Source organism: Mycobacterium kyogaense, assembly GCF_003254575.1.
GTDB lineage: Bacteria > Actinomycetota > Actinomycetes > Mycobacteriales > Mycobacteriaceae > Mycobacterium > Mycobacterium kyogaense.
The window spans coordinates 1-57,671 of sequence record NZ_QJUA01000026.1 but is presented as its reverse complement, the minus strand read 5'-3'; the positions used below and the strand labels follow the sequence as shown (position 1 = coordinate 57,671).

Here is a 57,671-nt window from a genome sequence, read left to right as displayed (position 1 = left end):
CGGCGGCCGGAATCTGCTGCGGTGGAACCAGATCAGGCTGGATCGCCTGCCAGGCCGGCATGGTCAGCGCCTGCCCGCAGCCGATCACGAACAGCACGATCAGCAGCACCGCGGGCGTCGTCAACCCGAACCCGGTCAGCGCCGCCAGGAACGCCACCCCGGCAGCCATCGCGCCCTGCGTCGCGAGCAGCAGCCGTCGCCGGTCCACCAGATCGGCCAGCACACCGGACGGCAGCGCGAGCAGCATGACCGGCAGCGTCGTCGCGGTCTGCACCAGCGGCACGAGGACGTCGGCCCGCGGATCGCCGACGAGCATCCACTGGGCGCCGACGGTCTGCATCCAGGTGCCGAGGTTGGACACCAACTGCGCGATCCACAGCGCGCGGAAGACCGGTGAGCGCAGCGGCGCCCAGGTCGAACTCGTCACGGGGACAATTTTGCGTCGAGAACCGCCAGGGCCTGCGGGACGGTTTTCTCGGGCAGCGGGTTGTTGTGCGCGGCGCCGAAGATCACACCGACCATCGCGCCCGCCAGCACCCGTCGTTCGGCAATGTCGGTCGGCTCGTCGAACCGGTCCTGCAGAGCATCGGTGATGAGCTCGATCAGTTTGATGAACTCGACGTAGATCAGCCCGTGCGCCTCGGGGATCTGATAGAGCAGACGCTGCCCGACGAGATCGTCGTGCCGATCGTCGTCGGACAATCCACCGAACACCTGGGCTGCGGCGTACTCATACGCGGCGATGGGGGTCAGGTGCCGCGGCGCGGCGCGAAACGCCGCCACGATCAGCGGTGAGTGATCTTCTGAGATCAGCACCGCTTCCTTGACGTTGAAGTAGCGGTAGAAGGTCCGCGGCGAGACCTGCGCGGCCTCGGCGATCTGCTCGACCGTGGTCGCGCCGAAGCCCTGCACGGTGAAGAGTTCGAATGCCGCGCGCCGGATCGCGCGGCGGGTCTGCGTCTTCTTGCGCTCGCGCAGACCGAGTGGTTCGCCCGTCATCCGCGGTCCATGACGCGTGCCGTGTGGGCGAGGATCGGCCCGCGTAGTGCGGTGACGTCGTCGCCGCGGGTGAGGGCATTGGTCACCAACGTCGACACGGCGGCGACCAGGGCCTGACAGGAGAACAGGTCGGCGTCGTCGCGTGCGTCGAAGATCTGCGCCACCCCGGCGACGAACTCCTGCTGCAATTCGACGCGACGGCGCATCGCTTCCGGGCCTGCGGCGTAGACCTCGAGCAGGTAGAGCCGCGCCCGTATCGGATCGAGAGCGATGAACCCCAGGTATCGGTCCAGCATGACGCCGAAGCGTTCCATCGGGGTGCCGGTGACCGGGACCTCGCGGATCGCCGTGATGATTCGTCGCTGCGCACGCCCGTAGCCGGACATGAAGAGGTCCTGCTTGGAATCGAAGTGCTCGTAGAACGTGGCGCGGGAGACCTTGGCTTCCTTGATCACGTCGTCGACGGTGGTGTTGATGTAGCCGTTGGCAGCCATCACCGTCGCAAGCGCCTTGAACAGGCGTTGCTTCTGATGGGCCGCCACCTCTGCTCGGCTGAGGTGGTGACGGCCGGCGACGAGCCGCTCAGCCACTGGGGGCGCTCCTTGTGAACGATGCAGCATCGGCATGGGCTCAGCTGATGCAGGGCCTACGCAGTATGGCAGACCTGACCTGGAACTACGGCGGAGGCGAATTCTTAACGTTTCTCAGAAACGGCGTTGTTTATGTAGAATGCTCATGGTTTCTCTCGTCGGGACTGTCGAGGCGCGCGCAGTGAGGGGTTGAGCGAAGCCTTTGCAGTGGCGCGCCGGTCCTGATGTCTGTTGATGGGGGAGCAATGGCCATCGGGGCCGGCGGCGTCGCTTCCGCCCGATCCATCTGTCGGTCGTCATGTCAGGCGGAACCCACGCTCCAGCCACCGTCGACGACGATGTGCTGACCGGTGACGTAACTGCTCAGTGACGAGGCGAGGTAGACGTACGTGTCCGCGACGTCATGGGGGTCGCCCAAACCACCGAGGGGAATGTGGCGAGCGAACGCCTCCCGCTCGGATTCGGGATCGGTGCCGTTGGCGGCGGCGCGGTCGGAGAACAACTGCCGGATCATCGCCGACTCGATCTGGCCGGGGCACACGCTGTTGACTCGGATTCCGGCCGGGGCGAGCTCGGCGGCCATGCTCTGCGCCAGCCCGATGATGCCGAATTTCGATGCGGCATAAGCGGAGTTGCCCACTCCGCCGCGGAGTCCGAACAACGACGACGTGAAGATGATCCGACCGTCGGCTCCACTCTCGGGCATCCGGCGGGCGAACTCGACGGCGGTGAGGAAGGCTCCGGTGAGGTTGACGCGCAGGACGGCGTCGAACTCCGCGGGCTTGATCTCCAGGGCGGTCTTGAGCACGAGGATGCCGGCGTTGGGGATCACCACGTCGACGGGGCCGAGAGTCGCCTCAATCTCGTCGGCCGCTCTGCGCAGATGCGCGGCGTCGGTCACGTCGGCGGCCAGGCCCATGGTGCGACCGCCCGTCGATTCCTCGACCTGGCGGGCAGCAGCGCGGGTCTGTTGCTCGTCGAGATCGATCAGCGCCACCGCAGCGCCATGAGCGGCAAGGCGACTGGCGATGCTCAGCCCGATCCCGCGCGCCGCACCGGTGACCACCGCGGTGCGGCCATGCAGTAGTGCTTGGGTCATCGTGCCCCTCCCGGAACCGCGCCGTTGAACGTGGTGAGCGACGAGCCACGTCGCGCCCCGGCGATCGTGGTGACGCCGAGGTACACGGCGCCGGTGACGAGCAGGCCCGGCACCCAGGACAGGTCCGCACCTCCGAGCTGCTGCGCGATCGGCCCGGCGTACCAGCCGTTATTGACGAAGGGCAACGAGACGGCCACCCCGATCACGTAGGCGACGAGCGCCTGGAAGTTGACCCCGCCGTATGTCCACGTGGCGGGATCATGGTTGTAGACGCCGCCGCGACGAGTGAAAAATGCTGTCACGTCGTAGCTTCCATGCCTCACAAGGTAGAAGTCGAGCAGATTGATCGCACCCCACGGGACGAAACCGAGGGTCAGGAACGACAAGAAGTTGGTGAGCTGTGCGGAGAAGTCATCGGTGACGGTGAGCCCCAGCCACAGTCCGATCGCGAAGGTCGGCAACAGGAAACCGAGGCGGACCAGGACCGAGGGTCGGACATCTTTGAACGACGAGATCGCGGTGATGAGATTGAGCATCCCGCCGTAGAGGTTCAACGCGTTGTTGCCCGCGATCGCGAGTGCGGTGACCAACAGCGTGGCCACGGCAATCCATTCGACACCGACCACCTCGCGGGTGGCGAGAAACATGTCCGTGCCGCCGATCTGGACTGCCAACACCACACCCAGCAGGTTGCACCACGTCGCCGATACGAACACCCCGCTGAACGTCCAGCCGAAGCAGGATTTCGCGGACACCTCGACGGGCAGGTACCGCGAGTAGTCGGAGACATAGGGCGCGTACGTCAGCAGGAACGTCGCCATGAGGCCGACCGCGGTGAAGAACGGTCCGGGCTGGAACGGGCCGGCGGTGAGCGCGATGCCGCTGTGGGAGATCGATCCGATGGTGACCACCACGACCGCGGCCGCGAGCGGCCAGATGGCCCAGCGTGCGGCGACGTGAATGGCGCGGTAACCGAGCAACGCGATGCCCAGGCTGACGAGCGAGAGCCCCACCAGACCGCCGTTGACGCTGAAGGTGTTCGGCATGGCCGCCGACAGAGCCTGCCCACCCAGCACTGCGGTGACGACGAAGAAGCCGCAGTAGAGGAGAGCCGCCAGGACGACGGGAAGCAGTGCGCCGAGGAAGCCGAACTGTCCCCGACTCTGGATCAGTTGGGGGACGCCCAGTCTCGCACCCTGCACCGAGTGCAGCGCCATGAACGTCCCGCCCACGATGTTGCCGACCAGCACCGCGACGACGGACCACCAGAAGCTGTTGCCGACGACGATCGCCAACGCGCCGAAGATCGCGTTGCCGATGCTGAGATTGCCGGAGAACCAGACCGTGAAGAGGTCGCGGGCTCTGCCGTGTCGCTGATCGGGATCGATGACGTCGATGTGACTGGACTCGAGGCGGGTGGATTCGACCGTCTCCGGGGTGTGAGACATGCGCGTGCTCCTCAGTGCGGTTCGAGAGCGGTGGCGACGTCGGTGGCCGGGCGGCCCACGACACGTTCGTAGTTGGAGGGATCGGTGGCACCTTCGGTGTTGACCAGCAGCACACAGGCGTCGGGATCGAGTCCCGCGTGCGCCCGCTCTTCGGGGGTGCCTCGCTCCGCGAGCGCGAGGAGGCCGCCCAGGCCCGCTGCTCCCGACTCACCCGCCACGATGCCTTCGTCGGCGAGTGCGCGCATCGCGTCCTCGGCGTAGGTGTCGGCGATGCCGACGAAAATGTCTGTGCCCGAAGCCAATACGGGCCACACCAGTTCCGACGGCATGCCGCAGTTCAGACCGGCCATCGACGACGGGTGCGGGCCGGGCACCAGCGTCAGTCCGCCGGCGCGGGCGGAGGCCATCAGGCAGTTGGCGCTCGCCGGCTCGACGACGACGGTGCTGGGCGGGTTCGGCCGCCCGTCTCGGTAGTGACGCAGGCCCGAGGCCGCGAACGCGCCCACTCCGGCTTGCAGCGCAACGACATCGGGGCGGGGGAGACCGTGCGCGTCGATGACGTCGTCGATCTCGTAGAAGAGCGTCGAGTAGCCCTCGACCACCGCGCGCGGTGCGGCCGAGTATCCCTCCCACGACGTGTCCGAGACCACGAGGTGATCGTTGTCGGCCAGGCGCGCGGACGCGGCGATCGCGTCGTCGTACGTGCCGTCCACGACGTCGACCGAGGCGCCCTCGGAGGCGATCGCGTCGATGCGCGCCTGCGCCGTGCCGGCGGGAACCAGGATCGTCGCTTCCAGGCCCAGCATGGCCGCGACACGGGCCACCCCGCGGCCGTGATTGCCGTCCGTGGCGGCGACCAGACCCCGACCATCGGTGGAACCGATTGAGGCGCGCACCGATTCGACCGACAGCGGGCCGTTCGTGTCGGCGCCCCAGGCTGCCTGCACGGTGGTCAACGCCGCCCAGGATGCGCCCAGGATCTTGAAGGACGGCAGGCCGAGCCGCTCGGACTCGTCCTTCACCAGGACGGTGCGCACGCCGAGCCGGACAGCGAGACCCGGACAGGAGTGCACCGCGGTCGGTCGATAGCCGGGCAGGGTGCGATGCGTGTCCTGGGGGACACGGCTCTCGGCGGCGAACCCGGCCGTCGGCACGGCCGGCTTCGCGGCGGGGTTGAGGTAGATCTCGACGTCGGTCATGAACTCGTCCTTTCAGACGGAGGTGTAGCCGCCGTCGACCACCAGCGCCTGGCCGGTGATGTAGGACGACGCCGGCGAAGCGAGAAACAGCAACACACCCGTCATGTCGTCGGGTGCGGCCTGCCTGCGCAGCGGGATGCTCTCGGTGAGGTCTCCCAGTGCGCGGTCAGGGTCCTGTTGATGAGCCCAGTAGGAGTCGTTGAAGGCCGTGTCCACCCATCCGGGGCACACCGCGTTCACGGTCACTCCGTCCGGCCCGAGTTCGTCGGCCAGCGCACGCACCATCCCGAGCAGTCCCGCCTTGGTCGCGTGGTAGGCCGGCATGCCCGCATGCCCGCGGAACGCACCCGTCGACGACGTGAGAATGATCCGGCCCTGCTCCGACTTACGCAGATGCGGCGCCGCCGCCTGCGACATCAAGAACGGGGCACGAAGGTTGACGGCCATGCTGCGGTCCCAGTCGTCGACGGTCCACTCACCGAGCGGGTGCGCCTCGAGTACTGCGGCGTTGTAGAACACGACGTCGAGGGAGCCGACGCCGAAGCTGACGGCGGCCTCGACCGCGGCCTCGGCGGCGTCGCCTTCGGAGAAGTCGCAGTGCAGGACCATGCCCTCGCCCGGCAGGTCCTCCTCGATCAGGGCCCGCCCGGCCTCGTCGTTGCGGTCGGCGAGAAGCACGCGGTCACCGCGCCGGCGGAACGCCCGCACGGCTGCGGCGCCGATGCCGGTGGCGCCACCCGCGACGAGGACCGCGCTCACGAAGTTGTCTCGGTGTCGACGGTCAGGCCCTGTTCGTGCACGGCGTCCGTCGCGCAGGCGGCGTCGACGTCGGAGGCCGCGCCGCTCACGCCCAGCGCTCCGACGAGCTCGGTATCGGAGAACACCGGGACGCCGCCGGGAAAGACGACGGCGTGCCCGCCGAGGGTGTGTGCCAGCCCCCAGTCACTGCCGCCGGGCGCGCTGCTGGCTGTCCAAGCCGATGTCGGCCGGCCGAAGGACACCGCGGTCACGGCCTTGTCGTGTGCCAGTGAGCTCGCGCCGAGCTGGGCGTTGTCCATCCGCATCGATGCGACGACGTTGCCCCCTCGATCGACGACCGCCGCGGCCAACCGTAGACCCCGTGCCGACGCCTGTGCTTTGACCCCGGCCAGTAGCCGCTCGGCGACCGCGAGGGACATGTCGGACGCTCGTACCAGGTCGGGGGCATCGGCCGCGGTCTGCGCGGCCACAGTCTGAGTCATGTCGACTCCTTCACGATCGCCGTTGAGATGTTTTATATTCTATCTCAGCGCATCGTTTGGCAAGCCCTGCAGAGAACTGGAGACGAACCTTGGCTCCCTCCGAGTACCGCGCGACAACGTCGTCAGGACGAGGCGGCGCCGCGTCGACGGCGCATCCGCTGGCCACCCAGGCCGCGGTGCACGTTCTGGAGCAGGGCGGTACCGCAGCGGACGCTGCGATCGCCGCCCAGGCGGTGATCAGCGTGGTGCTCCCGCAAGCGGCAGGGCTCGGCGGTGACCTGCTGGCGCTGGTCCACGACCGAGGCCGCGTCGCCGCGGTGAACGGCACCGGACGGAGCCCCCGCTCCCTGGCGTCGCCGCCCGATGCGTCAGGTGGATCGTCGGTGACCGTCCCGGGGCTCGTCGACGGCTGGGTCACGCTGAGCGCGCGCTGGGGCCGGCTGCCCTTGGCCGAGCTGCTCGCGCCGGCCATCGAACTCGCACGCCACGGCACCGTCCCGGAGCCGAGTCTGCTCGCGGCAGTCGACCAGCAGCGCGCGCGGCTGGAACGAGGCGGTGCCGGGGACTGGTCGCTGGTGTCGGCGCCCGATCAGCCCTGGGTGCAGCCGGAGTTGGCGGACCTGCTGGCACGCATCGGCGACGCGGGACGCGATGCCTTCTACACCGGGCCCGGGGCGGCCGCCGTCGTCGACGCCGTCCGCCGCTGCGGTGGGTCCCTCGATCTGCAGGATCTCGCCGAACACGACACCCCGTGTCCGTCGCCGGTGGCCGTGCCGTGGGGCTCCGGCCTGGTCCACGTCCAGCCGCCGATGTCCCAAGGCGTCCTTCTCGCGATGGCGCTGCAGCACGTCCGTCGGCTCGCAGCGCGTGGCGTCCCTGTCGACGACCACCTGCTCGTGGAGGTGACCGGCGCGGCGTTCGAGCACCGATCGTCGTGCGGGAGAGGCGCTGCGCTGCTCGACCTGGATCTCGACGTCGACCTCGAGCGGGCGTCCGGCCGCGCCGGACCCCGCGCCTACCTCCACACCGCAGGCGTCGCCACCGTCGACGCCGCCGGTCAGGTCGCGTCGTCGCTGGTCAGCGTCTTCGACGACTTCGGTTCCGGAGTGTTCGTGCCCGAGCTGGGCATCGTGCTGAACAACCGCGCCGCGGGCTTCACCGACGGCGACAACAGCGCGGCGCCGGGAAAGCGCCCGGTACACACGCTCGCGCCGGCGATGGTGACCGCCGAGCACGGGGTTCTCGGCATCGCGACGCCGGGGGCCGACGGCCAGATCCAGACCCTGCTGCAGATTCTCGCGGCACACGAGTTCAGCGGAACCTCCCTCGCCGACGCCGTGGGGGCGTTGCGCTGGCGCAGTCAGGACGGTGATCTGCTGATCGAAGAGGGGCATCCCCGGGCGGACGTGCTCGCCGAGCGGGGCCACCACATCGTCGCCAGGACCCCGGGTGCCGACGTCTTCGGCGCCGTCGTCGCGGCCGGTACCGACACGCACCCCTACGCCGTCGCCGACTGGCGGCGAGAGACCCACACCCGAGGAGCCGCATGATCCCGACCGAGGTGACGTCGCACCTGCTGGGCACCATCGCCGAACAACGCGAGGCCATCGTCGACCTGTGCGCGCAGCTCGTGGCCGCCCCCAGCGTCAACCCCGACGGCGACACACGAGAAGTGGCCGACGTGGTGTCGCGAGCCCTCGCCGACCGCGGAATCCACTCCCGTCAGGAGCACCAGGTGCCGACGATGCCGTCGGTCCTCGCCGACATCGACTCCGGCCGACCGGGTCCGCACCTCGTGCTCAACGTCCACCTCGACACCATGCCGCCGGGCGACGAGTCCGCATGGAGCCAGCCGGTGTGGGAGCTGACCCGCGTCGACGGCCGCCTCTACGGGCTCGGCATGGGCAACATGAAGGGGGCGGTCGCCGCGATGGTGACGGCCGCGGCGCTGCTCGCCGCCGAACGCGAGAAGTGGTGCGGCCGAATCACGTTCACCGCCGTCAGCGACGAGGTCGTGTTCGGTGACAACGGCGCGGCCTATCTTCTGCGCGAGCATCCGGATCTGCTCGGCGATGCGCTCATCTGCGGCGAGGGGCCCGGCTTCCGACGTCTGGCGCTCGGCGAGAAAGGCGTCCTCTGGGTCGAGGTGAGCGCTGAGGGCCCGGCGGGCCATTCGTCGGCGGTGCAGCGGGGTTGCTCGGCATCGGCCCGCATCGCGGAGGCGGTGTCGCGGATCGACGCCCTCAACGGCATGACCGGATCGCTGCCGCGCGAGCTCGCCGTGATGTCGAGTGCGGCACCGGACCCGGGACTGATGTTGTCGTCGAACGTCGGCACCGTGGCCGCCGGCACCTTCGTCGGGCAGATGGCCACCCGCGCCAAGGCCGAAGTGGACCTCCGTCTGCCGCCGGGCATCACGACTCGCGACGCGTTCGCGTTGGTCGAGGAGGCGGTCGCGGGCATCGAGTCGGTGCGGGTCCGGGAGCTGAAGGGCTGGGACGCCAATTGGACGGCGCCGGAGGCGCCGCTGACCCGCGCGTGGGATGTCGCGTCGCGGGCTGTCATCGACGCCCCGCCCACGTACGCGATCAGGCTGCCTGCCAGCGACGCCAGCCGTTGGCGCCGCGAGGGGGTTCAGGCGCTGTGCTACGGCCCGCAGCCGACCCTGTCCGCAGGCATCGACGACTACGCCGAGGAAGACGAGGTGCTCCGATGCGCCGCGCTGTACACAATGACCGCGCTGGAGTACCTGCGCGCGCCGTGACGAAGTGACAACCCCGCCGATTCGTATACTTCATCAGCAGTTGCTCGGCACATGCCGGGCGACCGACGACGACAGAACAGGACGGTCGTGAGCAGCCCCTCGCCGTTGGTGCCCGCGTTCCCAGCGAACGCCACGCTGACCACCCGCGTGCACGACGCGCTCGAGAACGCCATCATCACCGGCGAGCTCAAGCCGGGCGAGAGGATTCACGCCGACGTCCTGGCCGCCCAGTTCGGGATGAGCCGCATCCCGGTGCGGGAGGCCCTGCGGTCCCTGCACGAGGCCGGCTGGGTGGACATCAAACCCCGCCACGGCGTCCATGTCCGCGAACGCACCGCCGAGGAACTCGACGAGCTCTTCGAGTTCCGGGCGGTCGTCGAGGGCATGGTCGCCCGGTGGGCCGCGCTACGCCGCACCGACGCCGATCTCGACGCGCTCGCTGCCCGCATCCAGGAGAGCCGGGAAGCCAGCGATGAGCCTGCCACCGGCGCCGGCTTCTACGCCGCGCTGCGGGCCGCGGCGAAGAATTCGGTGCTCGCCACCACGTCGGCAGCGCTGGAGAAGCGCGCCCGTTTCTACTTCTCGACCGTCGAGCACCAGCTCGGCGAGGATTGGCGGCACGTCCACGAAGCGGTGCTCGACCACGTGCGCGCGCAGGACGCCGATGCCGCGGATCGGGTGGCGCACAAGCACATCGAGGACACCGGCAAGGCGGTCGCGGCCCTGCTGTTCGATCGGTGACGTTCTGCTAGCGGTGCCCGGCCGTCGGGTGCCGGATGGCGTTGAACACCAATTGATCGTGGCCGGGAATGAGCCGAGCGTCGAGATCGGCGGCATCGGCGAGGAGCCGGCCCAACGACGTGGCGGCCGCCTCCTCATCGACGGCCGTGCCGCCGGCGCAGTAGCCGCACGGCACCCGGTCGAGAAGGTTCTGCCCGAGATCGGCGGCGTCTGCGGCGAAAATCCATGTGCCGGTATCGGGAAGGGTGACCTGCAGCGAGACATGCCCGGGCGTGTGGCCGGGTGTGCACAGCACCCTGACCCCGGGAGCGATGTCGGTGTCATCATCGAGTACCTCCCAGCGGATTCGCGGATCCGACCAGTCCTCGGCGCGAAAACCCTCCTCGAACAATGCCTTTCCACTGCGCGCGAACCCGAGCTCGGCCCGGTGGATCGCGACCGGAACGCCGGCCTCTGCCAGCAGCGGGATGCCACCGGAGTGATCGAGGTGTAGGTGGCTGATCACGGCCAGGCGCAGGTCGTCGATCCGCACATCGACCGTCGCGAGGGCGGCGGTCAGCGGGTCGCCGTCGAGGCCCCAGTTCCACCGTGTCGGGTCCGGCGGGGCGGGGTGCAACGACCAGGTGGCGCTGTCCGGATCCGCGCCGGCGTCGAGTGCGGCGGCCCGGTAGCTGTCCTGGGTGACATCGGCGTCGAGGGCCTCGCGACCCATTCCCGTGTCGAAGAGCACCCAGCCCTCTGCGGTGTCGACGAGAACCCCGTACAGCGGCTCCCACCCGAGATCGGACGACCCGCCGCGCAGTGACAGGGACCGCGGTACCCGCTCCGCTCCGTACTGCAGCAGGAACATCCGTGACGCCTGACCCGTGTTCGTCGTCACGACACGCGCGTTCCCAGGCGCCGAAGTGCCATCAGCACAAGCGCATACACGGCCGCCCCCTCGGGCCACTGCGTGACGATCCGACCCGTCGGCGACGCGAAGTAGTTACTGCCGTCCACCCAGGCGGTACTGCTGATGCGATGCTGCACCCACCGGTTGTACACCGCCGAGACGCGCTCGCGCGCATCCACCGTGGACTTGTTCTTGGTCAGGACCCGCCGGATCTGGTGGACGATGAAGTCCGCCTCGTGCTCGAAGTTCGAGACGGTGAGGCCACCGTTGGTGTTGGGCCCGTACATGATGAAGAAATTCGGGAAACCGGGGACCATCATCCCCGCCAACGCAAACGGGTCAGGACCCCACACGGTGTTCAACGCTGTCCCGTTGCGGCCGGTGACCTCTAGAGAGGCAAGGAATCTCGTCGCAACGTAGCCGGTCGCCAGAACCAGCACGTCGGCCTCCCGCTCCACGCCCTCGCTGTCGATGATCCCGCTGCTCGTGCAGTAGACCACCGCTCGCGGCACCAGATGCACGTCGTCGCGCAGAAGCGCCGGATAGAAGTCGCTCGAGACCACCGTGCGCTTGCCGGCGAACGCGTAGTCAGGGGTGAGTGCCTCGGCGAGATCGGGCCGGTCCGCGAACACGTCCGTCACGTACTGTCGGGCCTTGGCCTCCCAGCGTCGGTTCATCCTGCTGCCCGGACGGAACACCGCGCCGTGCCATTCCCGGCGTTCCTGACGGATGTAGAGACGAATTCGATTGAGCCGTTGGATGAACGGCCAGGAGAACACCCTCCGTTCCCGCGCGGAGAAGTCGCGGTCACCCTTGGGTAGTACCCAGCCGGGCTGGCGCTGATAGACCGTGACGGAGTGTGCGTGGGGCGCCACCGTCGGCACGACCTGGGCGGCGCTGGAGCCTGTTCCGACCACGGCGACCCTCTTGCCCGAGATGTCTAGCGTCTCATCCCATTCCGCGGTGTGCACGACCTCTCCGCGGAAATCCTCGAGCCCGGGCCACACCGGATACTGCGGTGCCGCGAACAGTCCGACGCACGACACCACGAACGCGAAGCGCTCGCTCTCCCCGGCAGCAGTGCGCACGACGTACTCGCTCGACGCGTCGTCCCACGTGACGGATTCCACCGTCTCCTTGAAGCGGATGGAGCTCGTCACGCCGAACGACTCGGCGACATGCTCGAGGTACTCCTGGATCTCGGCGCGGCGCACATGCGTCCGGCTCCAGTCGTACGGGGCGAACGAGTAGGCGTAGAGGTGCGATGCGGCATCGGTTTCCGCGCCCGGGTACCGGTTGTCCCACCACGTGCCGCCGACGCCTTCGGAGCGCTCGAAGATGACGTAGTCGATACCGACCCGCTGCAGTTTGATGGCGACGACGATGCCGGCGAAGCCGGCACCGATGATCGCGACACGGGGTGGGGTGGCTCGTGACATGAAGGCGCTCCGATCTGACTGTACGGCGGTCGTGTCAGACACGTTCGGTCTGAGCGACGAGGTTCAAGAACCTCCGCGTGCGTGGGTGCGTCGGGCGGTCGAGTACCTCTTCCGGAGTGCCCTGCTCGACGACTTTGCCACCGTCCATGAACACCACCCGATCGGCGACCTCGCGGGCGAAGCGCACCTCATGGGTCACGACGAGCATCGTCATGCCGGCCTCCGCCAGGCGGCGGATCACCTGCAGGACTTCGCCGACCAACTCCGGATCCAGTGCCGACGTCGGCTCGTCGAAGAGCATCAGCTTGGGCTGGATGGCCAGAGCGCGCGCGATCGCCACCCGCTGCTGCTGCCCGCCCGACAGACGGTGCGGCAGGTGGTGGGCGTGCTGCTCGAGGCCGACGTCGCGGAGAAGAGCGAGTGCGAGTTCGGTGGTCTCTGCCTGATCGCGGCCGTAGACCCGGCGCGGGGCGATGCTGATGTTGTCGAGCACCGTCAGGTGATCGAAGAGATTGAAGTGCTGGAACACCATGCCGATTCGCGCGTCGGCCCGAGCTTGCGCGAGACGCGACACCGGCCGCAGCGCACCGTCCTTGAGCTCGTAACCGACGTGGCGCCCGTCGACGAGCACCTCTCCGTCGTCGACGTCCTCGAGGTGGTTGACCAGACGCAGCAGGGTGCTCTTGCCGGACCCGCTGGGACCCATGAGCACGACGACCTCGCCCTGCTTCACGTCGAGGTCCACCCCGGTGAGGATCGGACGCCCCTCGTAGGCCTTGTGCACGTTGCGGCACGAGACGAAATCGGTGCCGTCGCTCTCATCGTCCGACGACGTCGTCGACTGTCGGGCGATGAGGTCGGCGACACCCGCGGGCGCCTCAGTCTCCGTCGATGCTGTTGTCGGAGAGGGCTCTTCGCTATTCGGGGGGGCAGCCGCCGCGACCTTCGGGCGACGGCGGGGGAGACCGATTGCACGCGCCATGAACCCGGCCTGCGGGGTGGTGGGCCTGTCGAGAGCGAATTTGCGCTCGAGCGCCGACTGACCGAAGCCCATCACGGTGGTCGCCGCGAGGTACATCGCACCGGCGGCGAGGAAGACCGGGAAGAAGTCGAAATTCGTGGCGACGATCGTCTGGGCCCGCAGCGTGAGTTCGTTGACGGCGATCACCGACGCCAGCGAGGTGAACTTGAGCATCGAGATGGCGTCGTTGCCGAGTGCCGGCACGATGGCCCGCAGCGCCTGGGGCATGATCACGCGACGCAGGGTCAGCACCGGCCCCATGCCGAGCGAATTCGCCGCCACCACTTGGCTTTTGCCCACGGATTTGATGCCGCCGCGAATGATCTCGCCGGCGAAGGCCGCCTCGTTCATCGTGAAACCGATCATCGCGGTGACCACCGGGCCGAAAGAGACACCCGCGCTCGGCAGCGCGGTGTAGAGAAACACCAGTTGCAGCAGCAGCGGCGTGCCCCGCATCAGCCAGGTGTAGAACGCGGCGGGGACCCGCAGTACGGCATGGCGCGATTCCCGCATCAGGGCGAGCAGCAGGCCGAGAACGAGAGCCAATGCCATGGAGACGGCGGTGATCTGGATGGCCACCACCAAACCGCGCCACAGGAACGGGTCGACCAGGTAACGCAGGAATTCGGTCATGTCGACTCCCGATCAGCTGGTGACGACGGCGGGTTGGAGCTCCTGATCAGATGAGAACCCCCAGCGCTTCATCGCCTTTTGCAGCCCGCCGTCGGCGTACATCTGCCCGAGCGCAGCGTTGAGGCCGTCGCGTAACTCGGTGGCCTTCTTGTTGACGCCGAATCCGAAGTCGAAGTCGGTGGGCAATTGGAAACCGACTGCGAGTTTGTCCGGGTTGCGCTCGGCCAGATACGCAGCGACACCGGCATCGGTGAGCACGATGTCGGCCTCACCCTGCGCGAGAGCGCTCTGCGCCCGGTCGATGCTCGGGAAGTTCAGCGTCTTCAGCGGGGGCTTGCCCGTCGACTCGCATTCCTTGTTCTGCTTGTCGAAGATCGCGTTCTCGACGGTGCCGACCACCAGCGCGGCCGTGACGCCGCAGATGTCGGCGAGGGACTTGATGTTCTTGGGATTGCCGGCAGCGACGATCGAGGCCTCGCCGGCTTTCATGTAGTTGACGAAGTCGACTTGTTTGACGCGCTCCTCCGACGAGTACATCCCGGCTGCGACCAGATCCACGCGGCCGGACTGCAGGGCAGGCACCAGCCCGGCGAAGTCCAATTTGGAGTACGTGGTGCGGAACCCGAGGCACTGCCCGGCCGCGTTCAGCAGATCCGGTTCGATGCCGATGATGTTCGAGGGGTTCTTCGGATCTGAGGCCGAGTAGTTCGCCGGCGCGGGGGAGATGCCCACCGTCAGCGTCTTGCCGGCGAGCCCGGGGTACTTCGCCGCCAACGCGTCACATGTCGACTTGTCGATGGCGAGATCGCTGGTCGCGGCGTTGTTCGCGGATTCCTCCGCCGAGCAGGCGCTCGACCCGAGCATGAGCGCGGTGGCGGCGATAGCCGTGACCACCATCTTGGGAACGTGCACGAGAGCCTCCTCTGGTCCGGATCGTGCAACCGGTTAACAGCACTGGCTCAGGTATAGAATATAAAATAGTTCGGGTCAAGGATACGGCGTTACGCCGGTGTGAAATCTGAATCGGACGCTGGGCGTGACGCTCAGTGCGCCAACGCCGGCACCTTCTGCTTCATCTGGTGACGCAGCTCCGTGAACTCCGCGATCGAACGCGTCGCCACCGTGGCCACCGGCCGCGCGTTACGACCCGTCGCTTCGGTCTTGCTGACCATCACCACGCTGTCGATGTAGGGCTGGATCGTCGTCGCGTTCTGCACCGTCGCGACGATCACCAGCTGGAAGCCGAACTTGCGGAACGCCTGCAGCGCCTGCTGCGCGAACTGCGGATCGGATTTCGAGAACGCCTCGTCGAGCATCAACTGCGCGAACACCGGCTTGTTGTCCTGGCTTTCGGGGCTCGCGAGGTTGAAGCTCAGCGCCCCGGCGAGGCAGAACGCCATCAGCTTCTCCTGCTCGCCGCCCGAGTTGTCGCCGGCATTGCTGTGCGTGCGGATCAGCTCGTCGGAAGCCACATCCCACTCCGCGCAGTCGAACGTGAACCGGTTGCGCACATCGAGCGCGTCGCGCGTCCACGCCTTGTCCTCCGGCGCCGTCGACGCCAGCCGATTGCGCAACCGCAGGATGTCGGCGTACTGGTCGAGGATCGCCTGCTTGTCGCCCAGGCCCACCTCGGCGATGCGCCGGCTGATCGCCCGCACGATCTCCGTCAGCTCCGACACCGCAGTCAGGCTGCGCGGGGTGGCGCGCAGCGTCAGCCGGGTGCCGCGGTTGAATTCGACGGCGCCCAAGCCGGTGTTGACCCGTTCGATCTGTTCGGCGATGCGGCGTGCTTCCTGCTCGGCCACGCGGTGCAGCGTCAGGATCGCGTCCGGCGCCTGCTCGGTGACCAGCCTCATCATCCGCTCGTAGGCCTCGGGCAGCTCACGCTCGTCGATGTGCCGGCACAGCGCGACGTAGTCGTGCACGCGCTCATCGAAGTTGTCGCTGTCGTTCGGGATCGCGTCGGGGAACGCGGTGTCGAACGTGTTCAGGATGCGGGCGAGCTCGTCGTAGGACCGTCTGCGGCTCTCACGGAGTTGCTCGCGTTCCTTCTTGATCGCACCGAACAACGCGTCGCGGAACGGTTCCGGGTCGAGCAGCTCGAGGCTAACGGGCAGCTGCGCGGAGTAGCGGGTCAGCAGCTCGGTGAGCGGTTCGCTGACGAACGCCGGCGACAGCCGCTCCTCCAGTTCGAGGAGTCGGGTGCGGCGGGCGTCCAGATCGTCGCGGCGGGTCTGGATCGCGCCGCGGCGCGTCATCAATTTCTGGATCTGCGACCAACATTCGTCGGCGCGCGCATTGAGCGCCTCGATGTCCGGGTTGTCGGCCAGCAGCAACTCGTACTGTTCGCGCAGCCGTTCGGCGTGCCCGTCGGCGGTCTCGGTGTCGATCTGACTCCACTGCGGGAACTGCTCGCAGATCGCCTTGCAGGCCGCCGCGCGGTCACGCCACTGCTGGCGCTGGGCGGCGATGTCGTCGGCGGTGCGGCGTGCCTTCTGGTAGGCGTCCTCGGCCGCGGCCAGGTCGACGGTGAGTGCGTTGATCTTCGCCGTCACATCACCCTGGTACAGGTACTCCGACTGCTTGAGCGGGCGCCGGTCGTCCTTGATCGCGAGCCGGTCGGAGTCCTTGTAGAGGCCGGTGTCGGTGACCGCGCGGCGGAACCGGGCGAAGACATCGGGGGTGTCGACGCAGACGTGATCGCCCGCCGCGGTGACGATGTCGACGGCTTCGGCGGCGCACGGATGCGCGGGGTCGACGGGAAAGAGCTTGCCTGCCAGCGTGTTCGATTCCGGCTCGACCGGATCCGCGCCCAGCATTTTCGCCCGCACATGGTGCAGCGCGAGCCGGCCCCGCATGTTGGTCTCGTTGACGAACTGCAGCACCGCCGTCCAATGCTGATCGGGCACCATCAGCCGCAGCCCGACGCCGCGCAGCACCTTCTCCACCGCGGTGCGCCACCGGGTCTGGTCTGCCCGCAGGTCCATCAGCTCGGCGACATACGGCAGCTCGGCGGCATCCACACCGACCGCGGCGCAGATCTGATCGCGCATCAGCAGCGCGAACTCGGGCAGCGCCGAGCCGACGTGCTCGACGCGCTTGAGCTCCTTGGCGGCGTCGTCGCGCGTCATGCGCGCGGCCTTCTGCGCGTACTCGGCGTCGGTGGACGCCTCCCGGTTGCGTTCGACCTTGGCGAGCAGTTCGGTGGCCTGCTGCAGCAGTTCTTCGCGTAGATTCCAGAACTCGTCAGCGGAGTCGGGAACGTCGAGATCCTGCGCGGCGAGCATGTCCTCGTAGGCGGCGCGGCGGCGCTCGATCTGCTCGGCCTCGGTCTCCGCGGCCGTCACCTGGCTCTGCAGCGGACCGATGTTGGCACTGGTGCCGCTGATCTGCGCATTGAGCGAATCCGCTTCGGCCTTGGCCAGATTCAGCGACCGCGTGACGTCCTCGTACTCGTTCTCGAGCTGATCGATCGTGGTGTCGAGCTGGGCGATCTGCGCCGGGCACTGCGCCAGCCGGACGTGATCGGTGTACGCGCGCACCATCGGCAGGTCGACGAGGTCGATGATGCCGAGATCGGTGGACTCCGACGCATACCGCTGCTGGATCTTCTCGATGTCGCCGAGGATCTTGCGCTTGCGCTGCGCGACGGCCAGCAGTTCGCGGGCCTCCACCAGGGGATCGATCTGCTTGAGCGCCTCAGGCAGACGGGCCAGGCTGTCGGGCTCGTCGAGCATGAACTCGCGGACGAACTGCTCCAGGCCGCCGACGCTCTTGAGCGACTTCGCCTTGCCGAGCAGCTGCTGGGCCGCATCGGAGGCGCGGATGCCAATGGTGGCGTACAGCTGCGCCAGATACTGCGACTCGACCTTGGTGGTGAACCGCCAGCCCAGGCTTTTCCCGTCGCTCCGCTCGCCCCGGTCCTCTTTGAACACGCCGGTGTCGAAACGGCCTGCCGCCCAACGATTGCAGACGTCCTCGATGCCGAGATCGCCGTCGCCGAGCACGAACCGGCTCGACGAGTCGTTGCGCGATTCGCCCGTCAGCCACTTGAGGACCAGGCCCGTCACCGTGCGACCGGAGTCGCTGGCATAGGTCACCGCGACGGCCGACCAGGCGGTCCCGTCGCCGCGCAGGTACATCACCCGGCTGGTGCCGCCGTCGCTGCGCTGACCCCACGCACCACGCACGTACTTGTCCACGGTGCGGCGCCCCGCGCTCGACCCGGCCGCGGTGTTGTCGCCGGAAGCGTTGAAGTTGCGTCGGTTGAACGGCAGGAAGCCCAGCGAAATGGCATCCAGAGAGAGGATTTGCCGCTGCCGGAAGCGCCGGCGATCAGCGCACCGCCCTCGCTGAACGGGATCGAGTGGTAGCCGTCGAACACGCCCCAGTTGATGACCTGCAGCCGGGACAGGTGGAACTGCTCAGTCAAGGGTGACCTCCACGTCGGGGGTGCCGCCGGTGGCCAGCAATTCGAACTGCTGCTGCAGCTCGGTGATCACGCTGGCCGTCATCACCGCGGTGATCACCGGGCTGATCGTGTAGCTGTCCTCGTCGTCGCGGCTGCGGCGCAGGATCTCCAGCCCCGTGAGCCGGGCGATCGCCGCGTCGATGCGGCCGGTGAACGTGACCGCGTCGCGGTCGACGTCGTTGAGCACCCCGGAGAACAACCCGTGCATCTCCTCTCGCGAGATCAGCACGCTCTGCCCGCCCGCGGCACGCATCATCTGCGCCAGGTGCAGGGCCAGGATCGAGTCGTAGGTGCCGAGCGGTTCGCGGCGGAGAAGCTTGATGCCCTTGGCGGATTCATAGCGGGCCTGCTCGACGAACGCGACGTCCGTTCCGTCGACGATGCGCAGCAGCAGGTCGAGCTCGGACAGCCGGACCGACAGCTGATGGCGGTATTCGAGCACCCACGCGTAGATGTCGGCGTCGGACTCGGCGCTGATGTAGCGCCGAGTCAGCAGGTGCTGCAGCGCCCAGCAGGCGCGGTCGGGCAGCTCGGAGACGTCGCCGTCGAACCGCGGCCGGCGCTGATGAGGCGGCCGGGCGGTCTGGTCGACCTGCGGTAGCGACGAGAAGTCGATGTCGGCGTCAGTGCTCACGGGGCCACTCCCACGGTGATCGGTTCGGTGAAAGTCGCGTTGGGAACGGCGATCTCGCGATCGCGGCCGTCCAGCGAACGGAAGCGGACCGTCGTGGACTCACCGGCCGTCTCTTGGGGCTGCTTGAGCGCCCACGACCACAGCACGATGACGTGACCCAGATAAGCGTTGTCCAGTCTCGCGACCGCGTCGGGCAGCGACATCGGCAGCGCGCCGTTGATCATCTCCGCCATCGCGGCCGCATCGACCTGCGTGGTGAGCGCGGCGAAGCTGGCGAGGTCGACGTCGCCCTCGGCCGGTTTGGCCGGCTTCGGGTTGGACAGGTCACCGATCTTGAAGCTGAGCGCGCCGACCGAGCTGATCGCGTGCCTGGCCAGTGGTAGCTCGAGATCGAGCCGGGAATCGATGAGCGAGGTCTTCAGCAGGGTGCGCGCGGCGCCGATGGCCTCGTTCAGCTGGCGGGCGATGCCGCGGCTCTGCTCGAGCGTGCCGAACGCGGTGAAGCGCTTGACCCGCTGCGCGCAGCGCTGCTGAATGCGTTCGACCTCGTCGATCTGCTGGCCGACCAGTTCGAAGAAGCCGGCCATCACCCGGCGCAGTGCCGGGTCCAGATGCGGGAGCGCCCCGGCGACCGCGGCGACGTCGGCCTCGAACTCGGCGCGCTGGTCGGGGTCGTTGATCATACGCAGGAAGGCGCGGTGGCTGTCGCGGCCCTGCGAATCCCAGGCCGCCTGATAGTCGGCGTACATCTGCCGCTGACGGTCCCGGTAGGCGAGGTTGCTGTCGATCGGTTCGTCGAGCGCCGCGGTGGCCTGCTCGATCATCGTGCCGTACTGGCCGATGTCGGTGATCAGGCGTTCCATCTGCAGCGCGATCGCGCGAGCCTCGTCGTAGGCGTCGGTGACGTCCGGTTCGGGTCGTTCCCCGGCCTCGAGTTCGCCGAGCTCACGACGCAGCGCGTCGATCTCGGCCTCGATGCTCTTGCGGATCCGGGCGGGATCATTGCCCACCTTGATCGCGACCTGCTTGAGTCGGCCGGCGATACCGGTGATCGACCCGCCGGTGGCGATGGTGTCCTGGCGGCGCATCCCGCGCAGGAAGTCCAGCGCACGCCGCGCGTCCTGGGTCAGGTAGCAGACGTTCTGATCGGTACGGTCGTCGACGATGCGGTGCAGCCAGCCCTGGCTGGCCCACGACTTGACCAGCGCGAGGCCGGGCTGATCGTCGCCCAGGTCGGCCAGATCACGCTCCAGGCGCACCACCAGCTCGGTCTCGGCGACCACTCCGCCGCTCAGGTGCCGGTCCATCAGCGCCGCGTAGAGGCTCAGGTTGGTGGCCGACAGCAGCCGTACCGTCGGGGATGCCTGCAGCTCGCGGTTGCGCTCGAGCAGATCGGCCGCCGACAGCTGGTCGTCCACGCACCCTCCCTCTGTGTCTCGCTCCGGTGTCTGGCCGGAGGCCCCAACATAGGCCACGGCGCGGACACCGCCGCAGTCCGCGGGGGAGTGTCGCGAGGTTTCCGGCGCGTCGTGTGACGGGTGTGACCAGCGAGATTGTCGGGTCAGGTGGGGGTGTCTTCCAGGCCTCCGACAGGCCGGCCTGGTTGACTGCTTCAGATGACCTCGGCGCGGTGGCACACCCCCGCGATCCGGCTGCTGGGCGCGGCGATCCTGGGCCTGGTGGCCGGTGCGATCGCGTCCGTCGAGTTCGGGCGGTTCGCCATTCTGATCGGCTGGGACGTCCTCGCGCTGACCTACCTGGTGTGGACGTGGTCGGTGCTGTGGCCGTTCGATGCCGAGCAGACCGCATCGCATGCCGAGATCGAGGAGCCGGGCCGCCGCACCGTGTTCGTGTTGGTCCTCGTCGGCGCGCTCGCCAGCCTGGTCGGTGTCGGGTTGCTGCTGGCGAATGCACGGCCCGAACGTCTCGGCGCGGTGGCACCGTACGTGGCGGTGGGCAGCGTGGTGGTCTCGTGGTTCGCGGTGCACACGCTGTTCGCGCTGACCTACGCGAAGATCTACTTTCGGGAAAAGCCGGTCGGCGGAATCGATTTCAACACTTCTGAGCCGCCCCGCTACAGCGATTTCGCGTATGTCGCCTACGCCGTCGGCATGAGCTTCGCGATCTCGGACACCAACCTGACGTCGTCGCGGATGCGCGCCACGGCGCTCAAACACGGTCTGCTGTCGTACCTTTTCGGCTCGGTGATCGTCGCCTCAGTGGTCAACTTGATCGCCGGCGGTTTGTAGGTCAGACCAACCCGAGGTCTTTCAGCGATGTCACGGTGTCGCGGATCGTCTCGTCGAGCGGGCGGGGCTGCCAGCCGAGCACCGCCTTCGCCTTGGCGTTGCTGATCTGCGGACGTGTGCCCTGGACGTCGTCGTGAGCGTCGACGCCGATGAGGCGCGCCAGCTCGCCGAACGTCACCGCGGGCTCGTCGACGACCACCAGGAATCGTTCGCCCGCAGCAGCTTCGGTGGTCATCGCGCGCACATGCGCGTCGGCGACATCACGTACATCCACCACGCCGAAGTACTGGCCTGCCGGCAGCGGATCACCGGCGAGCATCGAGCGCACGATCTGCACCGAGGTCGACAGGTGCGGACCGAGCGTCGGCCCGAAGATGCCGACCGGCACGATCGTCGTCAACTCGAGTGCACCGCCCTCGCGCGTCATGAAGTCCCACGCCGCCCGCTCCGCGATGGCCTTCGACCGGATGTAGGCAGTGTTCTGATCCGCTGGATCCGTCCAATCCCGTTCTGTCCAACGCTGTTCGGTGCTGGGGGAGTACCCCACCGCGGCGAACGACGACGTCATCACGACGCGCCGGCAGCCTGCGTCGCGCGCATGCCGGAGCACCCGCAGAGCGCCGTCGCGCGCGGGCACGATGACCTCGTCGTCGGTGCGGGGATTCTGCGCGGGGAACGGCGACGCGACGTGCATGACGACGTCTGTTCCGGCGACGGCGTCCGCCCAGCCGTCGTCGGACGTCAGATCGGCATAGGCGAACTCGACGTCTCCGGCTGCCGTCTGGCGAACATCGTCGGCGCGCTGTGGAGTGCGGACCGCGGCACGGACCCGGTAGCCCTGCGCCAGAAGCTGATTGACGAGGTGGCTGCCGACATACCCGGCCGCCCCGGTCACCAGGACCGATGTGCTCACTGAGTGGCCAGCCAGTCGGTGAACCGTTGTGTGCCGAGTCGGGCGCCGTTGCCGGTGACCAGGGTGTCGTGGTCGACACGTGCGCCGAAGTAGGTGGCTGCTGCGTCGTCGACGACGGCGTTGTCCTTGCCCTGATGGGCGAGCACCGCGCGCGCCAGATCGGCGAACGTCATCTTCTCCGGGCCGCCCACGTCGACGATGCCGTCGGCCGGGGTGCTCTGCGCCACGTCGGCGACCACCGCCGCCACGTCTGCGGACGCGATGGGCTGGATGCGGGCCACGGGGGCGTGAAACTCCTCGCCGACCGCCAGTGACCCGACGATGGCCTCGGCGAACTCGTGGAACTGCGTCGCGCGCACGATTGTGTACGGCAGCCCCGATTCGGCGATCGTGCGCTCCTGGATCACCTTAGCCCGCATGTAGCCGCTGTCGGTGATGCCGTCGGCGCCGACGATCGACAGCGCGACGTAGTGTTCGACGCCTGCACTCGCCGCAGCCTTGACGAGGTTCGCGGACGACTTGGTGAAGAAGTCAGTCGCCGTATCATCGTCCAGCTGAGGCGAATTCGTGACGTCCACGAGCACCGCGGCGCCGGCCACCGCATCGTCGACCCCCTCGCCGGTGAGCACGTTCGCCCCGGTGCGCAGTGATGCGCCGACGACGTCGTGTCCGGCCGCGGTCAGGATCTGCACGACCTGCGACCCGATCATCCCCGATGCGCCTATGACTGAGATCAACATGTCTCCACTGTGGCACCAAAGGGCGGGCCACGGCCCCCGGAAAGTCCGTAGTCTGACGTCCATGACGGCGGTCTTCGTACACGGCAATCCCGAGACCACGGCGATCTGGGGCCCGCTGCTCGCGGTCCTCGGCCGCGACGACGTGGTACTTCTCTCGCCGCCGGGCTTCGGAGCACCGCTGCCCGACGGGTTCGGTGCGACATTCCTGGAGTACCGGGACTGGTTGGAAGCCGAATTGTCGGCGATCGAGGGGCCGATCGACCTCGTGGGCCATGACTGGGGCGGCGGGCATGTCATCAACGCGGTGATGCACCGGCCCGAGCTCGTCCGCAGCTGGGTCAGCGACGTCGTCGGGCTGTTCGACCCGGAGTACGTGTGGCACGACATGGCGCAGGTGTGGCAGACACCGGGAGCGGGTGAAGAGTCGCTCGACGCGATGCTCGGCGGCGACCTGACCGCGCGCACGGATCTGATGGTGTCGCTCGGCATTCCGGCCGACATCGCCGCGCAGATCGCCGAACACCAGAACGCCGACATGGGCCGGGCGATCTTGGCGCTCTACCGGTCTGCCGCGCAACCCGCGATGGCGGAGGCGGGCCGGGAGTTGCCGAGCCTCGCCGCACGGCCGGGCCTGTCACTGCTGGCGACCGACGACGCCTTCATCGGCGCTCACGACAACCGGCGCCGGGCCTCCGAGCGGGCAGGCGCACACATCGCTGTGCTCGAGGGGTTGGGGCACTGGTGGATGGTGCAGGACCCGCACCGCGGCGCCGAAGCGTTGAATTCCTTTTGGGCGACGCTGGATTAGGTGTTGGTGAGTCTTCTGATGACTGCTTCTGCGTCGTCGACACCTGTGACGTCGCCGACGCCCTCGCCGGCGTTGATGGGTGCGATGCGGTAGTCGTCGTCTTCGGTCGCCTTTCGCAGCGCGTCTCGCGCCGCGGCGTCTATCTCGTCCTCGCGGGTGTCGTATCGGTCGGTGAAGCTGTTGCGCAGCACGCGTTCTGGCGTGTCGTTCGGCCACGCGTAGCCGAAGGCTCTGTCGAACGCGCGGGTCAGGATCGTGTCGGTGGCTTGGGCCGCGATCAGCCGTGCGCGCGCCGCATCGTCGAGGAGCGACTCCCCGCACACCGCGAACGCGGTGCCGATCCACGCTCCGGCGGCGCCCGCGGCGAGCACGTCGTTCAGCGCGTGAGCCGAGGCGATGCCGCCTGCGGCGAGTACCGGTCTGTCCACGTGGGCGATGATCTGGCCCAGCAGGGTGTGCAGCGGCATGCGGGGTCGGCCGTGGCCGCCGCCCTCGGCTCCGCGGGCGACCAGCACGTCGACGCCGGCGTCTGCTGCCTGTGTCGCTTGTTCGACGTCGGCGACTTGGGTGGCCGCCAGCACGCCGGCGTCGTGGGCGGCTGCGACCCAGGCGTAGTCGTCTCCGAAGCTGACCGACAGCAGCGCGGGGCGCGCATCGAGGGCGGCGTCGAGCAGGCCAGGATCGTCGCGTACCCGCCAGCCGATCAGGCCGATCCCGAATCGGGCTGCGCGGACATGGGGTAACTCTCTGTGAAGGGTGGATACCGTTGCGCTGCTTCCCATCCCGATCATGCCGAGCCCGCCGGCGCGGGTGACGGCTGCGGCCAGCGCGCCGCCGGCCACGCCGCCCATCGGGGCGTTGAGTATCGGGACGGCGAGATCGAGCATTCCGGTGATCCTAGGCAACCCCGTCGCGCCTGGTGGTAACTTGCATGGGTGCTACAAAACGACGACATCGTGCGGTTGATGGAAGAGAACCTGCTCGCGGTGTTCAACGAGCGTGATGCGGAGGCCCGGCTCGAGGTGGTCCGCCGCAACTACGCGTCGGACGTGCGATGGTCGGACGCAGAGGAGACCGTGGTCGGTCAGGACCGATTGCACGAGAAGGCGCAGGCGCTCCTCGACGGGCCGCTGGCCGGCCTCGAGTTCACGCAGGCCGGCCCGGTGCACCAGGTCGCGAACATGGGCTACCTGAACTTCGAGGTGTGCGCGCCGGGCACCGCCGATGTGCTGATCGCCGGGTTCGACGTGGCGCTCATCGAGAACGGCATGATCGCGCAGCTGTTCACCGTGGTGACGCAGGAACCGGCCACGCCCTGAGTGCGATGTCTGCCGCCGCGCGCAGCTGCCGCCGGGTCGCACCGTCGCGGGCAAGAGCTGACAACCCGCGTAGGACCAGGTCGACGTAGTCGGTCAGCGCGGCGACATCGGCCTCCGCCTGCAGGTCGCCGGCCCGCTGCGCACGGCGTAGGCGCCGAGTGATCGCATCGCGTCCCGAATCCCGGCGGGCACGCAGCGTCGGGTCGGAGATGACGAAGCAGCCCGGCGGGTGCGCCGGCCGGGTGTACAGCTCGACGGCCCGGTCGAGCATCGACGTGAAGACCGCGTGCGCGGTGGGCTCCTCCAGTGCCGGCGGCACCACCGCGGAGCGTTCGTACAACTCCACCGCGGCGTCGAACAGCGCTTGCTTGTCGCCGAACGTCGCATACAGGCTGGGCGGGCTGATACCCATCGCCGCAGTCAGATCGTTGATCGAGGTGCGGTCAAAGCCCCTGTCCCAGAACAGATGCATGGCTGCCTGCAGCGCGTCTGCGCGATCGAACTTCGGCGGCCGGCCCATCGGTCGATCCTATGCACCGAGTTGCGCACTCTGCTAGCGTCGTTTCTTTAATGAGTGCTACAAAACTCTCGAGAGGACGCCATGGGCTACGCGATCGTCGGTTCGGGCAACATCGGCTCCGCGGTGGCCGGGCACTTCGCCCGCACCGGAATCGACGTCGCCGTCGCCGCCTCCCGCGGTCCGGACACCGTCGCACCGCTGGCGCAGCGTCTCGGGCCCCACATCACGCCGTCCGAGATCTCCGACGCGCTCGGCGCCGACGTGGTCGTGCTGGCCGTGCCGTTCGATGCGGTGCAGGAGCTCGTCGCTCAGGTGCCGGACTGGTCCGGGCGGATCATCGTCGATGCGACGAATGCCATTGACTACGTCAACTTTTCGCCGGCAGATCTCGGTGGGCGGGCGTCGTCGGATCTGGTGGAGGAGTGGGCGACCGGCGCCCGTGTGGTGAAAGCCTTCGGGCACACCTGGGCCAAGGTGCTCGCCCGCGAGCCCGAGGACGGCCGCGGCGGGCGACGGGTGCTGTTCCTCTCCGGCAACGACTCCGCGGCCAACGCCGAGGTCGCGTCGCTGATCCAACGGTTCGGGTTCGAGCCGATCGATCTGGGCCGCAACGATGCCGGCGGGCTGCTGCAGCAGTTCGGCGGTCCGCTGACGACGCGCAGCTTCATCTCGCAGGCCATCGGTGGGGCGTCACCGGCGGAGATGGACTTGGTGTAGGAAGTCGCGCAACGACGTCGGCGGGCGGCCGGTGATGTCCCGCACGGTCGTCGTCACGAAGTCCTGCTCGCCGGCGCTGATGCGTTCATCGAGTGCAGCGAGCACGCCCGCGAACTCCTCCGAGAGTCCGGCCTCGGTGAACTGTGAGGCTCGCTCGGCGGGGGACACGTCGACGTGGCCGATGTGGTGTCCGAGCACTTCCGACAGGATCGCCGCGGCGTCGGCGTAGGACAGCGATTCGGGGCCGGTCAACACCAATTCCTTGCCGAGGGGCTCAGGTGCGATGAGAGCTTCGACGGCGGTCGCGGCGATGTCGTTGGCGTCGATGAAACCCAGACGGCCTACGCCGGTCGCCGTGACGATTTCCCGTGACCCCCGAATGCTGTGGGCCAGTGGGTGGTCGCCCACGAAGTTCTGCATGAACCACGAGGGGCGCAGGACAGTGGCCTCGGGAAACTTGCCAGCGATGACGTCGTGGATCTCGCCCAGCCCGGGCTCTCCGCGCTCGATCGCCGACGAACTCAACAGCACGACCCGACGCACGCCCTGGTCTGCGGCCAGATCGAGGAACGGGCCGACCATCGACACCGGATCGGCGTCACCGGCCGGGGCGACCAGATACATCGCCGTCACGCCCCGAAGCGCCGCGGCGAACGTCGTGGCGTCGGCCCAGTCGAACTCGAGGGCGTCCGGGTCGGCCGGGTCGGGCCGCCGGCTTGCCGGGCGGACGTGGCTGCCGCGGGACCGCAGGCCGGCGACGACGGCGGTCCCGGTGTTGCCGGTCGCCCCGGTGACGAGAATCGGATCAGGCATCACGACGCCCCATGCCCGACGCGAGCGCGTCGGCGTCTCCGAGTGCGGCTGCCGCGGCCACCGGGTTCCAGTAGTCGCGGTAGTGCCGCACGCCACCGACGCCGACGGTGATGACCGCGACGTAATCCATGTGGTAGGTCGAGTTCGACTGCAGCACAATGCCGTCGGCCGAGAACTCCAGAACCGCCGTCTCCGGGTCGAGGGTGTGGTGCCGCTGTCGCTCGGTCACGGTGTCGATGCGCAGCATGGCGCTGTAGTCCTTCAGGTAGTCGGCCACGTCGGCACGACTGCGCAGCACTGGATAGCCGGGTTCGGCGAAGGGGAACTCCATCGAACCGTCGGGCGCCCACTGGTCGGCGAAGGCGCGCATGTCATTGCGGCGAAGGCTGTCGAGTAGGTCGTCGATCACCCGGTCGGTGTGCGAGCGGCGGTCGTCATCGGTCACGGTGCTCCTTGTCATACGAATTGTCATGCGAAACGGAACGGTTCCGTCTCGTATAGTATTCCGAGCGTGACGGCGAAAGCGAACCTGCGAGCTCAGGTGACAGACGGGATCGTCGAGGCAGTGCTGGACGAACTCGCTGACGTGGGCTTCGGCCGGCTCTCGATGGACGGGGTGGCCCGCCGAGCCCGAGCCGGCAAGGCCGCCCTGTACCGGCGGTGGCCGTCGAAGCAGGAGATGGTGCTCGACGTCGTGGCTGTGCTCAGCGTTCCGGCGGCCGCGACCGTGCCATCGGATGATTTGGTCGCCGACGTCACCGCGCTCGTCGCCGGTGTCGATGCGTGGCTGAGCGACGTCCGGATGTCCCGCATCCTGCCCGACCTGCTCGCCGAAGCGATGCGTAACCCTGAGCTCGCGGACGCTCTGACTCGTCGCGTCGGAACCGCCCGCCGAGGCTACGGGCAGGCCGTGATCGACGCGGCAATTGCGCGCGGTGAGGTCTCCCCGGATGTCGACAGCGAGTACGTGTTGGATCTGGTTGCCGCGCCGGTGTTCTGGCGGATCTGCGGGCGCCGGCTGAAGACTGGTCCGGAGTTCCTCGAGCGGGTGGTGGACTCAGTGCTGCACGCGCTGGGGGTCAGTGCGCAGTGAACGCGCGCTCGGTGGCCGGCGAGCGCGCGCAGAGGCACGCGACACGCCGCGTGGGGATGTACAGACACGCGCGCTCGCCGAACGGGGGCTACCGCACGATGATCGTGTGGTCGGTGCGGGGGACCAGCTCTCCGATGACCGGGGCGCCCGGGATCTCGCCGGCGATCAGGAGGCCGCCCGAGGTCTGCGCATCGGCCAGCAGCAGCGCTTCGTCCTCGCCGACCGAGAGCTCGATGTGCGGACGAACCCAGTCCAGGTTGCGTCGCGTGCCGCCGCTGACATACCCATCCCGCAACGCCTTCCGTGCGCCATCGAGATACGGCACCGCCGCTGCGTCGAGCACCGCCGTAACCCCACTGGCCCGCGCCAGCTTGTGCAGGTGCCCGAGCAACCCGAAGCCCGTCACATCGGTGGCGCAGCGCACCCCGGCATCCAAGGCCGCCTGCGATGCCTCGGCGTTCAGCGTCGTCATCGCCTCGATCGCGTGCTCGAAGCGCTCGCCGGTGTTCTTGTGCCGGCTGTTGAGCACCCCGATGCCCAGCGGCTTCGTCAGCGACAGCGGAACGCCGGCGACCCCGGCGTCGTTGCGCAGCAACCGGTCCGGATCGGCGATGCCCGTGACCGCCAGACCGTACTTCGGTTCGGGATCGTCGACGCTGTGCCCGCCGGCCAGATGGCAGCCCGCCTGGACGCACACGTCCATGCCGCCGCGCAGCGTCTCGGCGGCGAGCTCGAACGGCAGCACGTCACGCGGCCAGCCCAGCAGGTTGACCGCCACCACCGGCCGGCCGCCCATCGCGTACACGTCCGACAGAGCGTTCGTCGCCGCGATCCGACCCCAGTCGTAGGGGTCGTCGACGACGGGGGTGAAGAAGTCCGTCGTCGCGATCAGCGCGGTGCCGCCCTCGATACGCACCGCGGCCGCGTCGTCGCCGTCGTCGAGCCCGACGAGCAGCTCACCGACCGGGTTCACCGGCGTGGCGTGCTGGAGACCGCGGACCACCTCTTCCAGCTCGCCAGGGGGGATCTTGCAGGCACATCCGCCGCCGTGGGCGTACTGCGTGAGCCGGTGCGTCATGGCTTCCATGCTGCCCTGCCATGATGGACAGGTGGCTCAGGGAGGCGTATCCGGTCTGGTGACCGGCCCGATCTTCAAAATCGCTGAGCGGCAGTTCCTGTCGCTGGCGGGTTCGATTCCCGTCCGCCTCCGCCATTTCCCGTGCGATTTCGGCGTGTTCGTCGTCGCTGAGCGCAGACAACCACGCCGAAATCGCTGCCATGAGTGACCCGCGCCGGCGGGTGCCGCGCACCGACGCCGTGCTCGCCGACCCGCGACTGGTCGCGGCGGCCCAGACTTTGGGTCGCGTGCTCGTCAAGAGCGTGGTCGTCGAGGCGCAGCAGCGCGCCCGCGCCGGGGAGATCGACCCCGAGCAGGTCGCCGACCACGCCGTCGCGTCGCTGCCGTCGAGCGCGGCCACGTTGCGGCCTGTCATCAACGCGACCGGCGTGGTCGTGCACACCAACCTGGGCCGCGCCCCGCTGTCGCAGGCTGCGATCGACGCCGTGACCACCGCCAGCGGCGCCACCGACGTCGAGTTCGACCTCGCGACCGGCCGGCGCGCCCGCCGCGGCAGGGGTGCCCTGGCCGCATTGGCCGCCGCGGTCCCCGCCGCCGAGGCCGTGCACGTCGTCAACAACAACGCCGCCGCGCTGCTGCTGACGGCGATGACGCTCGCCCCCGGCAGGGAGATGATCGTCAGCCGCGGAGAACTGATCGAGATCGGCGACGGCTTCCGGCTGCCCGAGCTCATGACGTCCACCGGCGCCCGCATCCGCGAGGTCGGCACCACCAACCGCACCCACCTGCGCGACTACGCCGATGCGATCGGCCCCGACACCGGCTTCATCCTCAAAGTGCACCCGTCCAACTACCACGTCAGCGGCTTCACCTCGACGGTCTCGGTGCGCGAGCTCGCCACCCTCGACTCCCCGCTGGTGGTCGACATCGGTTCGGGCCTGCTGAGCCCGCATCCGCTGCTGCCCGACGAACCCGACGCCGCGACCGTGCTGCGTCACGGCGCAGACCTGGTGACCGCCAGCGGCGACAAACTGCTCGGCGGGCCGCAGGCCGGGCTGCTGTTCGGTGGCTCCGAGTTGATCGAGCGGCTGCGCCGCCACCCCGCAGCCCGTGCGCTGCGCGTGGACAAGCTGACGCTGGCCGCGCTGGAGGCCACGCTCGTCGGGCCGCCCACGCCCGTCGCGCAGGCGCTCAGTGCCGAGGTGGCCGAGCTACGAGCCCGGGCTTCGATGCTGGCGGCTCAGCTGCCCGGCGCGGAGGTCGTCGACTGCGTGTCCGCGGTGGGCGGCGGCGGCGCGCCGGACGTCGAATTACCCAGTGCTGCAATCGCTCTCCCCGAGCAGTACGCGGTGGCGTTGAGAACCGGCGAGCGCGCGGTGGTCGGCCGTATCGAGGACGGCCGCTGCCTGCTCGACCTGCGCACGGTTGCGCCTGAAGACGATGAGGCGCTGCTGAGAGCGGTCCGGGCGTGTTCGTCATAGCGACCGCGGGACACGTCGACCACGGCAAATCGACTCTCGTGGAACGACTCACGGGCATGTGGCCCGACCGGCTCGCCGAGGAACAGCGCCGCGGCCTGACCATCGACCTCGGCTTCGCGTGGGCCGACATCGACGGCCGCGAGATCGCATTCGTCGACGTCCCCGGCCACGAACGCTTCGTCGGGAACATGCTCGCCGGCGTCGGACCCGTCCCCGCCATCGTGTTCGTCGTCGCTGCCACCGAGGGCTGGATGCCACAGTCCGACGAGCATGCCGCCGCGCTGCGCGCCCTCGGCGTGCAGCACCTGCTGGTCGTGATCAGCAAGGCCGACCTCGCCGATCCGGCCTCTGCCATCGACCAAGTGCGACAGCAGCTTCCCGCCGCGACGATCGTGCTCGGCGCCGAGATCGATTCGGTGCGAAGAGAACTCGTGACGCTGACGGATCGGCTACCGGCGCCGGACATCGACGCCGACGTGCGGCTGTGGGTGGACCGGTCGTTCACGGTGCGCGGGGCCGGCACCGTCGTCACGGGCACGTTGGCCGCGGGCACGATCCGCGTCGGGGACGACCTGGTGCACAACGGCCGCCGCGTCACCGTGCGCGGCGTGCAGTCCCTGGGCCGAGACCGGTCCGAGGTCGCCGCGGTGGCCCGCGTGGCGGTCAACCTGCGCGGCGTCGACCACCACAGCGTCACGCGCGGCGACACCCTCTGCACTCCGGACGCCTGGCGCGACACTCGTGAGATCGACGTCGCGCTGCGTGCAGCCGGGAAACTGCAGCAGCAGCTGGTGCTCCACATCGGCTCCGCCTCGATGCCCGTGCACGTGCGACCGCTGGGTGACCACGGGGCCCGGCTGCGACTGCCACATCCGCTGCCTCTGCGCATCGGCGACATCGGGCTGCTGCGCGACCCCGGTGAACACCGCATCGCCGCAGGGGTCGAGGTGCTCGACGTCGCACCACCGGCGTTGCGCCGCCGCGGCGACGCCCGCGCCCGGGGCGCCGAACTCGCCACCGGGCGCGTCTCTCCGCCGGTGTGCGCACGCGAAAAAGATCTGCGGGCCATGGGTTTCGAGCCTGAAGGCGAGCGCGTGGGGGAGTGGGTGGTCGACGGGAGATGGTGGGCGGATCAGCGTGAGCAGCTGGTGAGCGCGGTGGCGCGCTGGTCAGCCACGCATGACATCGCCGCCGGCATGCCGACCGAGGAACTGCGGCGCGACCTCGAGCTGCCCGCCATCGAGCTCGTGACCGCGTTGGCTGCAGGGACGGGGCTCGACGTCGCCGACGGGCGGATCCGCACGCCCGGCGCCGCGCTGCCCGACCGCGTGGAGAAAGCCGTGTGCACGCTCGAGGAGTGGCTGACCGCCGAGCCGTTCCGCGCGCCGGACGCCGACGAGCTCGCCGAACTGCGCCTCGGACCCAAGGAGCTGGCGGCCGCGGTGCGGGCAGGCCGGCTGGTCAAGATCGCAGACGGCGTGGTGCTCGGCCCGCAGGCCTATCAGCGCGCGGCCGAGGTCCTGGCCGGTGTACCGCAGCCGTTCACCGTCGCCGACGCCAAACGTGCTTTGGACACCACCCGGCGCGTCGCCGTCCCCTTGCTCGAGGCGCTCGACGCGCGCGGGGTCACCCGACGCCGTCCCGACGGGACGCGCCTTCTGACTCCGTGACGTTCTTGTGCGTCGCCCGCAGCGAACCCGGGTGGGCCTTGGCGCTCGGATCCTTGCGGGTCTTGGCCAGGCTGGCGATGGTGGTGATGGCCAGGATCGCGATGATCACCACCAGGCTCAGATAGGTGTTCACCTCGGGGATGTTCGGGTTGATGTCGACGTGGCCCCAGTGCAGCACCAGCTTCACGCCGATGAACGCCAGGATGATCGACAGACCCGTCGACAGGTACACCAGGCGATCCAGCAGACCCTTGACCAAGAAGAACAGTGCGCGCAGACCGAGCAGCGCGAACGCGTTCGCGGCGAACACGATGAACGGCTCTGACGTGACACCGAACACCGCGGGAATCGAGTCCAGCGCGAACAGCAGATCCACGCTGCCGATCGCGATCAGCACCGCGAGCAGCGGGGTGGCCATCTTGCGGCCCTGGCTGCGGGTCAGCAGCTTGCCGCCGTCGTAGTCGTCGCTGATCGGCAGCAGCTTGCGCGTCGCCTTGATCATGATGTTGTTCTCGACGTCGGGGTCCTCGTCGCGGTGCCGGAAGAGCTGCACCGCCGTGAGGATCAGCAGGATGCCGAAGATCAGGAACATGAACGAGAACAGCGACAGCAGCGTCGCGCCGACCGCGATGAAGATCGCACGCATGATCAGCGCCAGGATGATGCCGAACGTCAACACCTTGTGCTGATGCTCCTCGGGCACCGCGAACGTCGCCATGATGATCACGAACACGAAGAGGTTGTCGACCGACAGGCTCTTCTCGACGATGTAGCCGGCGAAGTACTGCGTGCCGAAGTCGGTGCCGTAAGTCGCCATGAACCACACCCCGAACCCGATGGCGACGGCGATGTAGAAGACCGACCACGCGGTGGCTTCTTTGAATCCGACGCGGTGGGGGCGGACCGCGGCCAGGATCAAGTCGACGGCGAGCAGGGTGACGATCAGACCGATCGTCACCCCCCAGGTCAGAAGGCTGATCTCGAGCATGCACCCTTTGTACAGGAGGTTCCAAGGTTAACCTGCGGTTCACCGGGTAGCCCCCGCTTGCCAACGCTCGACGGCGGCGGTTGGATCGGTGGTGGCGCGGGCGAAGGAGGCGGTGGGTGGATTTCAAGAAGCTGTTCGAATCCTGGCCTGTGTATAGGCAACTCACCGGCGACGACAAGCTCGGCCGCGGCCACGCCGCCCAGTCGCGGCGCTCGTTGACGCTGACCCCGCGGACCGCCGAAGCCGACCACGTCGCGCACTCGGTGTGTCCGTTCTGCGCTGTCGGCTGCGCGCAGAAGGTGTACGTCAAAGACGAGAAAGTCGTCCAGATCGAGGGCAACCCCGACAGCCCGATCTCGCGCGGCCGGCTGTGCCCGAAAGGCTCGGCCAGCAAGCAACTGGTGACCGGGCCGCAGCGACTGACCAAGATCCGCTACCGCGCGCCGTACGCGACCGAATGGCAGGACCTCGACCTCGAGACCGCGATGAACATGGTCGCCGACCGGGTGCTCGACGCCCGGGAGAAGGGCTGGCAGCAGTTCGACTCCGACCGCAACACGCTGCGCCGCACGATGGGGCTGGCCAGCCTCGGCGGCGCCACGCTCGACAACGAAGAGAACTACCTGATCAAGAAGCTGTTCACCGCGCTCGGCGCCCTACAGATCGAGAACCAGGCGCGTATTTGACACAGCGCCACGGTTCCCGGTCTGGGGGCCTCCTTCGGTCGCGGCGGGGCGACGGACTACCAGCAGGATCTCGCCAATTCCGACTTCATCGTCATCATGGGCTCGAACATGGCCGAGGCGCATCCCGTCGGCTTCCAGTGGGTGATGGAGGCGAAGTCGCGCGGCACGCAGGTCGTCCACATCGACCCACGGTTCACCCGCACCAGCGCGTTGGCCGACCGGCACGTGCCGCTGCGCGCGGGCAGTGACATCGCGTTCCTCGGCGGGGTGATCAACTACATCCTGTCCAACGAGCTCGACTTCCGGGAGTACGTCACCGCGTACACCAATGCGTCGTTCCTCGTCGACGAGGGCTACCAAGACGCGGAGGATCTCGACGGGCTGTTCTCCGGATACGACGAGGCGACCGCGTCCTACGACCCGGAGACATGGCAGTACCAGAACACCGACGCCGAAGGCGGCGGCTCGGGCGCCAAGGAGAGTGCCGCGCCGGATCAGCAGGGCTCCGGTGGGGCACCGATACAGGGCGCCGCCGACATCCCCAGCGACCCGACATTGCAGGACCCGCGCTGCGTCTACCAGATCCTCAAGCGGCACTACGCGCGCTACACCCCCGAGATGGTCGAGCGGGTGTGCGGCGTGCCGGCCGCGCAGTTCCTCGACGTCGCCCGCCAGTGGACGTCGGCGTCGGGTCGCGAGAAGACCGCTGCACTGGTCTACAGCGTGGGCTGGACCCAACACACGTTGGGCGCGCAGTACATTCGCGCCGGAGCGATCATCCAGCTGTTGCTGGGTAACATCGGCAGGCCCGGCGGGGGAGTGTTCGCCTTACGAGGGCACGCCAGCATCCAGGGCTCCACCGATGTGCCGACGCTGTTCAACCTGCTGCCGGGCTACCTCGCGATGCCGCGAGCCGGACAGGAGACACTGGCCGACTACATCGACGCGATCACCAGCCGCAACCAGAAAGGCTTCTGGCACAACGCCGATTCCTACATGGTGTCGCTATTGAAGGAGTACTGGGGCGACGCGGCAACGCCGGAGAACGACTTCTGCTTCGACTACATGCCGCGCATCAACGGCGACCACGGCACCTACCGGACCGTGATGGACATGGTGGACGGCAAGGTGTTCGGCTATTTTTTGCTCGGGCAGAACCCCGCCGTCGGCTCCGCGCACGGCAAGCTGCAACGCCTCGGCATGGCGAACCTGGACTGGCTGGTGGTGCGCGACCTCGTCGAGATCGAGAGTGCGACGTTCTGGAGAGACGGGCCGGAGATCGAGACCGGCGAGATCAGCCCCGAGACGTGCCGCACCGAGGTGTTCCTGTTCCCGGCGGCGTCGCACGTCGAGAAGGCCGGCACCTTCACCCAGACCCAACGCATGCTGCAGTGGCGCGAGAAGGCGGTGGAGCCGCCGGGCGACGCGCGCTCAGAGCTGTGGTTCTTCTACCACCTCGGCCGTATCCTGCGCGAAAAGCTCTCCGGCTCAACCGATGAGCGCGATCGGCCGCTACTCGATCTGTCATGGGACTACCAGATGGAGGGCGACGAACCCTCCGGTGCGGACGTGCTGCGTCGCATCAGCGGTGTCGAGCTTGCCACCGACCGCGCCGTCAGCGGCTACACCGAGCTGAAGGCCGACGGCTCGACGATGTGCGGCTGCTGGATCTACAGCGGCGTGTACGCCGACGAGGTGAACCAGGCCGCCCGGCGCAAGCCGCACACCGAGCAGGGCCCCTACGACAACGAGTGGGGCTGGACATGGCCGTTGAATCGGCGGGTGCTGTACAACCGGGCGTCGGCCGATCCGGCCGGCAAGCCATGGAGCGAGCGCAAGAAGCTGGTCTGGTGGGACGCCTCTGCCGGCGAGTGGACCGGTTACGACACACCGGATTTCGAGAAGACCAAGCCGCCGGACTACCGACCTGCTGACGGGGCCGTGGGCGTCGAGGCGCTGCGCGGTGACGACCCGTTCGTCATGCAGGCCGACGGCAAGGGCTGGCTGTTCGCGCCCAATGGTGTGCTGGACGGGCCGCTGCCGACCCACTACGAGCCGCACGAATCGCCGGTGCGCAACCCGCTGTATCTGCAGCAGGGCAACCCGGCGCGCAAAATCTATGGGCGCGAGGACAATCCGTCGAACCCGTCGTGGCCCGACGCACACGGTGAGGTGTTCCCGTTCGTGTTCACCGCGGCGCGGCTGACCGAACACCACACCGCGGGCGGCATGAGCCGGCAACTCCCGTATCTGGCAGAGCTGCAGCCCGCGCTGTTCGTCGAAGTCTCGGCGGCGCTGGCGGCCGAACGCGGGCTGGCGCACATGGACTGGGCACATGTGGTGACCAGTCGCGCCGCCGTTGACGCCCGGGTGTTCGTCACCGAACGCATGCGACCGCTGCGCGTGGACAACCATGTGGTGCATCAGGTCTGGATGCCCTACCACTGGGGCGGCTCCGGGCTGATCGACGGTGACGTGGTCAACGACCTGTTGGGTGTGGTCGCTGATCCCAACGTCTTCATCCAGGAGAGCAAGGTCGCCACATGCGACATCCAACCGGGGCGGCGACCGCGCGGTCCCGCGCTGCTGGAGTATCTGGCGGCCTACCGGGAACGGGCCGGGATCACCAAGGCCACCGGTACCGATCTGGACACCACGCGGGTATCGCCCGACCACACGGAGGAAACCCCATGAGCGGCAATAGCTTCTACGGCCCGCTGCCCGACCCGGCGGCCGATGCGGGCTACGAGGAGCACCCGCCGCGGGTCGGGTTCTTCACCGACACGTCGGTGTGCATCGGCTGCAAGGCCTGTGAGGTGGCGTGCAAGGAGTGGAACGACGTGCCCGTCTCCGGTGAGGGCGACGGGTTCAACCTGCTGGGCATGTCGTTCGACAACACCGGGAATCTGGGTGCCAACTCGTGGCGGCACGTGGCGTTCATCGAGCAGCCGGGCAAGCCGCCGGTCGATCTGGGCATGCCGGAGGTGACGCAGAAGGCTGTCGAGATGGTGGGGGAGCTGCCCGACTTCCGGTGGTTGATGGCGTCCGACGTCTGCAAGCACTGCACGCACGCCGGCTGCCTGGACGTCTGCCCGACCGGCGCGCTGTTCCGCACCGAGTACTCGACCGTCGTTGTGCAGCAGGATATCTGCAACGGCTGCGGCTACTGCGTTTCCGGCTGCCCGTACGGCGTGATCGAGCGACGGGAAGGTGACGGTAGGGCGTGGAAGTGCACGCTCTGCTACGACCGCCTGCATGACGGGCTCGAGCCGGCCTGCGCCAAGGCGTGCCCGACCGACTCCATCCAGTTCGGTGTGCTCGACGAACTGCGCGAGCGTGCCGCGCAACGCCTCGATGCGCTGCACGAGCGCGGCGTGACCGAAGCGCGGCTCTACGGCGAATCACCCGACGACGGCGTGGGTGGCGATGGGGCGTTCTTCCTGCTGCTCGACGAGCCGGAGGTGTACGGGCTGCCGCCCGATCCGGTGGTGCCCACGCGCGACGCCGGGGCAATGTGGCGCTACGCGGGTATGGCCGCTTCCGCGCTCGTCGGCATCGCGGTGTCGGCGTTCGTGGGGAAGCGAACGTGATGCGCGAAAAGCTCAGCGATGCAGACGCGTCGGACCGCAACGCGCAGACGCGGCACCGCCGGGGTGGACGCGAGGACATGGCGGTACCGCCGGCGGAGTTCCGCTCGTACTACGGCAGGCAGATCCTCAAGACGCCGGTGTGGAACTGGATGATCGCGGCGTACCTGTTCAGCGGCGGACTCTCGGCAGGCTCGGCGATGCTGGGCGCCGGAGCCGACCTGACGGGCCGTACCGAGTTGCGTCGTGTGTCGCGCCTCGGGGCGCTGGTGAGCCTGCTGGCGAGCATGTACTTCCTGATCGGGGATCTCGGCCGCCCTGAGCGGTTCCACCACATGCTGCGGGTCGCCAAGCCGAGCTCGCCGATGAGCATGGGTACCTGGATCCTCGGCGCCTACGGCCCGGGCGCGGGGCTCGCGGCCGCCGCCGAGCTGATGCCGTCCCGGTTACGGCGCTCACGGCTGGGCAGGCTGCTGACGTGGGCGGCGCGGCCCGCGGGCTTGGAAGCCGCCGCGGTCGCCCCCGGGGTGGCGTCGTACACGGCAGTCCTGTTGTCGCAGACAGCGGTTCCGGCGTGGAATGAGGCACACCCGTACCTGCCGTTCGTGTTCACCGGCTCAGCGGCCGCCAGCGGAGCCGGCTTGGGCATGCTGGCCGCGCCGGTGTCGCAGAGCGGGCCCGCGCGGCGGATGGCTGTCGCCGGGGCAGCGTTGGAAGTGGCCGCGTCACGCACCATGGAGCGCAAACTCGGGCTGGTCGGGGAGGCGTACACCACCGGCCGGCCGCATCGCCTGCGTCAGGCGTCGGAAATCCTCACCGTCGGCGGTGCGGTGGGCGCGGTCGTCTCCGGCCAGCGGCGCTGGGCCCTGGCCGCCTCGGGCGTAGCGCTTCTGGTGGGCAGCGCCCTGCAACGCTTCGGGGTGTTCGAGGCGGGTGTGGCGTCGACTGAGGACCCCAAATACGTGGTGGTGCCGCAGCGGGAGCGGCTGGCGCGCCGAGAGGCCTAGCGTCGCGAGTGTGCTTCGCGATACGGCCTTCGCGGCGTGTCGCGGATGCCATCGCACAGTCGCGGGAGGCGTAATCGCGCGACGAGCGGGCATCAGGGAACCGTGGATTGGGAATGTGCGGTCGTCGGCGGCGGCGCGGCCGGCTTGAGCGGAGCGCTGGTCCTCGGGCGCGCACGACGGAAGACGATCGTGATAGACGCCGACGATCCGAGCAATCGGGCGGCGGCGGTCATCGGTGGGCTGCTCGGCTTCGATCAACGCCCCCCGGATGAGCTGTATGCGGCGGGCAGGGCGGAATTGGACGCGTACCCCAGCGTCGAGTATCACCGCGGTGAAGTGACGCAGGGGCGCGCCGTCGACAACGGCTATCTGCTCGACCTCGCCGACGGCACGACGATCGCAGCGAAGCGTGTCTTGCTCGCGTCGGGAATGGTCTACTGTCCACCGCCGCTGCCCGGCCTCGACGAGCTCTGGGGCCGTTCGGTGTTCCAGTGCCCGTTCTGCCACGGCTGGGAGATGCGCGACAAGACGTTGGCGGCTCTGGCATCCGGCACCCAGGGCGTGCACATGGCGTTGATGCTGCGTGGCTGGACTGATGACGTGACGCTGCTGACCGACGGACGATCGGATCTCGGCTCCGAGGACGCCCGGGTGCTGGCCGCCGCCGAGATCACGGTCGACCAGCGACGGGTCACCGAATTGCGCAGCGACGGAGGAGAACTGAGCGAGATCGTGTTCGCCGACGGGTCCCGGTTGCCGCGTCAGGGCCTGCTCGTCGAGGCTCCCGTGCGGCAACGCTCGCGGTTGGCTGCCGAGCTGGGTGCGACGTGCACACCGGGCCCACTGGGTACCGAACCACTGACCGTCGACGCGATTCACCGCACCAGCGCGCACGGCGTGTTCGCCGCCGGCGACGTGTGCACCCAACAGCCGCACATCGCGGGGGCGATCGCGTCGGGCTCGCAAGCGGCGATGATCGTCGTCCAGAGTCTTCTTGCTGACGAATTCGGCTTGCCCTACCCACCCGGTGGGTGATCTCGGTAGCGTCGACCGATGACCTGGACGCTGGATCCTTCGTATGGCGAACTGCTGCTGACCACCGGTGTCACCGGGCCGGCGTCGGCGGTGGGACACCGGCTGACGATCGCGATGACGGACTGGCAGGCAACGGTCACCTGGTCGGGTGACCAGCCGTCGGCGGTGGAGCTGACCGTCGAGGTCGACTCGTTGCAGGTGGTGCGCGGCGACGGCGGAGTCAAAGAATTGTCAGGTGTGGAGAAGTCGCTGGCCCGCTCCAATGCCCTGAAGACGTTGGACGCGAAGCGATTTCCGCAGATTCGCTTCTCGGCCGACCAGATCGTCACAGCCATCGACGGTGGCTACCAGTTGAACGGCACCCTCGACATCCACGGCACGTCACGGCCGAGGTCGGTCGACCTTCGGGTGAAGGATCTGGGCTCGGCGTGGCGCATGACGTGCGACGCCTCGGTCAGCCACGCCGAGTTCGGCGTCAAGCCCTACTCGCTGATGATGGGCGCGGTGAAGGTGGCCGACGAGGTGGTCGTGTCGTTCAGAGCGGAGCATCCGAAGGGCTGACGCGACGAGTGTGATCTGCGCGACGTGATTTGCGGACCAACCCTCCCCCAGGGGTAGAGTTCACCGAGGCCCGTTTCCCTGCTCCATGCTCGCGGGCCCTTCTGAGCGGTTCGAAAGCCGGCTCCAGACATAGCTTTCCGCTTCGCGAGAGGACCGCCAATGAATGCTGCGCCGGAAACGACGACGCCCCAACAGCGGCAGTCTGTTCTGGTGGCGCTGCGATCGCCGCGTCGTCTCCGCACCGAGGTCTTGGCTGGTCTCGTCGTCGCGCTGGCGTTGATCCCCGAGGCGATCTCGTTCTCCATCATCGCCGGCGTCGACCCGCGAGTCGGCCTGTTCGCGTCGTTCACCATGGCCGTCACCATTGCCATCGTCGGCGGACGACCCGCGATGATCTCCGCCGCGACCGGTGCCGTCGCACTCGTCGTCGCGCCCCTCGTCCGCAGCCACGGACTCGACTACCTGATCGCGACCGTGATTCTGGCCGGCGTGGTGCAAATGGCGTTCGGGGCGTTGGGGGTGGCGCGGCTGATGCGATTCGTGCCACGCAGCGTGATGGTCGGCTTCGTCAACGCACTGGCCATCCTGATCTTTCTCTCGCAGATGCCTCACCTGTTGGGCGTGCCCTGGCTTGTCTACCCGATGGTGGCCGTCGGCATCGCCGTGATCGTCGCCCTGCCGAAGCTGACGACTGCGGTACCTGCGCCACTGGTCGCGATCGTCGCCTTGACCGCGGCGGCCGTCGCGACCGGGTGGACCGTTCCCACGGTCGGCGACGAAGGCCAGCTCCCGTCGAGCCTGCCCAGCCTGCTGATCCCCGACGTGCCGCTCACGATCGAGACGCTGCGGATCATCGCGCCGTACGCCCTGACCATGGCACTCGTGGGCTTGCTCGAATCGCTGATGACCGCGAAACTCGTCGACGACATCACCGACACGCACTCGAACAAGTCCCGCGAAGCCGTCGGGCAGGGGGTGGCCAATGTCGTGACCGGATTCTTCGGCGGGATGGGTGGTTGCGCGATGATCGGTCAGACCATGATCAACGTGAAGGTCAGTGGCGCACGTACCCGTATCTCGACATTCCTGGCCGGTGGATTCCTCCTCGCGCTCGTCGTCGGCCTCGGCGACATCGTGGCGCGAATCCCGATGGCGGCCCTGGTCGCCGTCATGGTGATGGTGTCCGTTGCCACGCTGGACTGGCACAGCATTCATCCGAAAACGTTGCGCCGCATGCCCAAGAGCGAAACCTTCGTGATGCTCGCGACCGTCGCCGTCACCGTCGCCACCGACAACCTGGCCTACGGGGTGGCCGTCGGAACTCTGGCGGCGATGGTGTTGTTCGCCCGCCGGGTGGCTCACTTCACCGAGGTGGCTACCGTCGACTCCCCGAACGACACGAAGGTCTACACCGTGACGGGGGAATTGTTCTTCGCCTCGAGCAACGACCTGGTGTACCAGTTCGACTACGTCGGCGATCCGAAGAACATCGTCATCGACATGAGCAAGGCGCACATCTGGGATGCGTCGACCGTCGCGACGCTGGATGCCATCACGACGAAATACGCGGCGAAAGGCAAGACGGTTTCCATCGTGGGGATGAACGACAACAGTGCGGAACGTCATGCGCGGCTGTCGGGGCAGTGGACCGGAGCGCACTAGAGATGACCGGCGAGGTGTGGCAGATCGGAGAAGTGGCAGCGCGAACGGAGCTGTCCATCAAGACGATTCGGCATTACGACGAGGTCGGTCTGGTGGTTCCGTCGGACCGCTCTGCCGGCGGGTTCCGGCTCTACACCATTGACGACGTCGACCGGTTGCTCGCGATCCGGCGGATGAAGCCGCTGGGCTTCACCCTCGACGAGATGCGGGAACTCCTGGCCGCGCTCGACGTCGTCACCTCTGACGACGCGAGCGCGGTGGAGCTGAGCACAGCGAGGGCCTACCTTGCCGCCTGCCATGCGCGTGCTGTGAAGGCGTGTGACGACCTGACACGGCAGCTGAGCTACGCCGAAGAGCTGACCGAGCAGCTCGCCGAGTTCTCCCGATAGGCACCGTGAGTGTGCGACGCGATACGGCCTCAGCGGCGTGGCGCGTATGGCGTTGCACAGTCGCGGGGGTTCATGACGCGGGCGGTGGCTTCCGCTTGGTGATCAGCTCCTCGCCGCTTTCGTAGTCGTCGTCGGCGTTGTAGGTGAGCACACCCACGGTCGCACCGTCAGAGGTGTACCAGACCGTGAAGCCGTCCTCGTGGTCGACGAACGTGCTCTCGTCGTACCCGTCGCCCCAGGCGGCGTACTTGACGTCGGCCTCCCCGATCGTCGTCCAGAAGCCCGGTACGTCAGACCAGCTGGCGTCCTTGCCCGCCGCCGACGTGCCGGCGATCTTGCCTTGCGACTCGGCATCGAACCAGTGCTCGACCGCCAGTGCCCGGCCGGCCGCTGTGTTGACGGCGAACGCAACGTCACCCGCGGCGTACACGCCGTCGACGCTGGTGCTCATGTCTGCCTGCACCGGGATGCGCGAGTGCTCCAACGAGATCCCGAGGCTCTCGGCGAGGCTGCTGTTGGGCGTCACGCCGGTGGCGGCCAGCACCAGGTCGGCGTCGAGCGTGGTGCCGTTGTCCAGGTGCACGGTGCCGTCGTCGACGGCGGTCACCTTGACGCCGCCGAGATACCTGACCCCGGTCGCCTCGACAAGCGCCGTGAGTCGCCGGCCCGCCTCGTCTCCGAGCCGCTTCTGCTGGGGGACCTCATCGGGCGCCACCAAGGTCACCGAAAGCCCGCGGCTGGCAAGCGATGCCGCCGCCTCACAGCCGATGAAACCCGCGCCGATCACCACGGCGGAACGCGCCGAGCTCGCTGCATCCCGCAACCGCCGGCCGTCGTCGAGCGAACGTAATTGGAGGACGTGCTCGCCCCCGGGAACCGACAGCGGCACGGGGCTGGCGCCGGTTGCCAGCACGAGGACGTCATAGCTGTACGAAGCGCCGTCGACGGTCACCGTCCGAGCACCGGTGTCGATGTGCTCGACGGCAGTACCGAGGGTGAGGTCGATGTTCCGCTCGGCGAACCACTCGGCGGGATGGAGGGTGACGTCCTCGGTCTCACCGCGCAGGAAGTCCTTGCTCAACGGAGGCCGGTCGTAGGGCCGGCGGCCGTCGGCGCTGACGATGCGCACCGGGGCGTCGGGCCGCTCGGAACGGTAGGCCTCGGCAGCGCTGAGTCCCGCGGGGCCGCTGCCGATGACGAGTAAGCCATGATCCGACATGGCGGCGGCATACCCGCCGCGCGTGCGCCTACACCCCGTGACGTCGGCGGGTCACAAAGACGTCAGGACGGCCTGCCAGAACAGATGCGCCACGGCGTCGTTCACGAATTCGCTGTGGGCGCCCGAGAGCCGGTCGCCGCCCGTGATGACGGAATTGCCGTCGGTGTTGTAGATGCCGCCGCGGACGAAGCCGTACTGGTGCCGGACATCGTCGACGATCGGCACGTCTTCCGCGGACTCGATGCCCTGGATGCCGTAGCTGCCGATGCCGCCCCACTTGGGCGGGCCTTCGACGCCCAGCGTGGGATCGCCGCCGATGCGGGCGCCGAGCGGATACCAGATGCCGACCGCCTTGTCGTGTTCGGAACGCGTGGTCACCACCGCCCCTCGGACCGCGGGCGGCTGCGCCCGGACCGCACGATAGAACCCGGGACCGAATGGTGCGTAGGGGATCTCGTCGGCGAACGACCACAGCGACATCGCGCCCTGCACCAGGAAGAGGGTGTCGACAGGGCGGGGCAGCGGATCCGTCCGTTCCCCGCCTGACACCGGGCCGGCCAGCGCGGCCGTCATGACGATGCAGCCGAAACTGTGCCCCATCAGATGAATCCGGGCCGACGGCGCGGCGGTCTGCAACTGACACAGGACCCGGTGGACGTTGCGCTCACCGACCACACGCGCCCGCTTCTTCATCGTCCAGAACGACAGCTGACGCACCGGGGACAGGATGATGTCCCTGGCCGAGGCGAACAGCCCGTCGCCCAGGATGCCCGGGTTGGCGGTGGAAGGGTCGACGGCGCTCAACTCAGTGATCCATTGTTCGGCGATCAGCTGCGGAGAGAAGGCGGGCAGATCGGCGCCCGGCTCCGCCGACGGGCTCTCACCAGACAGACCGCTCGCTTCGTAGAGGTCCCGGTAGGCCTTCTCGAGTTCCTCTGGCATGTGGCCACTTTGGATTTGCATCGCGGTCGTGTCGTCGTCGGCGACCGCGGCGATGCGCTCCAGCGCCATCATGGCCTCAGGCGATGCCGCGATGCGTTTGGTATAGCGGTCGACGAGCGCGTCGGGGTCCATCGTGGCTTCTACGGCCAGCTCGTCGTCGTCGGCCGCGAGAGTGTCATCGCCGCCGCGCTCATTGCCCCAAGGCAGGCTGGGCCAGTGCACCCCGACGATCAACGGGGTGAACCCGGGCACCCTCGTGTTCACCAGGGCGCGGTCGGAATCCTGCTTCGCCACCTTCGGGAACCACTTGCTGTATTGGATCGTGGCGGCGTCGTAGTCCCCCTTCCAGCCGTGGCTGGCGATGAAGATGTCGGTCACGCCGGCGCCCGCCGCCTCGGCGATCGCAGTGCTGAGGAGCGTGCCATCCTCCTTCTTCTCCACCCCGTCTTCGCAGATCTCGAGCAGGTAGTAGTGAGGGTCTACGGAGTCGATGAAGGGCATGACCGGTCCTGTCAGTTCAGGGCCGCAGCGACCGGCGGGGTGATCTGGGTGGTGACGTCACAGTGCGCGGAGTACAGCAGCCCGAGCGGATTGTTGTTGTCCTGCAGTAACTCCAGGCGCACGTCGCGCAGCGCCTGGCCGATCTGGGCCCCGTCGAGGAGGCGTTCGAGAAACTTCTCCGCCCAATGGATCGCGAACAGCACCGGTGTCGAGCACTCGGTGCCGATGACTCCGCGCGCACCCTTGGACAGGAAGTACGGGACGAAGCCGTCATAGAAGCGGGGTGAGAGGTCCGCGGATTCGCAAGCGTTGAGCACGATCAGGGGACGACCGGCGAGCGGGATGTCGTCGGGTGCGTCGTTCGTCAGGTCCGCGAGCGTGGCGAAGGTCGAGCGGTCGATCTGCGAGCCCATGATGATGGCCGATTGTTGGGGGTCTGCGTCGTTCGTCTTCGCATGGCAGTAGAAGTACGTCACCTTGTCGGGAGTGGACTCTGCGGCCAGCGCGCTGACCACCGCGGCGCGATCCGACCGCGTGACGACGGAGACGTTCTGCCGCGACGCCGCGAGGTCGGCGCATCGCCGTTGATGCTCGGCGACCTGATCGATCGCGGCGTCGCTGACGACCGGATTGATGTTGAGTCCCAGCGTGAGATCGGGCAGGCTGTCGATCTCCGGATCGTCGTCGGCGGGCATTCGCTGAAAGGGCAAGAGCTCAACGATGTGTCGCATGCCCAGGAACTTGTCCCAGCTCAGCGCGTCGTCGTCATCGATGTCGCCGAGGTAGAGCATCGACCACGGTACGGGCACCTGGCGCGCCGAGATCTGCACTGTGAGCATCACATTCGGTTCCGCGACGTGCCGGGTCAACCAGTCACCGATCGACCGGAGGTCCTCACCGCCGCCGGCGGGCCGGAACAGTTGACGGTAGAGCAGCCGACCCGCCCGAGCCAGCCGCTTCAATGCCTGTCGTTCCACATCCTCGGGAATGTCGATGTGCTCCAGGAACGTTTGACTCCCGCCGTACACGTCCTTGACTACGGCCGCCAGTTCGGCGCGGGCGTTTCCGGCCGCCGCGGCGAGCGCGTCGACCGTCAGCGGCATCGGGGCATCGAAGGTGAACGGCCGCATGGCACTGCAGAGGTATCCGTTGCCGTCGGGGCGGATCACCAGGCCCACGTCGCGCGACTTGAGCACCGTCGCCGACGCGGCGGGACGTCCTTCGGTCGTCGCCGTGAATTGGCCCGGAGTCCCGACGGGGCAACGCAATTGCAGCTGGGTGAGGAAGTTGCCTTCGTAACTCACCGTTGCGGTGAGCGTGGCGACGCCCTCTCGACGGGGTGACACGTCGAAGCGAGCCTTGCCGCGCGACGGACCTGTCCTGGGCAGCTGCAACGGACGTTGGGCCTGCCCCAGGATCTCGAAATCGTCCGACGCGACCTGGACGGTGAGTTCACGGAACGGCTCGTCGGTATCAGCGAACACCACGATCAGAGGACTCGAGGTGGTCAGCACCTGCTGCACGTTGCTGATGTCGAAAGCCACCGAATACGACGCACCTACATCGAGAGGGAGGCTCAGGTCGTGGTCCTCGATCTCGGCATTGACAAAGCGATCGCTGGGCGGCGGCGATTCCGGCGGCGGCGGATCGGCCGCCGCGGGCTCTGCGGGTGCCGGCGCGTCGATCTCTGCGCCGATGAGGTCGCGCAGATCCACGTCGGCCGTCAGGTCGATGGCGGGGTTCTCGAACACGATGGTGTTCGGGACGCCGATCTGCCGCCCGAGCACGGTGAGGTCCACCGGCGGCGGCTGCAGCGCCATCCGTTCGAGGATCTGGAGTTGCTTCGCTACCGACTCCGCGCCCTCGCCGGTCGGGTAGCGCGCCGTCAGCTCGCGAACCTGGTCGACCGTGGGCACCACCCCGACCGCGGTGACGATGTCGATGAGCGCACGGAGCCGGGCAGCCTCCGTGGCACCCAGCGGGCCGGACGGCATCCGTGCGAACAACTGGTCGACGAGTGGACGTGCCTCGTCAGCGGACAACCCGCTCAGCGCTGCGATGTCCGCGGCGCGGACATGTTCTGGCCAGCCGGCGAGAATGCGCTGTGCGGCTGCCGCTGCTGGTGACTGAGCGCCCACCGGACCCCCCTGTTGACGGTGCGCCTGCAGCAGTCATCGTGCAGACCGCTGACGTGCTCGTCAAGAGTGCGTCACTTGCGATAATGAAGCGATGACGCGCGGTCGGGCTCGCTGGGTCCGCAACAACGGACTGTTGCTGGCCTGCGTGGGCTTGTTCGCCATGTTCTTCGCCGGCATGGTGGTCACCGGCGCCAAGACGTACAACGCCGAAGAGCACGCGCACGGTTCGCGGGAATCGGTGTCGGTGCTCGGCTATCTGCGCACGGGCGACTTCGTCGAGGCGACGTTCGAGAACTGGGAGTCGGAGTTCCTGCAGATGGGGATGTACATCGTCCTCACCGCGTTCCTCTTCCAGCGCGGATCCTCGGAATCCAAACCGATCGACACCGACGAGCCGCAGGACCGTGATCCGCGCACCGTGCCGATCACACCGAAGACACCGTGGCCGGTGCGCCACGGTGGCGCGACATTGACCGTGTACGAACACTCGCTGGCGATCGCGTTCTTCGTGCTGTTCTTCGCGTCGTGGGCGCTGCATGCCGTCGGTGGCGTCGCGGCTTACAACGACGAAGCACTCCAGCACGGCGAGGCCGCCATCTCGGTGTGGCGTTACCTCACCACGTCCCAGTTCTGGTTCGAGTCGATGCAGAACTGGCAGAGCGAATTCGTCGCCGTCGCCGCAATCGTCGGCCTGTCGATCTTTCTCCGGGAGCGCGGGTCGGCGGAGTCCAAACCGGTCGCCGACCCGCACCGCGAGACGGGCGCCTAGCGCTGGTGCGTGCGGCCTCCGGCGCCCGAGGGACGGCGCGAGCGCCGACGCGACGAGCTGGGCGAGCGGCGCGGTGCGCCGGCCGGTGCTGCGGGACGCGACGTCGCGACCACACGCTCGACCGGGGCCCGGTACGGCGCGACTTCGCCGGCGACCTTCTCCACCGCTTCGGACGTGGCGGTCACCTGCTGAGGAGCCACCTGGATGCCCGCGCGACGCAGCAAAGCCTGTGTCTCCCTGCGCTGTTCGGGCAGGACCACCGTCACCACGTCACCGGCGCTGCCGGCACGTGCGGTGCGGCCGGAACGGTGCAGGTACGCCTTGTGCTCGGCGGGCGGATCGATGTGCACCACGAGTTCGATGTCGTCGACGTGCACGCCGCGGGCGGCGATATCGGTGGCCACCAGCACGCGGACCTCACCGGAACTGAATGCGGCCAGGTTGCGATCGCGTGCCGGCTGAGAAAGGTTGCCGTGCAGGTCAACTGACGGAATGCCCGCCTCGGTGAGCTGCTTGGCCATCTTGCGGGCGTGATGCTTGGTCCGCATGAACAGGATGCGGCGCCCGGTGCCCGAGGCCAGCCGGTGCACCAGATCCTTCTTGTCCTGCGGGCCCGCGACGTGGAAGACGTGGTGCGTCATCGCCGGCACATGCGATTCCGGGCTGTCGACCGAATGCAGTACCTCGTTGCGCAGGAAGCGCTTCACCAGCTTGTCGACGCCGTTGTCCAGCGTGGCGGAGAACAGCAGGCGCTGCCCGTCGGCCGGGGTGGCGGCGAGGATGCGGGTGACGCCGGGCAGGAAGCCCAGATCGGCCATGTGGTCGGCCTCGTCGATGACGGTGACGGCCACGCTGTCGAGGCTGACCAGCTTCTGCTTCATCAGGTCCTCGAGACGGCCCGGGCAGGCCACGACGATGTCGACACCGGCCTTGAGCGCGACGACCTGGCGGTGCTGTGACACACCCCCGAAAATCGTGGTCACTGTGAGGTCGTGCACAGCGGCCAACGGTGCGAGTGTCGCCGAGATCTGGGTGGCCAGTTCGCGCGTCGGCGCGAGCACCAGGCCCGACGGACGCGACGGGCGACGCTTGGTGCCGGCCAGCCGGCTGACCAGCGGCAGCGAGAAGGCAAGGGTCTTGCCGCTGCCGGTCTTGCCGCGGCCCAGCACGTCACGGCCGGCCAAGGTGTCGGGCAGCGTTTCCTGCTGGATGGGGAACGGGGCGGAGATGCCGCGCGAGGAGAGCGCGTCGATCAGGGGTTGGGACACGCCGAGATCGGCGAAGGTCTTGTCGCTGTTCAACTTTCGAGTGCCTTTCAGGCATTGGTGTGCCGAGCCGGCGCAGTATGGGGCGCGGTCCTCAACACAGGGTGGCGAGAGTGCCGGTGGGCACTATCGATCGCCGTGACACGAGCTGTGTGGGTCCACGGGCCATCGGGCGGGGCGGCCTGGCAACGGTGCCGGCGCCACTGTCGATGGCGAGCGTTTCACGACGCATCGGCTGCGAAACGACGCGGCCGACGTGTCACCACCCTACCGCATGAGACAGGATGGACGAAGAAAGGGGACGGTCATGGACTTCGCCGCGGGTCTGCAGCGCCGCATGCTGCTGGGCTACCTCGGCGTGCTCCTCCTCCTCTACCTGATTTCCGTCGCCAGCGCATGGGGAATGAGTTCCGCACGCGGCGAGATCATTTCGGTGGCCCTCTGCGTGGTGGGGCTTGCGGTGGCGGCCCGGGCGCCGCTGGGCAGGCTCCGCTACGGGCTCGCGGTGGCGTGCATGTGCGCAGTCCCGCTGGCAGCCATGCTCTTTCACGACATCGACGCGGCGCAGGTCTGGTCGGTGGTCCCGTTGATGTTCAGCGCGATCTATGTCCGGGCGTGGCACCGGCCCGCCACGGCGCGGGTGGTGGCGGTCGTCATCGCCGCCTTCTCGGGTGTGGCACTGGCGGTGGCGCCGGCTGACGTGCCGGTTCAGTGGTACGGGATGTTCGCGGTGTGCATCGTCGCCGGGGCCGAGATCGTCGGGGTGCTGCTCGCCGCGCTGTACGACGCGGCACTGCGTGACCCGTTGACCGGAGCGTGGAATCGGACCGGTCTCGAGCGCCGCGCCGCCGAGTTGATGGCCCGGGCGGCGCGCCGCGGCGAGACGCTGGCCGTGGTCGCGCTCGATATCGACGACTTCAAGGTGCTCAACGACCAGGCGGGCCATGCCGCGGGGGACCGGGTGCTGGCCCAGCTCGTGCGGAACTGGGTCCGGGAGCTGCCCGACCAGGCGATCGTGGGACGACTGGGCGGTGACGAATTCGTCGTCGTCCTGTCCGGTCATGACGAAACCAGCGCGCTCGCGCTGGCGCAGCAGCTGGCCGCCGGGGGCCCGGTCCAGGTCAGTGCCGGGATGGCGGTGGGCCAGCCGCTGGATGCGCGGACCCTGGAGGCGCTGATCGCACGCGCGGACAGCGACCTCTACCGCGTCAAGCGCGAACGCAAACGCGCGAGCTGAACGCTCAGCCCTGCGCTCCCAGAGCCAGCAGCGACACCAGGTCGTAGGCCACGTGCGCGGCGGCCACCCCGGTCATCTCGGCGTGGTCGTAGGCGGGTGCCACCTCGACCACGTCGGCACCCACGAGGTTCACCCCGCGGAAGCCGCGCAGGATCTCCAGCAGCTCGCGGCTGGTGATGCCGCCGGCTTCCGGCGTGCCGGTCCCCGGAGCGTGCGCGGGGTCGAGGACGTCGATGTCGATCGACACGTACACCGGTCGCGTGCCCACCCGGGTGCGCAGTCGGTCGATGACCTCCCGCACCCCCTGGTAGTACACGTCGGCCGAGGTGACGATGCCGAAGCCGAAGCGGCGGTCGTCCTCGAGGTCCTTCTTGCCGTACAGCGGGCCGCGGGTGCCGACGTGGCAGAGCGCTTCGGTGTCGAGGATGCCCTCTTCGACGGCGCGGCGGAACGGGGTGCCGTGGGTGTAGGCCGCGCCGAAGTAGGTGTCCCAGGTGTCGAGATGGGCATCGAAATGCACCAGCGCGACGGGCCCGTGCTTAGCTGCGGCGGCCCTCAGCAGTGGCAGCGCGATGGTGTGGTCGCCGCCGATGGTCACCAGTTTGGTCTCGTCGGCAGTCAGCTGGGCGGCCGCACCCTCGATCGTCTCGATCGCCTCGTCGATGTTGAACGGATTCACCGAGATGTCTCCGGCATCGGCGACCTGCACCAGCTCGAACGGGGACACGTCCATCGCCGGGTGGTAGGGCCGCAGCAGACGCGACGCCTCACGCACGTAGGTGGGGCCGAACCGGGCGCCGGGGCGGTAGGACACCCCGGAGTCGAACGGCACACCGGCGACGACGATGTCGGCGCACGTCACCTGATCGAGCCGAGGCACTTTCGCGAACGTCGCCGGTCCGGCATAGCGGGGGGTGACAGACGCATCGACGGGTCCGACAGGCATGACTCAGTCCTCCGAGACGATAGGGGTGTTGGCGGCCGGCCCGGCGGGCACGAGCCGGGGGCCCTGCGGGCCGAAAACGTCTGCGGGTTCCGGAAACAGCCGCAGCGCAAGCGGATACAGCACCGCAGCCAGCCCGAGGCCGACGGGGATGCTTAGATCGATCCCGGCGGCGAGATCACCCAGTGGGCCGACGAACTGGCCGGGCGAATTGACGAAGCAGATCGAGGCCGCCGCCGCGACCAGCCAGGCCCCGAGCCCACGCCAGTTCCAGCCGTGGCTGAACCAGTAGCGGCCGCCGCGCTGGCGCCGGTTGAACACCTGCAGCGCATCCGAGTCGTACCACCCGCGACGGGTGAACCAGCCCAACATCATGACCACCATCCACGGCGCCGTACAGGTGACGATCAGCACCGCGAACGTCGAGATGCTCTGCACCACGTTGAACGCGAAGCGTCCGACGAAGATGAACACGATCGCCAGCGTGCCGATGAACACGGTGGCCTGTACCCGGCTGAAGCGCGGGAACACACTCGAGAAGTCCAGCCCCGTCCCGTAGAGAGCGGTGGTGCCGGTCGACATGCCGCCGATCAACGCGATCAGACACACGGGGACGAAGTACCACCCCGGGGACACCGCCAGCAGACCGCCGACATAGTCACCGCCGTCGATGAATTCCGGTGCGGTGGTGGCGACGACGGTCGCGGTGACGAGTCCGAAGAGGAACGGCACCAGGGTGGCGAGTTGCGCGCCGAACGCAGCGAGCATCGGTTGCCACGAGGGGGTGTCGCGCGGGATGTAGCGGGCCCAGTCGCCCAGGAACGCACCGAAGCTCACCGGGTTCGACATCACGATCAACGCCGCGCCGACGAACGACGGCCAGTACAGCGGATCGCCCGCGGTCACCGTGCCTGTGTAGCCCGCATCGAAGGTGCCGCCGAAGGCGAAGATGCCCGCCAGGAACAGCACGGTGGCGGCGATGACGGCGATCTTGTTGACCAGCAACATGAATCGGAACCCGTAGATGCACACCACCAGGACCAGGAGCGCGAACACGCCGTACGCGACACCGACGGCGATGTCGTTGTCCGGCAGTCCGATCGCGCGGTGGGCGCCGCCGACGAGCACGTCTCCCGATGTCCACACCGAGATCGAGAAGAACGCCACCGCCGTCAGCAGCGACAGGAACGAGCCGACGACGCGGCCGTGCACGCCCAGGTGGGCCGACGACGACACCGCGTTGTTGGTGCCGTTGCGCGGCCCGAACAGCGACATCGGCGCGAGGATCGCCGCGCCCAGCAGCAGGCCTGCCAGGGTCGCGAGCAGGGCGTCGCGGAACGACAGCCCGAAGATGATCGGGAAGGTGCCCAGCACCACGGTGGCGATGGTGTTGGCGCCGCCGAAGATCAGCCGAAACAGATCGAGCGGACCGGCGGTGCGTTCGTCATCGGGAATGGGCTCGACGCCGCGGACCTCGACCTCGGTGGCTTTCGGTGGGGCGGCGCGACCGGTGGCGGAGGTCACCGGGACAACGCTAGAACCGGCCGCGCCGGTCCGCAATCGCATCGCTCACGTGGTCCCGCGCAGTCGTCGTGAAATGCCGCTATGGACGGTCAGAACCGTCGTTTGATGGCACAATCGGGCGATGACAGCGCACCATGTGCGCGCGGGGTGAGGCGGAAAAATCTTGGACGAGGTGGACGGTGCGATCGTCGGTTTGCTCGAACACGACGGCCGATTGACGCATCACGAGATCGCCGCGGCGGTCGGTCTGTCCCGTTCAGCAGCGGCGACGCGGGTGCACCGATTGCTCAGTTCGAGGCAGGTCGTGGTGCGCGGCGTCGTCCACCCCGCGGTGCTCGGCCGTGGCGCGCTGGCGCACCTCGGCATCGTCGTGACGGGCCGGTCCGCGCCGATCGCGCGGACGCTCGCCATGCGCAGCGATGTGGCTTTCCTGTCGTTGACCAGCGGGGCCCACGGAATCGTCGCCGAGCTTCGGGCCCGTTCGATGGCCGAGATCGATCGCGCCATCGGCGAGGTGCGCGGACTGCCCGACGTCGCCGGCGTGGACACGCTGTCGTATGTCGAGGTGGTGCGTGACGTCATCGGTCCGGTCGGAGAGGTCGGCGTGACGATTGACGACACGGACCGCCGGTTGCTGCGCGCGCTGCAGGACGACGGGCGTGCGTCGTACGTCGATCTGGCAGCCGCCGTAGGGCTTTCGGCGGCCGGTGCCCGGCGGCGGGTGGTGCGGCTGGTGGCCAACAACGTGGTGCGTGTCGGTGCAGTGGTGCGTCACTCGGGCCAGGATCGCCAAAGCGCGTTGGGTCTGGGGATCCGGCTGGCCGGGCCTGCCGAGCCGGTGATCGCGGCGTTTCGCGCGATGCCTGCGGCGATCTTCGTCGCGCGGGTGGTCGGTCGATGCGATGTGCTCGCGACGGTGCGGGCGTTCTCGGCCGCTCAGCTCGTCGATGTCGTCGACGAGATCCGGGGGCTGCCCGGGGTCACCGCCGTCGAGAGCTGGGTGCACCTCGACGTCGTCAAGGAGAACTACGCGTCGGGCTTCCCGGAGTGAGAACGGTCTTCGACCACCGTCAGCGCAGCGTCGCCAGCACGTCGTCGACCTCGTCCTGCGTCGTGGCCCACGAACACACCAGCCGCCACACCGGCTCCCCGAGATCAGGCTGATGCACCTGATAGGACTTCGAGATCCGTTCGATTGCCAGGGGGTCGAGCCGCACGAACACCTCGTTCGCCTCGACCGGCGAGGCCAAGCTGAAGCCGAGCGCCTCGAGCCCCCGACCGAGCGCACTCGCCATCGCGTTCGCATGCCCGGCACCACGCAGCCACAGATCGTCGGACAGTAGCGCCAGGAACTGCGCCGCCACATACCGGTGCTTACTCGCCAGATGACCGATCTGCTTCTGCACGAACCCGATACCGGGAAAGTGCTCGGGTCTGCGCACCAGGATCGCATCGCCGAACATCAAGCCGTTCTTGGTTCCGCCGACCGTCACGATGTCCGCGTCGCCGACCGCGTCGATCGGCGCGACCTGCTGCGCGGCAACAGCATTGGCCACCCGCGCCCCGTCGACGTGCACCAGCAGGCCGAGATCGTGCGCGTGGTCGACGAATTCCTTGATGACGGGCGCCGACCAGACGCGGCCGTTCTCGGTGGACTGCGTGATCGTCACGATGCGTGGCTGCGAATGATGCACCGGATCGCGGCTGCTCACCCGGCGATCCAACTCGTCGGTCCCGATGATGCCGTCCGCGCTGGGCAGGCACGTCAACTGCGCGCCGGAGAGCCGCACCGGGCCCCCCGCCTCATCGATCAGCACGTGCGCGATGTCGCTGCAGAGGATCTCGTGCCACGGCTGCACCGCCGACGAGAGCGCGATGATGTTCGCCGCGGTGCCTGTGTAGGCGTAGAGGACCTCGGCATCGGGCGAGTCGAACGCCTCCCGCAGCGCGGCGGCCGCCTGCGCGGTGATGTCATCGTCGCCGTACGACGGCACCGGCCCGGTGTTGGCGCGGGTCAGCGCCTCCAGGACGGCCGGGTGCGCGGGTGCGGCGTTGTCGGACGCGAAAGCGGCGGAAACAGGCACGCTCGCCATTGTGCCCGCGGTCAGCGGCTGGCGAGCCAGGCGAAGAACTCCTCGGCATGAAACACCGGCTTGCCGTACTCGGCGGCCTTACGCGCCTTACCCGACTGTGTACCGGCCTCCGCCGTGACGAGCACGTCGCACCGCGTCTTCGACACCGTCTTCACCGGCACCAGCCCCGCGTCCTCGGCCAACGCCTCCATCTCCGGACGCTCCACGATGCGGCCCGCCGCATCCTGCGCGGTCCCGGTGAAGCAGATCCGCGTGCCCGCAGCGAGCACGGCGCCGATGTCGGGTTCCTCGGCATCGCCGGCGATGTCCGCGGTGAGATCGACGCCGAGCAGCTCGGACGCAGACCGCAGCCGCGCACGCACCTCATCGGTCACCCGCACCCGCGAGGCCGCGCGGCGCAACTGATCGGCCACCGACTGCCGCGCCGCCGCGTCCCATGTCGACCCCGCGTCCTGCGCCGGCTGCGCACCCAGCAGCACCGTCCCGACGTCCCGGCTGATCCGCAGCAGCGCCGACAACCCCGGCAGATGTTCGGCCGCCGGCGTCGGCGCCGCCGCATCCCGGGTCACCAGCAGCCCCGCCGACTCGACCGCGTCGGGCTCGTCGAACGCCGTCGCCCCCTTCGTGCTCACCGCGTCCCGGCGAGCCGCCAGCGCCGCCTCCGCCCGTTCCAGCGCGGTGCGTCCCGTGACGCGCGTGCCACGAACATCCACCCCCAACGGCATCGCCGTGACGTAGCCGAGCCGCTTGAGCTCGAAATCGAGCAACCCCAGTTGCTCGTCGACCCCGGAACCGACCGGGGTGAACCCCGCGAGCATCGGCGCGATCACCGCCCACGCCTCACGCAGTGTCGGCGCCAGCAGCACATCCGACACCGTGATGCCGTACGCCGACCGCGCATCGGCGAGATCGCGCTGCGGGTTGATCAACGTCGACACCGCGGTGCCGTCGTCGAACGCGACCGCGAGCTCCACCGGCCGCGGCCGCGACATCCGGCCCTCGTCACCCACCGTCAGCATCCCGAACGCGCAGAACCGGCGCGGCCCTGCGCTGTCGTCGCCGCCCCGGAGGAAGCGTGCGATCCGCCGATCGGTCTTCAGATCCTTAGGCAGCACAGGCCTTTTCAGGACCAGCCCGGCCAACGACGTGCAGCGGCTCAGCGCCACGTACAGCTGCCCGGTGGAGAACATGCCGCCGGTCAGATCGACGACCACACGGTCCAGCGTCTGACCCTGACTCTTGTGGATCGTGATCGCCCACGCCAGTTTGAACGGCAGCTGCGTGTAGGACCCGATCACCTCACGGCTCAGCGACCCGCCGTCGAGCACCGGTCGGGTGGCCTCCCAACTGAACGGCGCGACCTCGGCGCCCGAACCGTCCGCGAACTCGACCTCGACGACGGCGCCGTAGCGGTCGTACCCGACCCCGACCACGCGGCCGATGCTGCCGTTGACCCAGCGGTCGCCCTGGTCGTTGTTCAGCATCATGATCTGGGCGCCGACCTTGAAGCGCAGCGTTTCCTCGACGGGTGGGTCGAACAGGCTAAGATCACCGGAAATCCTTGCCTGATGGACGAACTCGTCACCAGAGAGACGCTCGAGCTGCTGGCGGTTGCGCGCGGTCACCAGGCGGTTGGTGGGCGCCAGCGTCAGCCAGAACTCGTCGTCGGGCGGCACGAAGTCCTTGTCGGCGCGGGCGTTCAGCTGATCCTGGGCGTGTCCGAGGAGCACACCCTCGCGAATCTCGTTCAGGATGGCCGTCATCCGGTCGTCCCCGAGCTGACGGAAGACCGTGGTCAGCGAGACGGTCGGGAAGTCGTCGCGACGGAACGAGTGCGCGGAGAAGAAGTAGGGCGTCTCATAGGTGCTCTCGAAGAAGCCGGTCTCGTGTTCGGTGACCACGGGCGGCAGCTGATACAGGTCACCGACGAGCACGATTTGCACGCCACCGAACGGCGTGCCCGGCGCAGGACCGAACCGGGACAGCGCCGCGGCGATCATGTCGAAGACATCGGCACGCACCATCGACGCCTCGTCGATGATCAACGTCTGCAACGTGGCCAGCGTCTTCGTGAAGCGGCCAGGCCGGTAGTCGCCACCACGCACGTCGGCCAGCGTCGTCGTCGCCCGGAACCCGAACAGCCGGTGGATGGTGTAGCCGTCGACGTTCAGCGCGGCGATCCCCGTCGGTGCCACCACCACGACGCTGCGATCGGTGTCGGCCAGGAAGCGGCGGATCAGCGTCGACTTACCGGTGCCGGCCTTACCGGTGAGGAACACGTTCCCGCCGTCGGCGAGCCGGTCGAGCGCGTGGCGGAACTCGTCGGTCAGGACGATGCCATCGCGCGCCATGGCAGCCCAGGGTAGTGCCGGCGTCGCCAGTGAGAAGCCATGGTCGTACTGGGCGCCCAATCGCAGCCCGGAATGCTGATATGGGGAGTGGTTTGTCAAGTGGGCAGGGTGAAGCGGCGGCCTCAACCGTCGTTGCGGCCGCCGCTTCCTCGGTCAGTGCTGGTCTCGGATGCCGGGACTGGCGCGCGTGTCGTAGCGACGG

At 68.4% G+C, this 57,671-nt stretch carries 50 protein-coding genes, 1 tRNA gene and 1 pseudogene (1 of these 52 running past the window's edge); 21 read left to right on the top strand and 31 right to left on the bottom strand.

Annotated features, from left to right (window positions below; genetic code table 11):
* The 8 genes from DMB80_RS17700 to DMB80_RS17665 form a co-directional block, all read right to left on the bottom strand.
* A protein-coding gene (locus DMB80_RS17700; protein WP_111511056.1) for an MFS transporter crosses the window boundary here: on the bottom strand, positions 1-436 show its beginning. Its footprint begins 1,151 nt before the window's first position; only the first 436 of its 1,587 coding nucleotides appear in the window; it begins with the start codon at positions 434-436; its stop codon lies off the left edge, out of view.
* Positions 424-999, bottom strand: coding sequence for a TetR/AcrR family transcriptional regulator (locus tag DMB80_RS17695; protein ID WP_111511055.1), 576 nt, complete (start codon positions 997-999; stop codon positions 424-426). The genes DMB80_RS17700 and DMB80_RS17695 overlap by 13 nt, the downstream gene beginning before the upstream one ends.
* Complete coding sequence (locus tag DMB80_RS17690; RefSeq protein WP_111511054.1) at positions 996-1,589, bottom strand: TetR/AcrR family transcriptional regulator; 594 nt, start codon at positions 1,587-1,589, stop codon at positions 996-998. The genes DMB80_RS17695 and DMB80_RS17690 overlap by 4 nt, the downstream gene beginning before the upstream one ends.
* Before the next feature lie 301 nt (positions 1,590-1,890).
* Positions 1,891-2,688, bottom strand: a complete 798-nt coding sequence (locus tag DMB80_RS17685; RefSeq protein ID WP_111511053.1) for an SDR family NAD(P)-dependent oxidoreductase — start codon at positions 2,686-2,688, stop codon at positions 1,891-1,893.
* Positions 2,685-4,136, bottom strand: a complete 1,452-nt coding sequence (locus tag DMB80_RS17680; RefSeq protein ID WP_111511052.1) for a purine-cytosine permease family protein — start codon at positions 4,134-4,136, stop codon at positions 2,685-2,687. Before DMB80_RS17680 ends, DMB80_RS17685 begins: the two co-directional genes overlap by 4 nt.
* Positions 4,137-4,147: 11 nt before the next feature.
* The gene (locus DMB80_RS17675) at positions 4,148-5,335 is read right to left on the bottom strand and encodes a diaminopropionate ammonia-lyase (protein WP_111511051.1); all 1,188 of its coding nucleotides are present in this window, start codon (positions 5,333-5,335) and stop codon (positions 4,148-4,150) included.
* Positions 5,336-5,347: 12 nt separating this feature from the next.
* Positions 5,348-6,094: an SDR family NAD(P)-dependent oxidoreductase gene (locus DMB80_RS17670; protein ID WP_111511050.1), complete on the bottom strand. Its 747-nt coding sequence runs from the start codon at positions 6,092-6,094 to the stop codon at positions 5,348-5,350.
* Entirely contained in the window at positions 6,091-6,576 is a 486-nt protein-coding gene (locus tag DMB80_RS17665; protein WP_111511049.1) for a GlcG/HbpS family heme-binding protein, read from the bottom strand. The genes DMB80_RS17670 and DMB80_RS17665 overlap by 4 nt, the downstream gene beginning before the upstream one ends.
* Positions 6,577-6,665: 89 nt before the next feature.
* Between DMB80_RS17665 and DMB80_RS17660 the strand changes: the two genes are divergently transcribed.
* The 3 genes from DMB80_RS17660 to DMB80_RS17650 all read left to right on the top strand — a co-directional run bounded on the left by DMB80_RS17660 (position 6,666) and on the right by DMB80_RS17650 (position 10,081).
* The gene (locus DMB80_RS17660) at positions 6,666-8,126 is read left to right on the top strand and encodes a gamma-glutamyltransferase (protein WP_162938590.1); all 1,461 of its coding nucleotides are present in this window, start codon (positions 6,666-6,668) and stop codon (positions 8,124-8,126) included.
* The gene (locus DMB80_RS17655; RefSeq protein WP_111511047.1) at positions 8,123-9,340 is read left to right on the top strand and encodes a M20/M25/M40 family metallo-hydrolase; all 1,218 of its coding nucleotides are present in this window, start codon (positions 8,123-8,125) and stop codon (positions 9,338-9,340) included. Before DMB80_RS17660 ends, DMB80_RS17655 begins: the two co-directional genes overlap by 4 nt.
* A gap of 87 nt (positions 9,341-9,427) precedes the next feature.
* Positions 9,428-10,081, top strand: a complete 654-nt coding sequence (locus DMB80_RS17650) for a GntR family transcriptional regulator (RefSeq protein ID WP_162938589.1) — start codon at positions 9,428-9,430, stop codon at positions 10,079-10,081.
* Between the two features lie 7 nt (positions 10,082-10,088).
* Here DMB80_RS17650 and DMB80_RS17645 read toward each other — a convergent pair whose 3' ends face one another.
* The 7 genes and pseudogenes from DMB80_RS17645 to DMB80_RS17615 form a co-directional block, all read right to left on the bottom strand.
* Positions 10,089-10,961 carry an N-acyl homoserine lactonase family protein gene (locus DMB80_RS17645; RefSeq protein ID WP_111511045.1) on the bottom strand — a complete coding sequence of 291 codons (873 nt, stop codon included), beginning with the start codon at positions 10,959-10,961 and terminating at the stop codon, positions 10,089-10,091.
* Positions 10,958-12,412, bottom strand: a complete 1,455-nt coding sequence (locus DMB80_RS17640) for a flavin-containing monooxygenase (RefSeq protein WP_162938588.1) — start codon at positions 12,410-12,412, stop codon at positions 10,958-10,960. Before DMB80_RS17640 ends, DMB80_RS17645 begins: the two co-directional genes overlap by 4 nt.
* A 34-nt stretch (positions 12,413-12,446) precedes the next feature.
* Entirely contained in the window at positions 12,447-14,066 is a 1,620-nt protein-coding gene (locus DMB80_RS28835; RefSeq protein ID WP_111511043.1) for an amino acid ABC transporter permease/ATP-binding protein, read from the bottom strand.
* A 12-nt stretch (positions 14,067-14,078) separates the two neighbouring features.
* A complete protein-coding gene (locus DMB80_RS17630) occupies positions 14,079-14,978 on the bottom strand; it encodes an ABC transporter substrate-binding protein (RefSeq protein ID WP_111511042.1) in 900 nt (299 codons plus the stop codon).
* Positions 14,979-15,109: 131 nt separating this feature from the next.
* Positions 15,110-18,498 (bottom strand): annotated as a pseudogene (locus DMB80_RS17625) (ATP-binding protein).
* Positions 18,491-19,171, bottom strand: a complete 681-nt coding sequence (locus DMB80_RS17620; protein WP_046362488.1) for a DUF4194 domain-containing protein — start codon at positions 19,169-19,171, stop codon at positions 18,491-18,493. The pseudogene DMB80_RS17625 and the gene DMB80_RS17620 overlap by 8 nt, the downstream one beginning before the upstream one ends.
* Complete coding sequence (locus DMB80_RS17615; protein WP_111511041.1) at positions 19,168-20,589, bottom strand: DUF3375 domain-containing protein; 1,422 nt, start codon at positions 20,587-20,589, stop codon at positions 19,168-19,170. The genes DMB80_RS17620 and DMB80_RS17615 overlap by 4 nt, the downstream gene beginning before the upstream one ends.
* Before the next feature lie 198 nt (positions 20,590-20,787).
* Here DMB80_RS17615 and DMB80_RS17610 point away from each other — a divergent pair, with 198 nt between their 5' ends.
* Positions 20,788-21,420, top strand: a complete 633-nt coding sequence (locus DMB80_RS17610; RefSeq protein WP_111511040.1) for a DUF1345 domain-containing protein — start codon at positions 20,788-20,790, stop codon at positions 21,418-21,420.
* A gap of 1 nt (position 21,421) precedes the next feature.
* On the opposite strand, the gene DMB80_RS17605 is transcribed toward DMB80_RS17610, so the two are convergent.
* Together DMB80_RS17605 and DMB80_RS17600 are read right to left on the bottom strand one after the other, a co-directional pair.
* Entirely contained in the window at positions 21,422-22,333 is a 912-nt protein-coding gene (locus tag DMB80_RS17605) for an NAD-dependent epimerase/dehydratase family protein (protein WP_205538755.1), read from the bottom strand.
* On the bottom strand, positions 22,330-23,073 hold the full coding sequence (locus DMB80_RS17600; protein WP_111511038.1) for an SDR family oxidoreductase: 744 nt from the start codon (positions 23,071-23,073) through the stop codon (positions 22,330-22,332). Before DMB80_RS17600 ends, DMB80_RS17605 begins: the two co-directional genes overlap by 4 nt.
* A 61-nt stretch (positions 23,074-23,134) precedes the next feature.
* Between DMB80_RS17600 and DMB80_RS17595 the strand changes: the two genes are divergently transcribed.
* Positions 23,135-23,881, top strand: coding sequence for an alpha/beta fold hydrolase (locus DMB80_RS17595; RefSeq protein WP_111511037.1), 747 nt, complete (start codon positions 23,135-23,137; stop codon positions 23,879-23,881).
* On the opposite strand, the gene DMB80_RS17590 is transcribed toward DMB80_RS17595, so the two are convergent.
* Complete coding sequence (locus DMB80_RS17590) at positions 23,878-24,768, bottom strand: NAD(P)H-dependent flavin oxidoreductase (protein WP_111511036.1); 891 nt, start codon at positions 24,766-24,768, stop codon at positions 23,878-23,880. The genes DMB80_RS17595 and DMB80_RS17590 overlap by 4 nt on opposite strands.
* Before the next feature lie 48 nt (positions 24,769-24,816).
* Between DMB80_RS17590 and DMB80_RS17585 the strand changes: the two genes are divergently transcribed.
* Complete coding sequence (locus DMB80_RS17585) at positions 24,817-25,200, top strand: nuclear transport factor 2 family protein (RefSeq protein WP_111511035.1); 384 nt, start codon at positions 24,817-24,819, stop codon at positions 25,198-25,200.
* Here the strand turns inward: DMB80_RS17585 and DMB80_RS17580 are convergent.
* The gene (locus DMB80_RS17580; protein WP_111511034.1) at positions 25,166-25,720 is read right to left on the bottom strand and encodes a TetR/AcrR family transcriptional regulator; all 555 of its coding nucleotides are present in this window, start codon (positions 25,718-25,720) and stop codon (positions 25,166-25,168) included. The genes DMB80_RS17585 and DMB80_RS17580 overlap by 35 nt on opposite strands.
* Positions 25,721-25,801: 81 nt before the next feature.
* Here DMB80_RS17580 and DMB80_RS17575 point away from each other — a divergent pair, with 81 nt between their 5' ends.
* The gene (locus tag DMB80_RS17575) at positions 25,802-26,437 is read left to right on the top strand and encodes an NADPH-dependent F420 reductase (RefSeq protein ID WP_111511033.1); all 636 of its coding nucleotides are present in this window, start codon (positions 25,802-25,804) and stop codon (positions 26,435-26,437) included.
* Here DMB80_RS17575 and DMB80_RS17570 read toward each other — a convergent pair.
* Positions 26,411-27,250 (bottom strand): SDR family oxidoreductase, encoded by an 840-nt coding sequence (locus DMB80_RS17570; protein WP_111511032.1) that lies wholly within the window; start codon positions 27,248-27,250, stop codon positions 26,411-26,413. The two genes, DMB80_RS17575 and DMB80_RS17570, sit on opposite strands and share 27 nt — an antisense overlap.
* Complete coding sequence (locus DMB80_RS17565; RefSeq protein ID WP_240431248.1) at positions 27,243-27,695, bottom strand: nuclear transport factor 2 family protein; 453 nt, start codon at positions 27,693-27,695, stop codon at positions 27,243-27,245. Before DMB80_RS17565 ends, DMB80_RS17570 begins: the two co-directional genes overlap by 8 nt.
* A 66-nt stretch (positions 27,696-27,761) precedes the next feature.
* Between DMB80_RS17565 and DMB80_RS17560 the strand changes: the two genes are divergently transcribed.
* On the top strand, positions 27,762-28,343 hold the full coding sequence (locus DMB80_RS17560; RefSeq protein WP_240431247.1) for a TetR-like C-terminal domain-containing protein: 582 nt from the start codon (positions 27,762-27,764) through the stop codon (positions 28,341-28,343).
* An 88-nt stretch (positions 28,344-28,431) separates the two neighbouring features.
* On the opposite strand, the gene selD is transcribed toward DMB80_RS17560, so the two are convergent.
* Positions 28,432-29,421: a selenide, water dikinase SelD gene (gene selD, locus DMB80_RS17555; RefSeq protein WP_111511084.1), complete on the bottom strand. Its 990-nt coding sequence runs from the start codon at positions 29,419-29,421 to the stop codon at positions 28,432-28,434.
* Between the two features lie 40 nt (positions 29,422-29,461).
* On the opposite strand from selD, the gene DMB80_RS17550 reads away from it, so the two are divergent.
* The 3 genes from DMB80_RS17550 (at position 29,462) to selB (ending at position 32,572) form a co-directional block, all read left to right on the top strand.
* Positions 29,462-29,556: transfer RNA gene (locus tag DMB80_RS17550), tRNA-Sec, on the top strand.
* A gap of 65 nt (positions 29,557-29,621) precedes the next feature.
* Positions 29,622-30,902: an L-seryl-tRNA(Sec) selenium transferase gene (gene selA, locus DMB80_RS17545; protein ID WP_111511030.1), complete on the top strand. Its 1,281-nt coding sequence runs from the start codon at positions 29,622-29,624 to the stop codon at positions 30,900-30,902.
* Positions 30,890-32,572 (top strand): selenocysteine-specific translation elongation factor, encoded by a 1,683-nt coding sequence (gene selB, locus DMB80_RS17540; RefSeq protein ID WP_111511029.1) that lies wholly within the window; start codon positions 30,890-30,892, stop codon positions 32,570-32,572. Before selA ends, selB begins: the two co-directional genes overlap by 13 nt.
* Here the strand turns inward: selB and DMB80_RS17535 are convergent.
* Positions 32,529-33,560 carry a TerC family protein gene (locus DMB80_RS17535; RefSeq protein WP_111511028.1) on the bottom strand — a complete coding sequence of 344 codons (1,032 nt, stop codon included), beginning with the start codon at positions 33,558-33,560 and terminating at the stop codon, positions 32,529-32,531. The two genes, selB and DMB80_RS17535, sit on opposite strands and share 44 nt — an antisense overlap.
* Positions 33,561-33,676: 116 nt before the next feature.
* On the opposite strand from DMB80_RS17535, the gene fdh reads away from it, so the two are divergent.
* The 7 genes from fdh to DMB80_RS17500 all read left to right on the top strand — a co-directional run bounded on the left by fdh (position 33,677) and on the right by DMB80_RS17500 (position 42,487).
* On the top strand, positions 33,677-36,940 hold the full coding sequence (gene fdh / locus DMB80_RS17530) for a formate dehydrogenase (RefSeq protein WP_111511027.1): 3,264 nt from the start codon (positions 33,677-33,679) through the stop codon (positions 36,938-36,940).
* On the top strand, positions 36,937-37,836 hold the full coding sequence (locus tag DMB80_RS17525; protein ID WP_111511026.1) for a 4Fe-4S dicluster domain-containing protein: 900 nt from the start codon (positions 36,937-36,939) through the stop codon (positions 37,834-37,836). The genes fdh and DMB80_RS17525 overlap by 4 nt, the downstream gene beginning before the upstream one ends.
* Positions 37,836-38,840, top strand: coding sequence for an NrfD/PsrC family molybdoenzyme membrane anchor subunit (gene nrfD, locus DMB80_RS17520; protein ID WP_111511083.1), 1,005 nt, complete (start codon positions 37,836-37,838; stop codon positions 38,838-38,840). The genes DMB80_RS17525 and nrfD overlap by 1 nt, the downstream gene beginning before the upstream one ends.
* A 102-nt stretch (positions 38,841-38,942) precedes the next feature.
* Entirely contained in the window at positions 38,943-39,875 is a 933-nt protein-coding gene (locus tag DMB80_RS17515; protein WP_420812198.1) for an NAD(P)/FAD-dependent oxidoreductase, read from the top strand.
* 18 nt (positions 39,876-39,893) lie between these two features.
* The gene (locus DMB80_RS17510) at positions 39,894-40,436 is read left to right on the top strand and encodes a YceI family protein (RefSeq protein ID WP_111511024.1); all 543 of its coding nucleotides are present in this window, start codon (positions 39,894-39,896) and stop codon (positions 40,434-40,436) included.
* A 159-nt stretch (positions 40,437-40,595) separates the two neighbouring features.
* Positions 40,596-42,098, top strand: coding sequence for a SulP family inorganic anion transporter (locus DMB80_RS17505; RefSeq protein ID WP_111511023.1), 1,503 nt, complete (start codon positions 40,596-40,598; stop codon positions 42,096-42,098).
* A gap of 2 nt (positions 42,099-42,100) precedes the next feature.
* Positions 42,101-42,487, top strand: coding sequence for a MerR family transcriptional regulator (locus DMB80_RS17500; protein ID WP_111511022.1), 387 nt, complete (start codon positions 42,101-42,103; stop codon positions 42,485-42,487).
* A gap of 70 nt (positions 42,488-42,557) precedes the next feature.
* On the opposite strand, the gene DMB80_RS17495 is transcribed toward DMB80_RS17500, so the two are convergent.
* From DMB80_RS17495 to DMB80_RS17485, 3 genes are read right to left on the bottom strand one after another with little or no spacing between them, the layout of a single operon-like run.
* A complete protein-coding gene (locus DMB80_RS17495) occupies positions 42,558-43,706 on the bottom strand; it encodes an NAD(P)/FAD-dependent oxidoreductase (protein WP_111511021.1) in 1,149 nt (382 codons plus the stop codon).
* 51 nt (positions 43,707-43,757) lie between these two features.
* A complete protein-coding gene (locus DMB80_RS17490; RefSeq protein ID WP_111511020.1) occupies positions 43,758-45,149 on the bottom strand; it encodes a hypothetical protein in 1,392 nt (463 codons plus the stop codon).
* An 11-nt stretch (positions 45,150-45,160) separates the two neighbouring features.
* The gene (locus DMB80_RS17485) at positions 45,161-47,287 is read right to left on the bottom strand and encodes a CHAT domain-containing protein (RefSeq protein ID WP_111511019.1); all 2,127 of its coding nucleotides are present in this window, start codon (positions 47,285-47,287) and stop codon (positions 45,161-45,163) included.
* Between the two features lie 91 nt (positions 47,288-47,378).
* Here DMB80_RS17485 and DMB80_RS17480 point away from each other — a divergent pair, with 91 nt between their 5' ends.
* Positions 47,379-48,056 (top strand): DUF6766 family protein, encoded by a 678-nt coding sequence (locus DMB80_RS17480; RefSeq protein ID WP_111511018.1) that lies wholly within the window; start codon positions 47,379-47,381, stop codon positions 48,054-48,056.
* On the opposite strand, the gene DMB80_RS17475 is transcribed toward DMB80_RS17480, so the two are convergent.
* Positions 48,053-49,357: a DEAD/DEAH box helicase gene (locus DMB80_RS17475; protein WP_111511017.1), complete on the bottom strand. Its 1,305-nt coding sequence runs from the start codon at positions 49,355-49,357 to the stop codon at positions 48,053-48,055. The two genes, DMB80_RS17480 and DMB80_RS17475, sit on opposite strands and share 4 nt — an antisense overlap.
* A gap of 271 nt (positions 49,358-49,628) precedes the next feature.
* On the opposite strand from DMB80_RS17475, the gene DMB80_RS17470 reads away from it, so the two are divergent.
* The gene (locus tag DMB80_RS17470) at positions 49,629-50,558 is read left to right on the top strand and encodes a GGDEF domain-containing protein (protein WP_111511016.1); all 930 of its coding nucleotides are present in this window, start codon (positions 49,629-49,631) and stop codon (positions 50,556-50,558) included.
* A 4-nt stretch (positions 50,559-50,562) separates the two neighbouring features.
* Here DMB80_RS17470 and speB read toward each other — a convergent pair whose 3' ends face one another.
* A complete protein-coding gene (gene speB / locus DMB80_RS17465; protein WP_111511015.1) occupies positions 50,563-51,504 on the bottom strand; it encodes an agmatinase in 942 nt (313 codons plus the stop codon).
* 3 nt (positions 51,505-51,507) lie between these two features.
* On the bottom strand, positions 51,508-53,025 hold the full coding sequence (locus tag DMB80_RS17460; protein WP_240431246.1) for a purine-cytosine permease family protein: 1,518 nt from the start codon (positions 53,023-53,025) through the stop codon (positions 51,508-51,510).
* Between the two features lie 172 nt (positions 53,026-53,197).
* On the opposite strand from DMB80_RS17460, the gene DMB80_RS17455 reads away from it, so the two are divergent.
* Positions 53,198-54,076 (top strand): Lrp/AsnC family transcriptional regulator, encoded by an 879-nt coding sequence (locus tag DMB80_RS17455; RefSeq protein WP_240431255.1) that lies wholly within the window; start codon positions 53,198-53,200, stop codon positions 54,074-54,076.
* A gap of 19 nt (positions 54,077-54,095) precedes the next feature.
* On the opposite strand, the gene DMB80_RS17450 is transcribed toward DMB80_RS17455, so the two are convergent.
* Both DMB80_RS17450 and DMB80_RS17445 read right to left on the bottom strand, forming a co-directional pair.
* Complete coding sequence (locus tag DMB80_RS17450) at positions 54,096-55,118, bottom strand: threonine aldolase family protein (RefSeq protein ID WP_111511012.1); 1,023 nt, start codon at positions 55,116-55,118, stop codon at positions 54,096-54,098.
* A gap of 11 nt (positions 55,119-55,129) precedes the next feature.
* Positions 55,130-57,469: an AAA family ATPase gene (locus DMB80_RS17445; protein ID WP_111511011.1), complete on the bottom strand. Its 2,340-nt coding sequence runs from the start codon at positions 57,467-57,469 to the stop codon at positions 55,130-55,132.
* Positions 57,470-57,671: the final 202 nt, after the last annotated feature.

Bases quoted from the DNA above. Each gene is read 5' to 3' on its own strand.
- DMB80_RS17695 (WP_111511055.1), bottom strand. From the start codon at position 999: ATGACGGGCGAACCACTCGGTCTGCGCGAGCGCAAGAAGACGCAGACC.
- DMB80_RS17685 (WP_111511053.1), bottom strand. From the start codon at position 2,688: ATGACCCAAGCACTACTGCATGGCCGCACCGCGGTGGTCACCGGTGCG.
- DMB80_RS17680 (WP_111511052.1), bottom strand. From the start codon at position 4,136: ATGTCTCACACCCCGGAGACGGTCGAATCCACCCGCCTCGAGTCCAGT.
- DMB80_RS17675 (WP_111511051.1), bottom strand. From the start codon at position 5,335: ATGACCGACGTCGAGATCTACCTCAACCCCGCCGCGAAGCCGGCCGTG.
- DMB80_RS17665 (WP_111511049.1), bottom strand. From the start codon at position 6,576: ATGACTCAGACTGTGGCCGCGCAGACCGCGGCCGATGCCCCCGACCTG.
- DMB80_RS17655 (WP_111511047.1), top strand. From the start codon at position 8,123: ATGATCCCGACCGAGGTGACGTCGCACCTGCTGGGCACCATCGCCGAA.
- DMB80_RS17640 (WP_162938588.1), bottom strand. From the start codon at position 12,412: ATGTCACGAGCCACCCCACCCCGTGTCGCGATCATCGGTGCCGGCTTC.
- DMB80_RS28835 (WP_111511043.1), bottom strand. From the start codon at position 14,066: ATGACCGAATTCCTGCGTTACCTGGTCGACCCGTTCCTGTGGCGCGGT.
- DMB80_RS17610 (WP_111511040.1), top strand. From the start codon at position 20,788: ATGACCTCGGCGCGGTGGCACACCCCCGCGATCCGGCTGCTGGGCGCG.
- DMB80_RS17600 (WP_111511038.1), bottom strand. From the start codon at position 23,073: ATGTTGATCTCAGTCATAGGCGCATCGGGGATGATCGGGTCGCAGGTC.
- DMB80_RS17595 (WP_111511037.1), top strand. From the start codon at position 23,135: ATGACGGCGGTCTTCGTACACGGCAATCCCGAGACCACGGCGATCTGG.
- DMB80_RS17590 (WP_111511036.1), bottom strand. From the start codon at position 24,768: ATGCTCGATCTCGCCGTCCCGATACTCAACGCCCCGATGGGCGGCGTG.
- DMB80_RS17580 (WP_111511034.1), bottom strand. From the start codon at position 25,720: ATGGGCCGGCCGCCGAAGTTCGATCGCGCAGACGCGCTGCAGGCAGCC.
- DMB80_RS17575 (WP_111511033.1), top strand. From the start codon at position 25,802: ATGGGCTACGCGATCGTCGGTTCGGGCAACATCGGCTCCGCGGTGGCC.
- DMB80_RS17570 (WP_111511032.1), bottom strand. From the start codon at position 27,250: ATGCCTGATCCGATTCTCGTCACCGGGGCGACCGGCAACACCGGGACC.
- selD (WP_111511084.1), bottom strand. From the start codon at position 29,421: ATGACGCACCGGCTCACGCAGTACGCCCACGGCGGCGGATGTGCCTGC.
- selA (WP_111511030.1), top strand. From the start codon at position 29,622: ATGAGTGACCCGCGCCGGCGGGTGCCGCGCACCGACGCCGTGCTCGCC.
- DMB80_RS17535 (WP_111511028.1), bottom strand. From the start codon at position 33,560: ATGCTCGAGATCAGCCTTCTGACCTGGGGGGTGACGATCGGTCTGATC.
- DMB80_RS17525 (WP_111511026.1), top strand. From the start codon at position 36,937: ATGAGCGGCAATAGCTTCTACGGCCCGCTGCCCGACCCGGCGGCCGAT.
- nrfD (WP_111511083.1), top strand. From the start codon at position 37,836: ATGCGCGAAAAGCTCAGCGATGCAGACGCGTCGGACCGCAACGCGCAG.
- DMB80_RS17510 (WP_111511024.1), top strand. From the start codon at position 39,894: ATGACCTGGACGCTGGATCCTTCGTATGGCGAACTGCTGCTGACCACC.
- DMB80_RS17505 (WP_111511023.1), top strand. From the start codon at position 40,596: ATGAATGCTGCGCCGGAAACGACGACGCCCCAACAGCGGCAGTCTGTT.
- DMB80_RS17500 (WP_111511022.1), top strand. From the start codon at position 42,101: ATGACCGGCGAGGTGTGGCAGATCGGAGAAGTGGCAGCGCGAACGGAG.
- DMB80_RS17495 (WP_111511021.1), bottom strand. From the start codon at position 43,706: ATGTCGGATCATGGCTTACTCGTCATCGGCAGCGGCCCCGCGGGACTC.
- DMB80_RS17490 (WP_111511020.1), bottom strand. From the start codon at position 45,149: ATGCCCTTCATCGACTCCGTAGACCCTCACTACTACCTGCTCGAGATC.
- DMB80_RS17480 (WP_111511018.1), top strand. From the start codon at position 47,379: ATGACGCGCGGTCGGGCTCGCTGGGTCCGCAACAACGGACTGTTGCTG.
- DMB80_RS17470 (WP_111511016.1), top strand. From the start codon at position 49,629: ATGGACTTCGCCGCGGGTCTGCAGCGCCGCATGCTGCTGGGCTACCTC.
- speB (WP_111511015.1), bottom strand. From the start codon at position 51,504: ATGCCTGTCGGACCCGTCGATGCGTCTGTCACCCCCCGCTATGCCGGA.
- DMB80_RS17450 (WP_111511012.1), bottom strand. From the start codon at position 55,118: ATGGCGAGCGTGCCTGTTTCCGCCGCTTTCGCGTCCGACAACGCCGCA.
- DMB80_RS17445 (WP_111511011.1), bottom strand. From the start codon at position 57,469: ATGGCGCGCGATGGCATCGTCCTGACCGACGAGTTCCGCCACGCGCTC.